Source organism: Shewanella sp. SG44-6, assembly GCF_014164185.1.
GTDB classification, from domain to species: Bacteria; Pseudomonadota; Gammaproteobacteria; order Enterobacterales; family Shewanellaceae; genus Shewanella; species Shewanella vesiculosa.
Window position 1 is genome coordinate 1 of record NZ_JACJER010000025.1, and the last position, 44,870, is coordinate 44,870.

A 44,870-nucleotide genomic window follows, 5' to 3' on the forward strand; every position below is an offset into this window, starting at 1 on the left:
TGGCGCCCTGAATCGAAAACACTTTATAGCTATCCACTGCCAGTATTACCTAGCACAGCAAAATCCCCATCAGCAGTCGTCATTAACAATATCCTCTATGTGTTAACCGGTTCAGGGCGCCATATAATGAGATTGACTAAATTTGTCGTTTTTTGTTTGGCTATACCCCCGGTTACAAGGGTGGCACCAAGGAAACTGGTTGCCGCGGCAAAAGATCTATTACCTTGTTCTGCCGACAAGTTCGTCACAATAACATTACTACCATCAACGAGATATATTGCTTCTGATTCAACGCTGCTGTCTGTTACCTGCTCTGCGATAAAGATATATGGTTTAGCAGTTAAATCTACTATACCTGATGATATCACTAGACCAGTACCTTGATGGTCGATAAACGCACCGTGATTAATGTTAACTTTGTCTATTGAAGTCGTGTTTAATTCCTGCCACTGGATTGATGTTTGAGCATGGGTTAGCAACGGCATCATCAACATCAAAGTAAACGCTGACTTTAATATCTTGTTAATCATATGTACTCAAATAGTGTTGTTTTACTGTATACCTGTTATACCACCTGTTTTAGGCTAATGCTATGAAAATATACCATTCGATTTGAGAATTTTTAGCGAACCGCTATTGAAGTGATGTTATTGCGCTGCAGTTAGCAAAAAAGCTATCTATCGATAGCTTTTCTCAGTTGTGCTGTTTTAGTTATGACGCTCTATTACTCAGCGTAATATTTGTCGAATACATATTGTATATGTTGTGTCAGCTTTTTATCCGCACCTTCCACATCACGATTTTTAATGCAGGCTAAAATTTCAACGTGATCTTGGTGGCTTCTAGCGTTGAGTTCTTGCACATTAGTTTTTGCAGGACGTGCATCTATTACCCAATCGACAAGGGCTTGATGTATAGCTAAAAAAATAGGGTTACCGGGAATTGACGCGATGACTCGGTGAAAGTAAATATCGGTCTTTTTAAATTGGTTTTCATTATTTATCGCTTTGCCGTTTAGCTCAACCGCCTTTTCTAACTCCTGAATTTGCTCACTTGTTGCAAATTCAGCAGCATGACGTACTAAGCTTGATTCAAAAAAACTTCTTAATTGATCAAAGTACTGTAAACCGTTTGGCTGTGATAAAAAGTCTTTCGACATGCCTGACAATTCAGAAATAATGGCATCTGGAGAAGGTCTAGTGACGCGGGTTCTTTCACCGCTACTAATTTTAACCAAGCCTTTGCGGGCTAGCGCAGATAGCGCATCACGAATAGAAGGCCTACCAACACCAAACGCAGCCATGAGCTCTCTCTCAGAGGGAAGCGCATCTCCTTCGGCTATTTCACCTTGACGTATCATCATTTCCAATTCTTCTTCAACTGTTTCTGATAGTTTTTTTCGTTCAACAGGACGTTTAATCGTAATTGGCATTGGGAATTCCTTTAGTACGCGAGCGATTATGTATCACCTATCTGGCTATTGTACCAATGTGTTAAAGAATGTATATGAAATTATCTTTGTGATTAATTTTTAATCACAAAGATGCAGTTTAGTTTGATATTTAAAATCGTTGAGCTTGTGGTGTACCTATTGTACCATAACGGTAGTTAGTATCTTTTAGAGTACCTGCCTATGAACACTCATCAGAAAAAGACGGTCAGTTATGGGAGTGAAGGTCAGCAGTTTGCACATCTTTATACGCCGACCCACGCAAACAATACGCCAGTGGTCATTGTGGTTCATGGTGGCTATTGGAAAGATAATCACAGCCTTGAGACTTATGCCACTCGCGCCATCGTTGATTACTTGCAAACCTTTGAGGTTGCGATATGGAATGTAGAATACCGGCGCATGAATACCGAAGGTGAAAATATCAATGCGCCTTGGCCTACAACCTTTAAGGACGTTGCTGATGCCATCGATTATCTGCGTCATATCCAGCATAGCGAAAGCTTAGATTTAAGACGAGTTTTGATCATTGGCCACTCTGCTGGTGGGCACTTGGCGACTTGGGCAGCATCAAGAGAAGGTATAGCCGCTGACAGTGAGCTTTATTATAACGATCCTTTGAAAATACAAAGAGTGGTGACTATTGCGGGTATTTTAGACTTAGTGTCAGTGAACGATGTAGACCAACCAGAGCAAATATATCGACTGATGGGCGGGACGCCATACAGCCACCCTGAGCGATACCTTGCCTGTAATCCGAGTCGTTTATGCCACCCGCAAATGGTGTTAACTGTGATACATGGTGGGCGAGATACTTGCGTAAACGTTTCACAAGTAGCGCAATTTTGTGAACAAACTCGAGCTAGAGTGAGGCAAATTATGTTACCCACCGCCGATCATTTTTCGATGCTACCTCATAATGGTCATTGGGTTGAGACGCAGTGGCAGCAAATACAGCAATTAATTGCAGAGGAAATTGTGGCTTTAGGCTAGTTCGTCATCCCAGCGCGGCTAATGGGTAAAAGACTTATCGGTTGTTTTATTGCTAACCATTCTTTATTTGTGGAATTAAACACCTTGTTATAGCGGCTGAATGTTAGCTAGCTCGACATTTCAATAAAGTACTGCTAGTTGCTTCATAGATAATTCCGATTGAATCACTATGTAGTCACACGATATCTGTGTAGTCGTTCACGCCATAAACGCGCTAATAGGGCACTCCAAATATCTGTCCTTGATCAGTAATCCTAGTGTTCGACATTTGATCAGTGCTTGGGGGCTAACAGTAATGACAACCTGATTTTAGGCTGAGTAAAGTATAGATAGTCGGAGCAGAATACATTCAGAGTTTCACCCTATACATATAGCTTATCGCCATGTTATTGGTTTATAAGACTGTACCTTGATAGATGTTTGGGCTTCGTACTACGGGTTTAATCTCACCTGAAATCCAATAGATTTTATTTCCTTGCTGAGTGATAGTGAGTGGCCCAGCTCCGCCAGTAAATGGCACGTTATTAGTCAGAGCAGACCAATCATCTTTGTCGATATTATAAATAATCTGGCGACGACTAAAATTGATCTCTTGTTCACTCAAGCTGAAGTAATATTGTTTAAAAGCCGTCAAACCTTCATTTTTTTGTGTGGTCAATTGAAAGATAGCATCATTAAAAATAGCGCGATTTACACCACCCAGTAATACTAATTGATCATCATTAATGGTAGCCACACCACCACCGGTTACCGAAAAAGGCTGTTTGTCCAAAGTGATAGGCGCTAATGTTGTCCAATGCGACTTTTTAAAATCAAAAGCATAGGCATCAGTTAGCACAGCGTTATCAGTCAAAAAACTCAAACCGCCGAAAATGTAAAACTGACCTTTATGATTGATCGCTGGAAAATCTGAACGTTCAGCACCAGGAACAGCAGGAATATTCTCACTATTAATGCATGACTTACTGATGAGAGAGTACTGACAGACACGATTGTTTACTTTGCCATTTTGCTCACCAGCAAAGATATATAAGTCGCCATCTTGCCAAGCAGCGCCACCTGAATGCCATGTGAAAGGTAAATGATCGATCAATTCAGTGGTCAGTTTATAATCTGAATCTAAAGTTAATTTTATAATGGAATCGAAGGCTTGTTGATTATTTTTACCTCCAACAAGATAAAGGCTGTTATCGACGACTAAGGTTGCTCCATGCCCTGCTTTGATAGGTAAGTGGCCATGTGCAACCAAGTTAGCGAATTTATTTGTAGTATCGAAGACAAAAATATCCGAATAGAATTCTTTTTCCCCCTGTTCAAAAAATGGGTGGCCATTAGGGAAATTGGCGCCGCCTGCGACAATGAGGTAATTACCTAAAAAACCGCTATAGGCTCCAGAAATACCAATCGATTCAGAAAAGCCATCGGGTACGGGTAGCTGACCAGCCTTTATCCATGAAATCTGTGGCGTGTTGTCGAATGATGAATCATTTTGTTGGGGATAATGGGTCATTTTATCTGCAGCATTAGCATCAACTGTTAACAATAATGATGCTATTAACAAATTTAGTAAGTTAATAAGCTTCAACATCCCCTCCTTAGTGGTTATTAAAAATAAAACCTAATCAGCACTGATTAGGTTTTAAGGCTCTCAAATTGCGTGTAAGGCATGCTTTATAAAATATGCTGCATGCCGTTTTAGTTATTAGAATGTCAACTTAACACCGGCGAAGAGTTGGCGACCAATAACATCATAAGCTTGAGGTGTTGTATTGGTACCAACTGCTGAACTTGTTGCTTGGATATCTGGTTGTTGATCGAGTAAGTTATTCGAACCAATATACACATTTACCGCATCATTAATTTGGTAGCTTGCTCGAACATCTACATAGTAAACAGCATCCATAGTGTTAAGATCATCCGATAAGGTCGTTTCTCCTAGAACACCTTTAGTTTCAGCACGATATGTCATCTGGGCAAACAGGTTAAAATCATCTGTGATGTTATATGAGGCATTCATAGTGTAGCGATATTCAGGGAATAATGTCGTTCCTAAATTGTCAATTTTACCTGTAAGAGTATCTATTTCATATTCGGCTAGGTAGTTAGCAATAAAGTTTACTGTCAGGTTATCCAGTGAATATGCTACTTCCAAATCAACGCCACTGGTTGAAATAGTATTAGCATTTATTGATGTCGAATAAATATTTAGAATCGGACCATCTTGCACATCTCTCACGATTCGGCCACCACAGGTCTTATCAAATTGTGATGGATCGACATCATAACAACGTTTAACCATAGTATCGGGAGTGATGGTCGTAATACCATCTTCAATTTCGATACCGTAGTAATCCACCGAAATCGAGAGGTTGTCTAGCGGAGTCATTACAAAACCTAATGTTAATGAGTCTGCCGTTTCTGCTTTTAAGTTAGGTGAACCACTTTGAGACACTAAGGTATTATTTGTCTCTGAACCCACTAATATATATTGGCCGTTTGGATCTGTATCCATTCGATTTGAAATTGCCGAGATAGAAGTGCAATTCACGTCGATATTAGATGTGCCTGTCTTGGAGGCACCATTACAGACATCTATCGTTGGGTTTGCAACACTGGTTGTTCCCGTAGAGAATATGTCATTGATATTCGGTGCTCTAACTGAGCTCGACTGGCTCGCGCGAATTCGGAACATCTCATGGATAGGTGCATCGATACCTAAACGGTAAGTTGAAGTAGTACCTATTGTTGAATAATCACCGAATCGAGCGGCAAGACTTAGGTTAAGCCAATCTGTAACAGGGACGTAAAGCTCACCAAAAACTTCCGCAACGTCAAAGCTGCCGTCGATTGGTTGAACAGGGCCTTCACGGGTGATGCCTAGTTGACGGAAACTATCAGGGTTTTCAACGGCGGATTCTTTTCGGTATTCAACACCAGCAGCAAAGCCTATGTTGTCATCTCCGATAGCAAAATCTAATTCACCAGACATAACACTGTTCACCACAAACTGTTCAACTTTACCTGTTTGCCCTGTGTTAACAGCAAGATACTTCATTGCTTCATCGGAAAAACCAGTGATACCAGCTTGACCAGCCAAACTATCAGTCGTTCCAAATGGATTCACTGGTACACAGCCATAAGTCCTGGCGATAACATCAGCACATTGGTATCCACCATTGCCGTCTTCTTCGATAGTGAGTGCTTGTTGCAAATTAGGTATGCTGAAGTCACCACTGTTCTGTTGTGTTTGTGAAGTTATGCCGTACGTTGCGCCTGTTTGCCAATCCATACCATTGTCTAAGTAGTAGGTATAGTTACCTGCCACGCGGAAAGTATCGCGTTGGTTTTCTGTGAGACGATTGCCAAATTCAAAAGTACGCCTATTGGTGGTTACACCATCAAGAGAGGTGTTATCTCCCATCACAGCTAAAAGTTGCTGTCCTGCGCTACTACCGACAAAGTATGGGCTCGTGGCGACGTCGATACCGGTTGTGCCGCCATTGCCTTTTCTGAAGACATTATTGACAACATCGATTGGTGCTTCTTCTAAATCAACCCGAGCCTGTGTTTGTGCATAGTTTAATTCAACCTCTAATGTTGATTTCTCAGAAATGTCGAAAGTGACTCCAGAAGCAATATTAAAGCGTTGATATGGCAAGACTAATGTACGATTAGAATGTTGATTGTCCCAGTCTGAGTCACTAGTTGGCTGATAATTACTGTCCAGTAAGGGTTGGTTTGCATTAAATTGATCGCCATTACCAAAGATTTTTAAATCGCCATAACCCAATAAAGCGCCATCCACATGACCAGGTCCATCTCGCCTTGCAATCGTATCTCTAATGCCATCGCCGTTGGTATCAACAAATCTCATTTCATATCGAGAAAAGTCTCTTTCAGAAGAATTCAATACCTCTTGATTAGCATAACCGGCGGAAATCCAAGCATTACCAGAGTCAAAGTTTTTGCCATAGGTAAAATCAAAATTTTGTCTTTCTGCGCCACCTTCGCTGGATTCTGCTGCAAAAGCGTTTATTTCTGCGCCATCAAAATTCTTTTTTGTGATGATGTTAATCACACCAGCAATCGCATCGGAACCGTAAATTGCGGATTGACCGCCCGTTAATACATCAACGCGTTCTATAATTGCGGTTGGAATTGAATTTAAATCAACACCATATCCCGTGTTTGCAGAAACACCAGATACATAACGACGACCGTTAACTAAGACTAAAGTTCGTGCAGAACCCAAATTACGAAGTGATGTTGTTGACACGCCGACATTACTGCCTGCACCACCAAGAGAAACGTTATCACTTGACCCATTTATCGCGGAAGTTACCGAAGGTATATTGTTGAGCACATCCCCAATAGAAATTGCTGCTATACCTTCAATCATCTCTTTACCCACTTCGGTAATAGGGGCGGATGATGAAGTGTTAGCGCTACCTTTAAAAATGTTTGAACCAGTAACAGCAATACGTTCAACATTTTTTGGGGTTTGTTCAACTTCCTTAACGCCTTCTACTGCCAAAACTGCTGGACTAAGTAAAGCAGCAATACATACCGACAACGCAGTGCGACTAAATGTTCTGTGGATGGTGTTCATACTTCCCTCTCTGAGTTTTATAGTTTTAATTTCATGTTCAACTGTTTCTGATGTCGTTAACGTTTTTAATTATTGAACAGATAATGCTCGCTTCTGTGTCATGCAGTTAACCTATCATACCATCACCCAGTCGGCAACATAAATTACTCTAAATGTAAACTTGCGGTTTACACTTTGGTAACTTAGGCTCTGATTATTCCCGTAACTGCATTTTTAGTTATATAAATATCGTTAATTCAATTTGTTATGTTTTTATGTAGGCTTTATACATTAGGCATTGGCATGGCTTTTTTGATTATGGATGTATGTTTAAATAAACAGAGTTCTATGCCATGTATTTAAAAAGCTACTTAGACTGGTGATTCGGGTGGTTATCTGTTGACTCATGTCATCAAAAGGTAGGGCTATCTCAAGGTGAATTTGTATTGTGTGTTGAGATTGAATGTAACTATATCGGTTGTTTTGAAAGACTAAAGCTGAGTGTTACGCTCGATATGTTATATAAGATTGGGAGGTGCTCGACTTTGAGTCACATGAGTTGCTGCCGAGTGGAATATCTGTTGAAGGTAAGACGTTGTCTGAAGCTTAAGTACGCTCCTGATGCTTATTGCTGGCTTATGAGATCATTGTAAAGCCTGAGTATTATTGCTTTATAGCGACTAAGGTTCACATTTGCCTATTCAGAGTTCAGATAATTATGATGGCGACTTCAAATTGAGCTGAGCATAACGACGCTAACTGTTGGGATGATCCATTAAAGGCAAGCGTAGCAGTGATATATCTGGTTCGGGTAGGTCAGTTGTTCATTGATAATGTTCATTGTTCATCTAATTGTCATCGCTAGCAATGACGTACTTTCTGGCTGTTTCATATTTAATCCAAAGAAATAACTCACAATATGATGTTTAATTGTTAACTAAATTAATACCATATAAACAAAGTTTAATATAACGCTTAATGTGTTATTTATATAAAACAAAGCATTTACTATCAGTATCTTAGGTTTTTATCGGTAAATTATTATCTCACATTTTTTGTTTTTAAATCGATCTAGTGTTGCGCTCTTACATGCAGGGCTTTAGTTTGGCTAATGTGCGTCAATTTTTGATGCTCACCTGAAGGAGTTTCCATGACAGCACAATTTAATGTTCAAATTGGTTCTTTTCGTAAAATCAACAAGATCCCTAACGCCTGGTCAAATAAAGATTACCTTCAATTGATGGCTATTATGGGCTTAAATGATGGCTTAGATGATATGGAGGAGTCTGAACTTAGAGAAATGTGCATGATGTCTTTAAATGATTTAGAGGCCACCGAAGCCGCTAAAATTGTCTTAACTCATTTATTCACTGAATTAGCAGAAGGTAAAATTGACCAGTTAAGTAATGACATGATTGGTGACAGGATGTGGGAAGAATATTCTGATTGCTTGCTTCATGAAGGCTTTTTTAGTGCTTATGCATTATTGAGAGAAGCTTTTAATGGTGTTTTTGCTGAGCCTACCGGCGTTGAGTTTACGGTTAATGTGACCGCAACAGATGCAGACGATTTAAGCATATTTGATCAGTCGTTGCATGCATCTATGGTACGTCTTTTAGCATCAGGGTTATCACCCGATGTGTTATTACATCGATTGTTTGAAGATCAAATTACCGGCACACAATTTCCAGAAGCTACTGGCATATTATGGCAGTTAGAATCTGTTACAAGCGAAGGCTTATCACGTCAGTTTAAGATGGTCAGTTCAGATTTCTGGTTTGGACAATTAGCCAATATTGAGATGTTTGAGGCTTCAGCTCATGCTGATGAATCAGATGAAGAGGAATAGTTGATCGGAGTTAGGGATAGTGAGCGTTTATTTAATAACTTTTAGCCTTGCTCGCTATCATTGACTTGCATCGGTTGCTAATCGATGGATAAGAGACCTTGTAAGTAAAAATCATCCGTTTGATATGATATAAGGTAAATGTTGTTATCTCACTTGTCGCTTATGTTAGCCAAGCTAAGGTGAAGAATATTATCTGATTAATTTCTTTAACTAATAAAAAACCAGCTGAATAATACAGCTGGTTTTTTTATATCATTTTGGCAATGCCAAATTAATGATGACTAATAATTAGTGCTTACGACGACGTAATGCAGCTAATGGTAGTAATAGTGCGGTTAACCAACCCATAGAACCACCAGAAGATTTCTCTTCTTCCTTGGTGACATTAATGGTTGCAGTACCAGGTGCACTTGTCAGTTCGCCGTCAGATGCGGTTACAGTGAAAGTGAAGGTGTCATTACCTATAGGAGCCGTAAAGTTAATTGTTGGACCACCGTTAGTAAAGTTAACACTCTTACCACCAGTTTGGACCCAATTATACGTTAAAGCATCGCCATCGATATCTTTACCATTAGCCTTGGCTGTTACAACGAAACCACCGGCACTATTCATTCCTGAAGGTGCAACAGTAGGAGCGTCATTTACGTTAGTCACAGTAATAACAACTTGTGCAGGAGTGCTCAGATTCCCTTCTTCATCAGTAGATGTATAAGTGAATGTGTCTGTACCTGTGAAGTCTGCTTTTGGTGTATAAGTAAATGAACCGTCAGCGGCCAAAGTAAGCTCACCATTAGTCACGTTATCAACAAGAGCAACAGTACTTAGTTTTCCTGCTGGAGATACGTCAATTAAGCGTTGAGCTTTAGCTGTCATGCCATCGCCCGTTACTTGAGTACGAGCTACTTTTTGGTCTGGTTTAGTATCATTATCTAATACATTACCTTCCATGGAAGTGTCTTCATCAAGTGACGGCGCATCAGCTTGGCCGAAGCTAAACTCAGTGACCATAGCTTTATAGCCGATTTCAACACTACCAGAGTTTGATGCTCTAACTTCAACATAATCATCGTTAGTAACAGCTGAACCTACACCGTTGTAGTAATAAGTCGTTCCGATAGTACCACTGATGTTTTCTGCACCTATGGTTACGTTAGCTGGCATACCAGGAATGTCGAAGTAGTTAAACGTCACTTCTTCAGTATCGCCAGTTTTTAACCAAACGCTGAAGCTGTACTTGTCACCTGATGAATCAGCATAAAGCTGTGCATCATTCCATTCAACAACTAAGAATGAAGCGCTTCCAGTGCTCACGACACCAATAGAGATAGCTCCACCACCAGTGTCGCCAACCGTACCATCACTTAAATCAAAATCTGACCAGAATGGTGCAAGGATATTATTTGGATTTGAGCTGTCAGGTAGTTCTTTATTAGCATAAGTACCAGCAGTTGAACTATTGCCAGGGATAACTATACCGTTATCAGAAATTGTGATTTGAGTATAAGTTTGGCCATTGTATTTGTAGGCTGGTACGTTAAATACAAATGTCGTTTCATCACAACCATCTAGGCAAGCTGGTGTTTGGCTTAAACCAAGGTCTGTAATATTTGGGTATGAACCAGAGCCACTTGAAGTAACCATTTCAGGCAAGTCCATTGAACCAACCCAAGTGATAACGCCAGTATTCTCATCAACAGATAGACCATTTTGCGAAGCGCCGTTCAGGACAACAGATACATCATCTTTCGATGTAAGCTTAGTGCCCTTAGGAGCAGAAGCTGTCACAGTAACGGTATTTTCGAACATGGTATTATTAACAACAGATTTTACAGTGAAAGGATCTGCAACAGTAATATCAGTATCAGTTGTATAAGTAGAGATTAAAGATGAATCACTAGACTCTTTAGCTAATACCGCTAATGGAAGATGAGCATTTTGCTTACCTTCAGTGCTGGTGATCATTACATTACCAAAGATCCAATCGCCATATTCACTGAATGTTGAATCAACAGTAACGGTAAACGTTGCAGATGCACCCGCTTCAAGTTCAAGTGTTGATGGAGAAATCATTAGGCCAGCAGTATCAGAATTTGCTGAAAGTGCCCAAGATGATTTTTCATCACCTTTGTTGTAAACAGTACGAGTAAATGTACAGATACCGACACAAGAGTCTGCTGCAATTGAAGGCTTATCAAATGTTAATACTGCTTTTGCTGCAGCATCAAGATCCATACGACCAGCACCCATATCAAAAGGAGTTGCAGGTGTTGACGCGTCATCATCTAAAATACCATCCATTTTAGATGTTGATGTTAATGCTGTTTTAATATCAATTGATGACCAATCTGGATGTAACTGGCTTAATAAAGCAGCAGCACCCGCCACGTGTGGGCTGGCCATACTGGTACCAGTAATCATGTTAAAGTTTTCTCCACCATCGTCTGGTGAGAAAGCAGATAAAATATCTGTTCCTGGAGCAGCTAGATCAGGCTTGAGAATGTTTTCATTACCATTTGGACCACGAGAGCTAGACTGATTAATCGTATCTGCAAGGTTGCTTGCGATAATACGTTTAATTTCAGAACCTATAGTACCTTGAATCGTAGTGTCACCCATTGAATCAACAATTGCCATGCCATCATCTTGTGAGATCATAGCTGAAGGGAATGTAATGCCTGGAACTGACATGGTGATTGGAGCACCAGCACGATTATTGTATACCACAACCGCTTTAGCACCTGCGTTTTGAGCATTAGTCACTTTATCACTAAAGTTACAAGTACCACGTGAAATCAACGCAATGCCATCTTTAAACGAATCAGCGGCAAATGCATCACAGCCTTCAGTGTTTTCAGCATCGATGTTTAGAGCTAAAATAACTGGAGCAGTAATATCCATCTCAATGATGGTATCAGATCCTGGAACCGCTAATAAATCATCACCACCAACATTGAAGCTGTTAGCAAAATAACGGCCAGTAGTACTGTTAGCTACAGTGATACCAGATTCAATACAACCAGGACAACCAACTGATTTAGCTGCGTTACCATCGTTACCAGCAGCACTTACAACAACAACACCAGCAGCTTCAGCAGCTTCAAACATTGTTTTATATGGGCTGCTTGCTGGATCGGCACCGGCACCACCACCCCATGAGTTATTGATTACGTCTGCACCATCATTAACAGCATGTTCTAATGCTTCCATCAGCATAATGTTAGAACCGCTGCCACCAGAACAATCTTCTTTAGAATACAGTGCTTTATAAGCCATTAAATATGCGGCTGGAGCAACACCTGATAAAGTAACGTCAACACCTTGGAAAGTGGTATCTACTTTGTTACCTACAGCGGTACCAGCAACGTGAGTACCATGACCACCGTAGCCTAATGGGCTCATGTATTCATCTGGACATACCGCAAATGTTGGTTGTGACCAACGTGCAACAATCAGTTTATCGTTACAGAATGAGCTATCTACCGTTGAACAATAGTCATCGGTTGGCATCATAGAAGTTGGAGCGGTAAAACCTTCTCCTGAGAACATTGGGTTTTCAGGACGAATACCACCATCAATAATTGCAACACGGATACCTTTACCGGCATTTTCCATACCATCAACAGCATTCCACATCGCTTGACTATTAATAATGCCAAGTGAAGCATCCATGTTTGTTTCGTACATTGCTTCAGGGTATACCGAGATAACCCCTGGAATAGCCATGATCTGTTCAACAGTTAACCCTTGGCTAACAATGGTTACACCGTTAAATAATGTCTTAAACTGACGTTCAACTTTAGCATTTGAAGCCACTTTTGAAAGTGCTTTTGTAAATGCTGCTTGCTCTGCTTGCAAATGAGATGCATAACTTTTCACTGGAGCTGATTGAATATCTAGCTTGCTATTTTTATCTTTAATAGCTGTAGAGGCTAAAGTAGAAATGCCACCTTGGTACTTTGCAATGGCAGGCGACTCTAATTCAACAATATAACGTTGAGGAGCTACTACGTTGTTTTGTCTTACTGTTGGTTTGTTGTTATTTTTAACGGACAGCAGTTCAATGCCTGTTTGGTCAGAGCTATATTGTGTATTTGCATAAGTCGCACTTGATATCAGTGCAGCCGAAATGGCTAGAGCTAATTTTGTCTTCACAACTTCTTCCTTGTTTTATACATCACTCAATGTGGGGGGAGGATATCGTTTTAAGACGATGTATATTAAGTGATGGTGTTTATATTAATTTCTGCTTATGTGTTGCACTCTGTGGTGCATCAACAGCATTTGTAGCACAAAGAATTAACAAAAGTAACACTCCGATTTAAAAAAAAGGCAATTAATTGTTAATAAGTATGTGTAGGTTTGTGATTTAGGTTATGAAATGCACTTGTAGCGTTTGACAATTCTGAAGGTAATACAGACGTGGAAAGAGATTAAGCCCTCAATGATTTAGGGCTTTACCGATCGGACAATAGGGTTTTGAAGGCTAATAAGTGTTTCAGTAGACTGGATTTCATCAATTGATTGGATACGGTTAATCAGCACATGCTGTAATCCATCGATAGATTGGCACATTACCTTTACAAATACTGAGTAATTACCAGTGGTATAATATGCTTCTACCACTTCTTCTAATTCATTTAGCTTGGCAATCGCTGCTGGATAATCGCCAGCACTTTTTAAATTGATGCCAATAAAGCAGCAAACATCATAACCCAGTGCTTTAGGGTTAACGGTAATTTGCGCGCCGGTGATAATGCCAGCTTGTTTCATTTTTTCAACGCGAACATGAATTGTCCCTGCACTGACATTGAAACGTTTCGCCAGTTCCGCAAAAGGTGTTCTGGCATCTTGCATCAGTGCGGTAAGAATATGATTGTCTAATTCATCACGATGAAATGAGCTATCCACGATATTAAGCCTAACAAACCATTAATTGGTCATAAATCTACGACTTTCATTGCGTAATAGCTACTACAATCCACATATTTATTAATAATGTTTAATTTTTACTGTTCATCGGTTGGCGTCATGAAAGTGACGGCTGCTTCAAAATGCATTGCTTGTCGTGAGTACGGATGAGTTATCGATAATGCTGCCGCATGCAGCAGTAACCTAGGTGATAAGCTTTTTGCTAAAGGATCGGCATAGAATCCATCGCCAAGGATCGGGTGCCCTAACGCCATCATATGAACTCTCAGTTGATGAGAACGTCCCGTAATTGGGGTGAGTTTTACTAACGTTGATTTAGCACCGTAACTGACAACTTCGACAAGTGTTACCGAAGGTTTGCCAATGGCGTGGTCGACTTTTTGCTTGGGTCTATTAGGCCAATCGCAAATGAGTGGTAAATCAACCTGAGTGATACTAGGCTTCATGTGGCCGGCAACCCGAGCATAATAAGTTTTGGTCGTTTCTCTATCACGAAATTGACGTTTTAATTCGCGCTCTGCACTGCGTCTAAGTGCGACGACAATCACCCCAGAGGTTGCCATATCTAGGCGATGTACAATTTGGGCATGAGGGTGTTCAGCTAAAACCCGCGCATAAATACTGTCATGATAAATGGCTTCTCTTCCCGGTACCGATAACAGTCCAGAGGGTTTGTTTGCGACCAGAATATCTTTATCTTGATACAAAATATCCAGCCAAGGACTGGTGGGTGGGTTGTATATGAAATCAGCCATAGTTGCTCTCGTGAGTCAATTCGCGGCAAAGATACCGTTAGGGCTTATGATGTGCAAGTATAGAATGGTACTGAGAAGTGGCGACTTAAGAGAATGCATTGCCGTTAACGTGCATTATGGTAAACGTCCACACGACAAATGCGAGCGGGATATGCACTAATGCATAAAAACATTGATCAAGTCGACTCATGCCTTTTGCTAACCAAATTAAATACAGGTGTGTGGCGATCACTGCGGGAAATAGCACCAGCAGAGGATAAAGCGAAAATGGACTAGCATCAGCAAAAATGGCGTGAGTCACTATTGCCCACGCCACCATAAAAGCGGTCGTCATTGGCGGCATTGCTATGCGATATTGATCTGGGTAAGGGAACATCCCATGTCCTTAAAGTCATTTATAGTTGGGTATTAGCCTTTTATTTCTTTTTTACTCTGAATCACCTTCCGGTGCACTATCGAATAATGCCGCAATCCGGCGGGTCCATGAGATACAATAACAGATAATAAAATAATAAAGATGATTAATTCAGAATGGCATTGGCTTATTTGAATAAAAAATCCTAACAATATGATTTTAAATAAGGTTAATACTCCTTTGAGTTGGATTAACCAGCGCCAATCTCTAATGATTTCCCAACTCATTAGCAGTACGCCAGATGTAATCGCTATAATCCAATAATTAAGCCATAGAGATAATTCAAGATTAAAGATAATACCGCCGCCACTGCCCACTATACCGATAATATGCAGTGCTCTTAATGACGTTTTACTGATCCGTTCGATCCAAAAACGACGGTTTGAGACTGGTAGTTTTTTTTTATGATTCATAGTGTCGTGGGCTTAATAACATTGCGCTAATATTAGCAATTTCAATATGTAAAAACAGTGATATACGCAGCAGTTCTTTTTATTATCAATGTGGTTATATTGCTGGTGGATCAAATTTTATTTCCTTCAATATGGTTAGTATTTGACTCTAATATTGATTATGGTCATGGAATATTAGTGTGGCGAACGGGACAGATTTATTATCGGTATGACCAAATCCACTGAATTGCCAGTCACTATCCTTAAAGGCTCTTCACCAGAGAGAATCTAGATCACAACTTCATCGTTATTCAGTGTGATATTGACGACAATAACCGTTAATTCACATACAATTAATTCATATCTAGGGGCTGATCATATTGATGATTTGCTCATCAATTCGCTATTAGTAAATTTGGATACCTATGAAAATTGGATTTTTTAGCGCCAAGCCTTACGACATTCGCCATTTCACCAGTATTAACCAAACTTTTAAGGTTGATATTGAATTTTTTGATTACCGACTTTGCATGCAAAACGTCAAACTAGCGGAAGGCTATGAGGTTGTTTGTGCTTTCGTCAATGACTCCTTATGTGAAGAAGTATTAGTTGAGTTGGCCAAAGGTGGCACAAAAATTATTGCTATGCGTTGTGCTGGCTTTAATAACGTTGACTTAGTGGCTGCTGAGCGTTTAGGCATGAAAGTGGTCAATGTGCCCGCGTATTCACCAGAATCTGTTGCTGAGCATTCAGTGGCACTCATGTTGACGTTAAATCGTAAAATCCACAAAGCTTATCAGCGCACTCGTGACGCTAACTTTGCTTTATCGGGGCTTGTCGGTTTTAATATGTTTGGCAAAACCGTTGGCGTGATAGGTACGGGTAAAATTGGCCTAGCCACCATTAAAATCTTATTAGGTTTTGGCTGTAAAGTATTGGCATTTGACCCTTATCCAAACCAAGCTGTTATTGATCTTGGTGTCGAATATGTTTCATTAGAAACCCTCTATCCTCAATGCGATATCATCAGTTTGCATTGTCCATTGACCAAAGATAATCATCATTTACTCAACAACGTTAGCTTTAATCAAATGAAGCAAGGCGTGATGGTGATTAATACCAGCCGCGGTGGATTATTAGATGCATTGGATGCCATGGAAGCGTTAAAAGATGGCAAAATTGGTTCATTAGGACTTGATGTATACGAAAATGAAAAAGGGCTGTTTTTTGAAGATAAATCAAATGAAATTATTCAAGATGATATCTTCCGCCGCTTATCGGCTTGCCACAATGTTATTTTTACCGGTCACCAAGCTTTCTTAACTGAAGAAGCGCTGAACTCGATCGCCTCAACAACATTAACCAATGTGACTCAGTTGATCACAGGGCAAGTTTGTAATAATGAGCTGTTTTAATTTGCTATAGTGCGCAGGAATTGCAGCTCACTAATATCAACTCACGACAAACATCAGCTTACTAATGCATAGGGCATGCGCTGGCAATTGCTACTATGCTGGGTAAAACCTTGTGTTGGGTATAATGTGAAATAAATGGAATATTATGATTACAACAACTGAAACTCACGATATTAAAACGGCCACGGGCTTAATGCGTACCACGCTTTATCGTCCGGATACTAAAGGCCAATTTGCGACTATCATTTTCTACTCAGAAATATTCCAGCAAACTGCTCCGATAGCTCGATCTGCTGCGATCTTGGCTGGGCATGGGTTTGTGGTGTTAGTACCCGAAGTGTTTCATGAGCTCAACCCTATCGGAACTGTGTTGGCGTATGACGATGCAGGTAAAGATAAAGGTAATGCAGACAAGTGGGCTAAGCCGTTAGAGCAACATGACAGTGACACTCAAGCGCTTGTCGATTTTGCGCGTGCACAGTCATTTTGCAGTGATAAAGTTGGCGCTATGGGCGTATGTATTGGTGGTCATTTAGCCTATCGAGCAGCGCTTAATCCTGATATTAGCGGGGCTTTTTGTTTGTATCCTACAGATATTCATTCCAATACATTACCTTGTAAAGAGGGCAATGATTCATTGGCTCGTACTGGCAGCATAAATGGCGAGTTAGTGATGGTCTTTGGTAAACAAGATCCACATGTGACTAAAGAAGGTCGTAAGCTTATTTATCAAAAGCTTGAACAAGTGAATGCAAACTTTACTTGGCTTGAGGTCAATGCTCAACACGCTTTTATGCGCGATGAAGGTGAGCGTTTTGATGCCGCTTTAGCGTTGCAGATGTACTTGCAAGCCGTAGCGTTTTTCCATCGAGTATTAAACTAGCACCGCAATATGTCTGCGCAGAGCTTAAGTCTGAGTATAAATATGGGCTTAAATAAAGCAGGCATTACTCTATTCGATACATAAGCCCAGTTAATGTTAATAAGATTATGTATCGATTCTCTACTTATACGGCATCGGCATTATTAAGCTGAAATTATTGTCAACATGGCTAAGACAGCAGAGCATTGGTTGCTATTAGTCAGATATGAATCACACCACTGGGTATACGCTAAAAGCTTACTTAAGCCATTTTGCTCTACTTGCATTAATCTTCGCCTTGGTTTTGTTGCTTGTTGCAAGTGAACTAGGGTGGCGTGGTTCGGGTAACTTAATCACCGCTTTTTGGAGCATCAAGCTGTTAGGGTAAGTCATCACATCGCCGATATCCCGTTTGATCAATACGTGAAACAAACTGATTTCGACAATAATGCCACTCATATCCTCTTCTTTATCGACAATTTTTATGCGATCGCCAATTCGATAAGGAAATGCAAAAAAGATCAATACACCAGCAGTGATGTTGCTCAATATCGACCATTGAGCAAATAGGGCCACGCCCAATACCGCAAAGGCTGAAGACACAAATAGCGACACCTCTTGATAACCTAAACCTAATGACACCGCCATGACGGATATCGTCACAAAGAACAACAAATAAGAAATTAAACGAGTAATCAAACGGCTACGAACCTCGCTGACTTGTTTCTTTTGTGCTTGCTGACGGATCCATTTTTTGACCTGTCGCTGGGCTAGAAAGAACACCGCCAAATACAAAATTATCATCAATAAATGGTTAAACATGTCGATTTCCTATCTGGTCGTATTAATTTAATTCTGCGAGTTATCTGTATCACTTGTCGCCAACTTTATAGTGTATTCTGGGGTATAATAAGGTTTTAAAGTAGAAAAATCTTGCTGTCACGTATTGGCGAGACTCCTCACAGAGTGAAGTATGTCTGATTATAAAGTATTGCACGTCGACGGTGATCGGTTTGGTGATTTTTGTGTGCTCGACGATGGCGACTATCGGGTCTTATCATTTGGTGATAATGATGAGCAAAGTAAGATGGATAAGAGTCAACCTCATGTACCGCAACATACTTATGTTCAGGCCATGTTAGCAGTGCTGTTATTCAGCCAACCCAAAAGTGTGATTATTTTAGGCTTAGGTGGTGGTGCACTCGTGCATTCCCTTAGGCATTTTGATGCAGCGATTAAAATTACTGCAGTTGAATTGCGCCAACAAGTTATTGAAGTGGCTAAACGCTTTTTTCAATTACCTTTAGGTAAAAAACTGACCATAGTGCACCAAGATGCCTATGTCTTTTTAGCCCAAGCAGAGCATAAAAAAGTCGATGTTATTTTTGCTGATATCTACAGCGACAAAGGCGTAGATAAACAACAGTTGTCTAACCAATTTATTCAGCAAACAAAACAGCTGCTTAAAACGGATGGCTTTTTAGTATTAAATTGTTGGAAAGAACACAGTCGAGACTTACAGTTACGTGACACGCTTCATGAGCATTTTAATCAAGTCTTTGCTTGTTTAACCGGTGGTGGGAATTGGGTGGTATTTGCCACCAATAAAGCCAATTGTTTTTCTGCCGCAAATAATAAGCAAGATTTACAAGCCCTTTCACAAAAGCTCGATATTAATGTTAGCCGCGTACTGACACGATTTGGTCCTTGGGAATAACATCCACCAATAAACATCATTAATCGAGTACCAGCTTTCAAGCGTACTCGGTGTTGATGATTTATACCCTTCATACAAATAGTCTCTCAAAGATGGTTCAATATAAAAAACCGATTAGGGTGATAGTTTTTATCCGTTATACTTAGTTAGCCTCCATCGCTATTATAGGTACATCAGATGACGAGCACAGTTTGTTTATCATCACCGAAACCATATTGGTATCGGGTTTACTGTAAATCTAAATGGAGCATGACATGACACAATCTATCATCAATAGCACTATCAAACCGTTCAAAGCAACTGCATTCCATAATGGTGCTTTCGTTGACGTAACTGAACAAGATTTATTAGGTAAATGGGCAGTAGTGTTTTTCTACCCAGCTGACTTCACTTTCGTATGTCCAACTGAATTAGGCGACATGGCTGATCATTATGAGAAGCTACAGGCAATGGGCGTTGAAGTTTACTCAGTATCAACTGACACTCACTTCACTCACAAAGCTTGGCATTCAAGTTCAGACACTATAGGTAAAATTACTTACCCAATGATAGGTGACCCAACTGGCGCAATCACTCGCAACTTTGGTGTGATGATTGAAGAAGACGGCTTAGCACTACGTGGTACTTTTGTGATTAACCCTGAAGGCCAAGTTAAAGTAGCTGAAATTCATGATCTAGGTATTGGCCGTAGCGCTTCTGAACTAGTTCGTAAAATTCAAGCGGCACAATATGTTGCAACTCACGATGGCGAAGTATGTCCTGCAAAATGGCAGCCAGGTGAAGAAACATTAGCTCCTTCAATTGATCTAGTCGGTAAAATCTAACCACTAAGATAACCCTTAGGTTAGTAATATCATCTCCAGCTAGTCGGTGTTCCCCCGGCACTGACTAGCATCTTGTAAATTCATCGATTATTTCCCATTTTTAGGAGTTGTTATGTTAGATGCGAATGTAAAAAATCAACTGAAAACCTATCTGCAAAACCTCAAGCGCCCAGTTGAACTTGTCGTATCTGCAGATGACTCAAACAAAGGCAAAGAACTCACTAGCCTAGCCCAGGACATTGTTGACTCATCAGATCTAGTCTCTGTGACTTATCAGCAAGGTCAACGTACACCAAGTATGAGTGTGATTAACCCGCAAGCTGCAACTAATATCACCTTTGCAGGTTTGCCAATGGGCCATGAATTTACCTCACTGGTGCTAGCACTATTACACAGCGGCGGCCATCCGATTAAGTTGGATGCGGATATCATTGAGCAAATCCGTCAGCTACCAGGTGAATTCCATTTTGAAACCTATATTTCGTTAAGTTGCCAAACTTGTCCTGAAGTGATCCAAGCACTTAATATGATGGCAGCAATTAACCCAAACATTACTAACGTGATGATTGACGGTGCGTTATTCCAACAGGAAGTGAGCGATCGCAATATCATGTCAGTGCCATCAGTATTTTTGAACGGCGAAGCCTTCTCTGTGGGCGCCATTAGCGTTGTTGAAGTACTGAATAAGTTAGATAAAAATGCCGCTAGCAGACAAGCCGAGCAGCTCAATAAAAAGTCGGTTTTTGATATGTTAGTAGTGGGCGGTGGTCCAGCAGGCGCCGCAGCGGCCATTTATTCAGCTCGTAAAGGGTTAAATACCGGCATAGTTGCTGAAAAGTTTGGTGGCCAAGTGGCCGAGACGGTCGGAATTGAAAACTTTATTTCAGTGTCTAAAACCGAAGGTCCAAAACTGGTGGCGAACCTTGAGGCTCACGTTAAAGATTATGACGTCGATATTATGCAAAACCAACGTGCGTTGAGTTTAGCTAAAAACGGTCTGCTTGATGTGACACTTGAAAGTGGCGCCACCTTAAGCAGTAAAACGATTATCTTAGCAACCGGTGCACGTTGGAGAGAAATGAATGTCCCTGGTGAACAAGAGTATCGTAACAAAGGCGTAGCGTATTGCCCACACTGTGACGGTCCGTTATTTAAAGGTAAGCGAGTTGCGGTTATTGGCGGCGGTAACTCAGGTATTGAAGCGGCTATTGATCTAGCAAACATCGTCGAACACGTCACTGTACTTGAGTTTGACAGTAAATTACGTGCCGATGAAGTGCTACAGCGTAAAGCTAAATCAATGGGCAATATTACGATAATTACCCAAGCCATGACCACGGAAGTTAAAGGTGATGGTACTCGTGTAACCAGTTTGGTTTACACCGATCGCGCCAGTGGTGAAAGTCATACCGTAACCTTAGCCGGTATCTTTGTACAAATTGGTTTAGTGCCTAATACCGAGTGGTTAAAAGGTGTGGTTGATATGACTCCTCGCGGTGAAATTATTGTCGATGAGCGTGGTCAAACATCAATTCCTGGTGTCTTTGCTGCGGGTGATGTCACTAATATCCCCTTTAAGCAAATCATTATTGCCATGGGTAGCGGCGCCACAGCATCATTGGGAGCATTTGATTATTTAATAAGACATTCAGAAGAAGCCGATGTTCAAGCCGCATAAAATGTTGCAACAGCCATTTAATGAGGTGCTGTAATCGCCTCAATGAACCAAAACAGCCCGCTTTTGCGGGTTTTTTGTTGTTATATTGATTTATAGTCTTTAAGTGAGTGGATTTACCGTCTATAAATAAGCACAAACAAGTTGATACATTAGAAAAATTTCAAGTATATTGATGTTAGGCCGATATTGATTTACACCGATATACATTGAAAACTTCGTGATTTACAGCAACAAAAATTTATACTTGGTTAAGATTAAATAAAATTATGCTCTTATTATCAAAGATGCTTATAACAATAAAACATATAGTTAATTGACTAAAGAATAGCGTTAAGCGGTATTTTTACAGCACATAAAAACTCAAGGAGCGAGCACAGGCATCAATAGCCTTAATAACGATATTTTGGTCGCTGCATTAAGAAGTTTTACGTTTGCTTTATCTTCATTTGATTATCGCTTAGGGGCGAAATATGAATTGGTTTAGTAACATGTCGATCTTTAAAAAGGTAGGACTGATTTTTGTCTTGTCAGTGATTATTTTTGCCGTTAACCTTGGCATCAGCACAGTTGCGATTAATAAAAACCGTGACACATTATCTTTCATGGAGACCAAAGTTGCACAGCGTGTTGAGCTTGCAAATCAAAATGTCATTTTTGTCCAACGATTAGATGAGTTGTATACCCAATCAGTATCCTTTGCCGATGAAGATTTGCTCGGGAACGCCATGAAAACCTTTTCTTCACTCAAAGATAACTTAACCAATCTATCAACTATTGATCAGCCCGAAAGTGCATTGTTATCGCAATTATCTAACAGCCTAGACGAATACAATACCATGACACTGTCACTGGCAAGGGGAATGCTAGACGGTACTATTGATATGGCTGATGTAGGGCAAATTAGTCAGAAAAAAGCCAAAATATTCGAAACCTTAACGAATGGGATCACGGCTTATAAGGCCGATAAAGTGGCAGAGTTTAGCTCTACTATTAAAGAAGCGGGTGACCGCTCTGAACAGAGTTTATACCTGTCATTGGGCATAGGGGTCGCATTGTTGGTCTTTATGGCTCTTTCAACTATTTCAATTGCGCGTGCCATTAGCGGCGCTGCGGGTGATGTGGCCAACTCATTAGGTGAATTAGCTGACGGTAAAGGCAATTTACGTCACCAACTGACGGTTGTCGGGACTGATGAGTTAGGGCAGGTATCAAGCAACTTTAATCGATTTTTACGCTTACTTGCTGAGTCAATTCAAAGCGTTGTGAGTGTGACTAAACCATTGTTAGACAGCGCATCATCGCTAAAAGAGCGCATGGCGGTTGCAACTAAAGCGACTAAGCAACAAAGTCACGATGCTAAAACTGTGCATATGTCGATGGAAGAAATGCGTCATTCAGTCAATGATATTTCACACAGTGCCCAACAAGCGGCTGAAGCTGCACAAGTTGCTGAACGTGAGGCAACGGAAGGTTTAGCAGTAGTACAGCGCACGGTGAGAATTTCACAAGAACTTAATTCAGGTATTGAACTCGCATCAAATTCTATCAATGAGTTAGCCAAAGATACCGAAAGTGTTGGCTCTATTTTGAACGTGATTACCTCTATTGCAGAACAAACCAACTTGCTCGCGTTAAACGCTGCCATTGAAGCCGCCAGAGCAGGAGAACATGGACGAGGATTTGCCGTGGTTGCTGATGAAGTTCGTGCACTGGCGTCTAAAACTGCCGACGCGACTAAAGAGATCCGTGGCGTATTAGAAAAGCTTAAAGTAGCGGCTGAATCATCGGTTAGCACCATGGATGTGGCCATTGCTAAGTCTTCAGAAAACGAGCGTTATGCCAAAGATACCGGTGCAGCATTAAGTTCAATTCAATCTAAAATTGTCAGTATTAACAGTATGAATACCCATATAGCAGCAGCTACAGAACAGCAGTCTTTAGTTGCTGCACATGTTGCCAATAACGTAGTTGAAATGAATGCTTCATTTGATCAAACACTGGGTATTCTTGCACAAGTGCAGGGGATTTCAGAAGGATTAGATGGGTTTGCTAATGAGCTTAGCCATGCGACCTCACAATTTAAATTGTAACGTTAATCTTAATATAAAATGCTCAGATAAATTTTAGTACCGCATAACAAAAAACGCAGAGAGAAATCTCTGCGTTTTTTGCTTTATTGCAGCGAAAAAAGATCTTATTTACCCCCAAACTTGAGCACATTTATGCGACATAAACCGTTTCTGCTTGTTTGCTGCATTGTTAGCCGCCATTTTTGAATTATTTAGCGTATTATAAAGCCAATTTTTGTGGGTGAAAATTGCCTCTAGGCCGCGTTTGTTTTACTTTATTGACATTGAAAAAACAGACGTTATTTTTTCATCCGTATTTTGCTTTTTAGTCACTGTAATGTGAGCTGTTTGGAAAAGGATTATCATGCCAAGCTTGATTAGAATCGTGTTAATTAACACCCACCTACCGGGTGTGGTCGAACTGTTATTAAGTGGTCACACTAATATTTGCGGTACCAATGCCTCGGGTAAAACAACCTTACAACGTCTGGTGCCGGTATTTTATGGCGAATATCCAAGCCGAGTGGTGCCTTCAACACGTGACAGTTTTGAACGTTGGTATTTACCCCATGATTCAAGCTACATTATCTATGAATATCAAAAAGATGATGGATTACTTTATCAAGCTGTTTTAGCCTCAGCAGGTGACGGTAAAGGGGTTAACTACCGCTTTATAGCCCGCGGTTTTGAGTTAGAGCATTACATTAAGTCACGTAATGGCGACACCATTATTTGTCATTCAATGGCAGAGCTTGGCCGTGAAGTAAAACGTGATGGAGTTGCTCATACTAACTTGTTAAATACCCGCGAGTTTCGCGCGATCATTCAAAACGATCGCAGCTTGCTGAATACCGGTAGTAACCGCAATGAGTTGCGCACTTATGCGCGTCAGTTCTCCTTGTGTGACGGCGACCATAGCTTGCGTCATATCGAAAAACTCGCCAAAGCAGTGCACTCGAAAGAGGGCAAAATGGAAACGGTTAAATCAATGATCGCAGCCATTTTAGAGGAAGATGGTGTTAACCCGCCGACTTCTAGACTCAATCCGCAGCGAGTAGAAACCTGGATCCGTGAAAGCCAGCTGGTGCAAGGTTTTGAGCAAATCCGCCCAGAATATGACAAGCTCGAACAAGAATTTAATCAGTTATTAAGTGCCGAGTTACGCTTAGCCAGTTTATCGCGCGGTTATCGCGCCGATGAAACCTTAGAGTCTGAGCGCCAAGACCGTAATCAAACTCATGGCAAAGAGTTAAACCTCAAGTTACGCTTGTTAGATGAAGAGTGGAAAGATGTTCGTGATGAGCTAAACCAAGAATTATCAGCAGCAAAAGGCGATTCTGGTAAGTTTGAAGATGAACTCAATGCCATTGAAGATCAGCACGCCGCTTTTTTAGATGCCGATATTGAACAAGCCAAAGCAGACCTTGATAATTTGCCGAATTGGCGCAGTGATGTTGAAAATCTTAACGAACGTCATAAATTACAAACCGAAAAACACCAAGACATCGAAGCGGCTTTTAATGCACGTCGCAGTAAAATTGCTGAGCAATTACATCGTGAACTTGAAGTCTTACATATTGAACAAGACGCTCAACGTGAAGCCCGCGATAAGCAGCGCGAACTCGCCAATGACGACCTTGCTAAGTTAGAACTGCAATGGCGTGAACAAACCGATGTGGGTAAAGCAACATTCAGCGAACAAGAATATCAACTCAAATTAACTGCTGCCGAGCTCAAACATCAAGTGGATGGTGTGACTTATACCGAAGATGAAAAAATGCGCCTAGCCATTTTTGATGAGCGTATTAGTTTGGCCGACGAAGAGCAAGAAACCTGCAATCAAAAGGTCGATCGCTTAACCACTGAAGAACGTAAACAACGGGCCAAACGCGATCAAGCGAATGAAGCGCTGCGCATTGCCACTATTCGTGTCAGCGACAGAGAAAATGCCAAAGAAGAACTGCACCATATGCTGTTCCCGCAGTCGCATACACTATTGGAATTTTTGCGAAAAGAAGCCCACGGTTGGGAGCACACCTTTGGTAAGGTTATCGCTCCAGAGTTGTTGCATCGCAGTGACTTACACCCAAGCCTAACCCAAGACAGCAGTGAAGCTCTCTTCGGGGTGAATCTCGACCTCAAAGCGATTGATGTTCCCGAGTATGCCGCAACAGAGCAAGATTTGCGTATTCGCTTAGCCAAAGCAGAAGACGCATTGCAAAGCGCTCAAGAAATGCATGCAGAAGCGGAAGATCAGCTGGTTGCCATGAATGCAGCGCTCGATAGTATTACCCGTGAGCTGACCTTTGCTCGCACAGCCTATAAAAATAGTCGTGAAGACTTGCGCCGTTTATTTGATGAAAAACGTAACGAACAACAAAAAATTAATCAAGCAGTAACCGATCGCAAAGCAGATTCGAGCAAAAGATTAGTGCAGCTTGAGTATGAGCTTAAGCAACTTCATAATCAGCATCTTGGTTGGTTAACAGAGCAAAAAGAGCAGGCGCTGGAAGCGCGTATGGAAAAAAATGCTTATTGGCAAGAAGTGGTCGGCGCCATTGATAATCAATTGGGGCAAATTAAAGCCAATATTGAACAACGCCGCGCTAATGCTAAAACCGAACAAAAGGCCGGTGAAACCTGGTACAAAAACGAGCTTAAGTCACGTGGAGTTGATGAAGGCACGATTTTGGCGCTTAAAAAGCAAATACGCGATCTTGAAGCCAAAATTAGTCATGCTGAACAACGTCGCAGTGATGTGCTGCGTTTTGATGATTGGTATCAGCACACTTGGTTGGTGCGTAAGCCAAAATTGCAAACTCAATTAGCCGATGTTAAGCGTGCTACGCTGGAATTAGAGCAGCAATTAAAAGCAAAAACCACAGAAATTAAGCAACGTCGTGACAGCCTAGAAACCGACCGTAAAGCTTGTGATGCTGCCCAAGTTGAGGCCTCTGAAAACCTCACTAAACTGCGTGCAGTGATGCGCAAACTCGCAGAGCTTAAACTGCCCGGCAACAATGATGAAGCGACCGGCGGTATTGGTGAACGTTTGCGTCAAGGCGAAGATTTATTGCTAAAACGCGACTATTTAATGGGTTCAGTGAAGCAATATGTTGAGCACTTTGATTCGGTTATTGCCAGTAAATCAGGTTCAAGTTTAGCCGAGTTTTGGGAACGAGCCCGCGATGAGTCGAGCTTTGTCAACGATAAAGGCATTCGTTTACTTGACTACCGTAAGTTGGTGCCACAGCTTGAACAGCTACTGAATGTGATGGTGCCGCAATCGTTAATGGCGATTCGTGAGCAAGGACGAATTTTTGGTATCGACTTAACCGCGTTTTATGATGTGTTAACTGATATCGATCGCCGTATTGCCAGCCAAAGCGCGCGCATTACCCGTGAAGTGGGCGAGGAGTTATTTCTTGATGGCGTATCAGAGTCTGCGGTCCGTATTCGCTCGCGCATTAGTGAACTTGAATTTTGGCCCGAACTTGAAGTGTTTGTTAAAGCCTTTAAAGCGTGGAAGGCAGACGGTTTTAGTCAGCTACCAGACGAACACTACACTAACTCAATGCGCCGCGCTTTAGACATTATTGGTCGCGCAGCATTAACTGGCGGCATAGCCAAACTGCTCGAAATTGAGCTGCGACTAAAAGAAGGTAACAGCGACTTAATTATTCGTACCGATCGCCAATTAAACGAATCGTCTAGTCATGGCATGGCCTACTTGATTTTATGTAAATTCTTATTAGCGTTTACTCGTTTATTACGTGGCAAAGCCAATGTGACCATTCATTGGCCCATCGATGAGTTAGGCACTTTGCATCACACCAACGTGAAGAAAATTTTCGATGCCTGTGAAAACAATAATATTAGTGTATTAGGCGCATTTCCGAACCCAGAATCTGAAGTGTTAAATCTATTTGCTAACCGTTATATCATCAATAAACAAACTAAAAAATTGCAAGTGGTGAAGCCAAAAGCCAACCCATTAGCGGCACGTTTATCACAACGTAATGCTGAAATGACCGATACCGACACCAGCATGACTGAAACTGCTAAGGAGCACATCTAATGTCAGATTCGACTGAAACAACCTTAGTAGGTACTGGTGCGTTAATTGAGCAACTGCTGCGCGGTGAATTTGTTTGCCGTGTGACTAACGAAGACGGCTGGCGCGCCCTAAAGAATAATAGTACTCGTGACCGAGTTGAAACCTATCTGAATCAAATTAATCGTACCGTTGCCAGCGCTGGTGAAGGCGAAGTGTTTTTTTGCGGCTATTTGCAGCTGGGCGAAGTGGAACGTAAAGTGATTTCGTCGCAGTTTAAAGATATTTGCGCCGCGCTTATCCCATTGGTGGAATGGTTAGTTCTGGTGCAAGAAGCCAGTGGTCAAGATGCGCCTTTAAGCGAAGGTGCCCCTATTCGCTTAACCGACTTACAAGCACGGATTGAAGACACGCCAGCCTTCAGAGAACAGCTGACTAAGTTGAGCCATTATCGATTATTTGGTTCAAGCAGTACTAACGTTGATGGCCAAATTAAGTTGGTGTTTAAGCGGTTAGTGGAGCTGGGTTATTTAACCAAACCCAATAGTGAAAAACAGATTTATATCGCCACGGGTAAACTCGATTATTTGTACGAAGTGATCCGTTTTATTGATGAAACCGAAGGGCTAAGTCTTGAGGCTCAAGCCGAAACCGCGACCCAAAGGGATCTTATATGAGCAGCAACTTACACCAAGCTGGGGTAAAGCTGCTCAAACAACTTGGGCGGCATGCCGACGTCATTATGGATGCCTATTTAGCGGGGTCGATTAGCGATACTGCCCATGATAGTGGCGTTATTGAAAAATTAAGAAAAAGTGGCATTTTATGGCGCCCTGAGCCTGATCAAGAACTGCGCTTAAAGCGTTCAGTGCGGGCATTATTGGAAGAAGCCTTAAGCGATGAGCGCAACAGACAAATTGATGCTAACGTCGGTTCGGCGCTCGCGACGATAAAAACCTTAGCCGATCACTATAAAGAAGCGCGCCGCGATGTTGATTTTAGCGCAGCGGAAGCCTATTTAGCTGATTTAAATGAGCATGTGTACAGTTTTACCGACAGTTTACGTTATTCAATCCGGGTGTTGTGGAGCCGCATTAATAATGAATTTGGCTATGTAGGCACCATAAGTGCGAAAATTCGCGAAAACGAATTAGCTCAAAGCCAAGTATCAGAACTGCTCAACGGTTTAGACATGTTCCAATTTAGCGAGCTAGGTGAAATTGCTGGTGATATCCGCGAACTGCGCCGCTTACTAATGACGAGCTTGCAAGAAACCTTAAGTCAATGCACCCAGGAATTAAGCATTGTACAAGCGCGATTGTACGAGTTATTGGGCCGGTTTAGACAAATACAAGGACGCACCAGATTACTAAAAGGCTGGTTATTACACACCAGCATGCATCCAGATTATCAACCTGAAAACCATGTGGTGCATAAAACAGTACCTGTATTGTTCAACTGCGCTGAAGCCTTGATAGCCCCCGCGAGTGTTGATGTTGCTAATCCGCATCATGAACTTGAGCTAATGAGTTTGGTCGCGCAAGTGAAAGCCATCAGCCGTGATTCATTACCGGCCATGCTGCGTGAACACAACGTGACCTTTGAAATGGGTGACAGTGAAGATTTTGATATCCCTGAAAACCCTCTGAAAATTGCTGTTGATGAGTATTTCTGTGAAGTGATTGATTCAGGTCTGCGTCAATCGGCGCTTAGTTACCTTACAGAGAAACAATTGCAGTGGGATGCAGAAAGTTGGCTATATCAGGTGATTGGTGGCTATGAAGGCTTAGCTGATGAGCATAAGAATTACTTTGAGCTTGAACCTATAGGAAAGCCTGACCCGGTATATAGTGGCAACTTTGTCATTCACGATGTTGAACTTTGGTTAGCGTAACCTTGCCGTCATTTCGTTGGACATTAAGCTTGTCGGCGATCAATATTGTTAACGTGTAATAAACTGAAACGATCAATATAAAAGATGAAGAGTCTAGATGGCGAGTATCAGTAAACATCACTTGCAAATGTTGGCTCGCGCAGCAAAACAACGATTGCCGCGAGTGCCATTTAATGCCGGTTGGCAACATGTTTATCGTCTGTGGCAAATAGGTGAAACCGACGGCGCCCAAAAGCAATTGTACTTAAGCGTTAACGATCATCAGTTACTGCGACAAATGGCACAAATCGATACCGGCCTAGATATTCTAGCGCTAGACTTTGATGTGACACGCCAACAAATGTCGCAGCAAAGCGCGAATGAGAAATACGCCAATATTGCGCCAGAAGCCGACTATCTGCTGCTAAAGTTAGCCCCACCGTTATGCCAAGGCCTATTGGCCGAGCATGATTGCGCACTAAGACTTAAGGTTGATCGTGCCGTTAACCTTTGCGAACAGCTCGCCATTAACTGCATTATGGTGGTGGAAAACTTAGACAGTTTTGATAACGTTTTCCAGTATCAGTTTGATCAATCTATGGCTAAGCTTATGGAGCGGTGCATGGTGTTGTATCGCGGCAGTCATCATTATTCCCCCGCTGGATGCAAACATTTCTTAGGTTTGATTGATCCTACCAAGGTGCAAGTGATTGCGTTTACCGATTTAGATCCCGCCGGGTTAATGATTGCCCATAGCCTAGATCATTGCCAACACCTCGTTGTTCCTCAATTAGCCCTCAGTGCACCCGCAACATTACTGGCATTGCCGCAAATCAATTCAACGACAGATTTTTATAATCAGCAGCGTCAGTTAGCTTATATCAATGAAACTATCGCGGCTAAAAATAACCCTGGTGAATACCTTGGGTTACAGCCATCGCCTTTAGTCAATCGACTTATGCCGAGTTCATCGACCTCTGATGTCATTGATGGCAGCAAAGGCCTAGCAGAAGATTGGGATCAATTAGTGGCTTGGGTGGCACGCTATCATGTCAGTATTAAGCAACAACATATGCTGGCAAAAAAGCTCATCTTGTCGTTATTGCGCTTTTAGAGGTTATAAGCACTGTCCATTTATGGCATTTGAGCCAGCATTAATCAGTGTTGCAGTTATGATAAATGGTTTTCTGCGATAAATATGTCCTTACTTACTAATGTTTTGATTGGCTAATCGTATGTTTATTATGGCATTTATAATTATTTAGATATGAAGTCTGTAAAAAGTGGTCAGCTTTGTTCAGATGATGATTGAATTATCTTTGTCTATGTCTCAGTATCACTGCGCTCGAATAAAAAAAATGCCTAGGATTGGGTATATTAATAATAATTAGCAACTAATGTTGCATTTCGAATGGGAAAAAATATGACAAAATCACTTTCTGCACGGATCTTTATTGGTCTATTTCTCGGGGTTATGCTGGGCAGTATTGTGCAGTTTTTATTAGCCGATAATGCTTTTTTTGGTGGCACATTAGTGACTCTGGCAAGTGGTGTTGGCACCATGTTTGTTAATATGATCATGATGCTAGTCGTGCCACTGGTGTTTGTGAGTATTGTTTGTGGTGTGTGTGAATTACAAGATTTAAAAAGTTTTGGTCGTTTAGGCGGTAAAACCTTTGGTTTTTATATTATTAATACCGTGATTGCTATTTTAGCTGCCTTTACCGTTGCTATGATATTTGAACCTGGTAAAGGCGTGGATATGTCGAGCAATGGCTCGCTGGATATTACTGCGACTGAACTGCCAGATTTAATGTCGTTAATTGTGAGTATTGTGCCAAATAATCCTTTTTCAGCTTTTACCTCTGGCAATATGCTGCAAGTGATATTTATGGCGCTATTAATGGGCGGCGTGATCAAGTCAATGGGCGCATCTGTTGAAGGTGCGGTGAAAGGATTTCAAACTGCCAATAAAATCATGATGCGTTTAATTTCAGTGGTTATGAGTTTAGCGCCGTACGGTGTATTTGCCCTGATGTTTAAATTAGGTGCAACCTTAGAGCCTGAAATTTTTGTCAGTGTTGTCGAGTATTTAGTGCTTATTTTGGCATTGTTGTTGATATGGATTTTTATCGTATATCCCTATTCTGTCAGTTTATTTACCCCAATTTCAGCGAAAACCTTTCGCGAGAAAACCCAAGAGCAAATTTTATTTTCGCTATCAACAGCCAGTTCAAATGCGACAATTCCAGTCACCATGCGCACACTGACAGACAAGTTAGGGGTGAGTAAAGCGGTTGCTGGTTTTGGTGTACCGCTTGGTGCAACTATGAATATGGGGGGGGTATCGATTTATATCACTATTGCGATTTTCTTCGTTGCTAATGCCTTTGGGATGCCTATCAGCAATGAGCAAATCCCATCGTTACTGTTTAGCGTGTTTTTATTGTCAGTAGGTGCGGGTGGCGTTCCTGGCGGCGGCATGGTGATGATTGGGGTGTTGATTTATCAATTAGGTTTACCAACAGAGGCATTTGTTATTGTGGCTGCATTGGATCGTATTATTGATATGGTGCTGACATCATGTAACGTGGTGGGCGATACTGCGGTATTAACTATTGTCGATCAAACTGAGCAAGTACATCAGCTTGAGGCGGCAAAAGCTGCTGAAGAAGCATAGCCATAATCGAGTGATCATCATGGTTATTTAGTTGTTTATAAACATGGCCTGCACAAGCAGGCCATTTTTATGTTTAATGTTTTTACGCAAACGATGTGCTGAGGATTGTATCGTTGGGATTTTCTATTCAAACCTATGGCTAGAATGGTTAGCGATACTATAAGACCTTATCTATGCTGCATTTTATTTTCAATTTTAGACATAATCTTTAATGTAGATGTTTCTAAATCATCTAAACGGCGATGCGCAACCAGTTCATAAGAGCGATTAATATATCGATAAGCTTGCGGGTAGTTATGTTCAACCATTTCTAATTCCGCTAAATCGTTGAGTGCTTGTGTTTGCCCTACGGGGTAGCCCATCATTTTATGATATTCAATGGCTTTTTTAAATTGCTCTCTGGCATCTGCATTACGGCCGATGCGCTGATTTATCACACCAGCAAGCTGTGATATATAACCCAGCGTTAGCCAGTCTTGCACTTTTGCAGCATTAGTTTTGGCGATACTAAGCACGCTTAGTGCGTGTTCTATCTTATTGGTTTCAGTGTAACTTTGGGCTAAGAGTAATCTGAACCTGGCCAGCTCTCGTTCATCTTTTTGGCGAGAAGCTTCAATGATTGCGGCAGTCAATGTGCTATTCAGTCGTTGATATTGATGTCGCTGTAATTGAATCATGGCAAGTAGGCGTAGAGCGACTAAGTTATCGGGCGCAGTATCTATGAGCGCAGATAATTGCTCCTCTGCTGCGACGCTATCACCACCTTGCATCAGAGCTATTGCGTGAATTAGTTGTGGCGGGCTAAAACGTGAATCGAATTGCTCTGTGATTTTACTGTGCTGTGGATGGACCTGTTGATTAATCAACTCGGCTGCAGTGAGCAATGCTTGCTCTATGCTCGCTACATTAACGACATCACTTTCACTACTGTGTTGTTTGTGTAATGTAAAGGCTAATTGGTATTGATTATTAGTGCCTTTAATACTTGATTCAATCACCAAGACTGCGCCAGAAATCGCCATAATTTGCTGAATATCGGCCGCTTTATCTGAGTGCTTTCTCGAGATAAGTGAGATGATATTGATAATATCCTCAGTTTGCAGCAAGGGGTAATTAACCCCTAGATTGAGTTGATGGATAAGCATATCCATCGCAGCATAGCGATTCCATTGTGGTTCAATCTTGTCTGATGTGAGGTTTACCGGGAGCACTAAAACCGTACCATTTTGTAAATATGCTAGTTTAGTTAACGTGAGATAGACATAACATCCTAGGCTGATAAGCAGTAATACTACAATAGCTGCAATATATGTCTTTTTATTCGATGAGCTGACTTGCTGCATCGCTATAGTCCATTATCAATATTGAATAAATTAACTTAGAGGTTATTTAAGTTATTGTAAAGAAATGCTTCTTTCTCTCCGTACTTAGGGGTTGAACTTAAGGTTTTATCGATGGTAAGTATCTAATACTCATACTCATACTCATACTCAGAAGATTGATGCTGATGGACTTGGTTACTTAGCGCCCCAGACTAAAAAACCGCCCAAAGGCGGTTTTTTTAATGGCTCAATTTAGTCGATTGATGGTTCTTCGCTGTAATCAATACCGTGATAGCTCAAGCAAGTATCGACTTCGTTGGCGCTACCTAAAATCACCGCTACACGCTGATGAATGGCTGTTGGCTCAATATCCAATATGGTTTCGTAGCCGGTTGAAGCTCTGCCGCCCGCTTGCTCAACGAGCAATGCCATTGGGTTCGCCTCGTACATTAAGCGTAACTTAAAAGGTTTTTCAGGATTTTTATTGTCTGTTGGGTAAGTAAAAATACCACCACGGCATAATACGCGATGCACATCACCTACCATGGCGGCAATCCAACGCATGTTAAATGATTGCTCGCGTGGACCAATTGAACCGAGTAATAAGTCGGCTATATAGGTTTGCATTGGGGCTTCCCAAAAACGTTGGTTTGACATATTAATGGCAAACTCCGCAGTGTCTGGGGTGATTTGTACGTTATCGTCGGTCAGTAAAAACTCTTGGCTGTCGGGAGCTAAAGTATAAAATTGCGTACCATTACCCGTCGTTAGTGCCATCATGGTTGATGGTCCATATAATACATAACCGGCTGCCACTTGCTTGCGACCAGCCTGTAAAAAACTTTGCTCGTTTAAGGCTCCGTCTGGTGCAGGTAATACAGAGAAAATGGTACCGACCAATGAGTTTATATCAATATTTGATGAACCATCGAGTGGATCAAAACACACCAAATATTCTCCATTAGCACTCACTTCAACCACATAATCTTCTTCTTCAGAGGCTAAACCACGAACGTGACCGTCGGTTTTTAGCGCATCTTTAAGCATGTCATTAGTGATGACATCGAGTTTTTTCTGAGTTTCGCCTTGAATATTTTCTTGTTCTGTCGCGCCTAAAACACCGGCTAATGCACCGTGACGAACAGCAACACTAATGGCTTTTGAAGTGTCAGCTAAGGTTAACAGTAATTGTGCTAAAGACGTATTTACGGCTTGTGCGTTAAGGGTTTGTGCCAAAGTCTGCATGATTTTTCCTATGAGATTTTGCGAAGTTAAGGTCGAGGTAATTCATTCTTATCAGTTATATGCAAATCATACCCCACAATGACGCTAATTTCAGCGATTGTTATCTGGGGTTTTGGTTTTGCTGTAAATTAAGGCAGAATGTGGGCGGATTGAATTGCCCAAGGATTAATAATAATGACAATAACATGGAAGCATCATGCTTTAGCGGCAGTGTCTGCCGTACCATTCCTTTTTACCAGCGCGGTTTTTTCCGCAACAGCAACCGCTAAAGGCAGCATCATGAACTCATCGACCACCGCAACATTGACGGCGATACAAGGTAACACTACGCCACTCACTATTGAGCGTATTCATGCCTCTCCCGCATTGGCGGGTTCAAGCCCTCGTGGATTAGCGCTATCCCCAGACGGCAAGCGAGTTACCTATTTATCGAGCCGAGCAGATAATCAGCATTTTTATGATTTGTGGCAAATGGATATTGCTAGCGGCAAACGCAGCATCTTGATTAATGCAGATCAATTAGAAGGGGGAGAACTGTCTGATGAGGAAAAAGCCCGCCGTGAGCGTCAACGTATTTATGGTCAAGGGATCATGGAGTATTTTTGGTCGCAAGACAGTGCAAGTATTTTAATTCCTGCCGCAGGTAAGTTGTATTTATATCATGTTGCCAATAATAAAGTCGCTGAATTAGCTACCGGAGAAGGCTTTGCTACCGATGCTCGTTTATCTCCAAAAGGTCACTTTGTGTCGTTTGTGCGCGATCAAAATTTATATGTGTTGTCGTTACAGACGCAAAAAGTGATCGCTTTAACCACTGACGGCAAAGGGCCGATAAAAAATGCCATGGCAGAGTTTGTCGCCCAGGAAGAAATGGATCGCATGACTGGTTATTGGTGGGCGCCAGACGAGTCGGCGATTGCTTTTACTCGCATTGATGAATCAGGTGTCGAGTTAGTCACTCGTAATGAAATATATGCCGAAGGGATTAAATTAACTGAACAGCGTTATCCTTATGCAGGTAAAGCCAATGTTGAGATAGCACTTGGCGTCGTGACCTTAAAAGATCGTAGTATTAACTGGATCGATTTAGGCAAACAAAAAGACATGTATTTACCTCGTGTCGATTGGTTGCCAGATAGCCAACATGTGTCATTTCAATGGCAAAGTCGCGATCAACAAACGCTCGATCTTCGCATTGCTTCGATAAGTACACCGAAACAAGCTGAAACCATGATTGAAGAGCGTAGTAAAGCGTGGATTAACTTAAACAATGATCTGCACTTTCTAAAGCAACAAGCTGCCTTTATTTGGGGATCTGAACGTGATGGTTTTAATCATCTGTACTTATTTGACTTGCACGGTAAGCAGCTTAAACAATTAACCCAAGGTGATTGGGCTGTAGATGCACTTGAATTTGTTGATGAAGCTACTGGGTGGGTGTATTTTTCTGGTCGTAAAGACAGTGTGGTTGAGCGTCACTTATACCGCGTTAATCTTAATAAAGGCATGGATTCAATTGAGCGAATTAGTCAAGCATCGGGTATGCATGAGGCGGTCTTTGCGGATAAAAAACCCGTTTATTTAGATTACTTTAGTAGCTTGCAGCAACCACCACAAATTAGTTTACACAACGATAGTGGCAAACAACTCGCTTGGGTTGAGCAAAATGAGATTGATAAAAATCATCCGCTTTATGATTATGCCGGATTATGGCAAATGCCTGAGTTTGGCCAACTAAGAGCTGAAGATGGTCAAGCACTCGAGTACCGATTGTTTAAACCAGTGCCTTTTGATGCCGCTAAACAGTATCCGGTTGTGGTGCGCGTATATGGTGGACCGCATGCTCAGTTAGTGGTCAACAGTTGGAGCGAAGCCGATTATTTTACTCAATATTTACTGCAGCAAGGTTATGCAGTATTTCAATTAGATAACCGAGGTTCGGCGCACCGAGGTACTCAATTTGAACATGTGATTTATCAAAACATGGGTGATGCCGAAGTGAACGATCAAAAGGTAGGTGTTGATTATCTGCGTAGCTTACCCTTTATTGATGGGGACAACGTGGCTATTTATGGTCACAGCTACGGTGGTTACATGGCGTTAATGAGTCAGTTTAAGGCACCAGGTTATTTTAAAGCGGCGATATCGGGTGCGCCAGTAACAGATTGGCGTTTGTATGACACTCATTATACCGAGCGTTATATGGGCAACCCTGAAACTAACCAACACGGTTACGATGCCAGTAGTATTCTACCTTATGTGAAAAACTATCAGTCGGGTTTATTGGTGTATCACGGCATGGCAGATGACAACGTCTTGTTTGAAAACAGTACCCGAGTCTATAAAGCATTACAGGATGAAGGTAAATTGTTCCAAATGATGGATTATCCTGGGTCTAAGCACTCTATGCGCGGCGAGAAAGTCCGAAATCATTTATATAAAACATTAGCAGCGTTTTTAGATCAACAGTTGAAATAATTGTTTCGCTGACTATTATTTCATTTGCTAAAAAATAAACATAAAAAAACCAGGTGATTAACCTGGTTTTTTTATTGTGTAAACTTAACAACATTACGCTTCTAAGTCACCACAAAAACGATAGCCTTCACCGTGGATTGTTGCGATGATTTCTGGCGTATCAGGTAAGCTTTCAAAATGCTTACGGATACGACGGATTGTCACGTCAACAGTGCGGTCATGTGGCTTTAATTCACGGCCAGTCATTTTTAACAATAAGTCAGCACGGGTTAAAATCTTACCTGGGTTTTCAACAAAGTGAAGCATTGCACGGAATTCACTGCGTGGTAACTTGTAAGCTTCACCTTGTGGGTTAACCAAAGAACGGCTGTTGATTTCTAAGCTCCAGCCATTAAAGCGATAAAACTCAACAGAACCTTTTTCTTCGGTTTCTGCTGCAGCATTATTTACGCGGGTTAACAAGTTGCGAGCACGGATGGTTAATTCACGAGGATTGAATGGTTTAGTGATGTAGTCATCAGCACCAATTTCAAGTCCAAGAATTTTATCAACTTCGTTGTCACGACCCGTTAAGAAAATAAGGCCGATGTTATTAATTTCACGTAATTCACGTGCTAATAACAAGCCATTTTTACCGGGTAAGTTAATATCCATAACAACAAGATTTATCTTATTGTCTTGCATCGCTTTATGCATTTCTGCACCGTCATTGGCTTCGGTAACAACGTAACCTTCAGCTTCAAAAATACTGCGCAATGTATTACGAGTTACAGCTTCATCTTCAACAATTAAAATGTGCGGATTTTGCATGATATTTACCTGATTTTATAAAATTCGATTCTAGCCACTTTGTGCTAATAGGTTGCAAAAGCGCTTGGGCTAATGCACTAATATTCCGATATTTCTTTGGTGTTTATCTATGTCTACCCTGAATTAAACACTCTCTATAAACTCTATTACGTAACGGTTAATGCTGGTTACTGAGTCTGCTTACGTCTATTTATTATCATGACACTATGATGTGCGTTTGCACTTAAAGCATGATGATGTAAAAAGTGGTGTAAATTTGTTATAACTAAGCTTACTTACTATGAATGCCATTTAGAAAGATAGTTCCTTCTATCGCAAACTTATTTAATCGTATGAATGTTTTATCAAATGTAGAACAAATTTAGTACGACTGTAAACTTTACATCAATAAATCACCACACTCTCAACAATATTTGCTGAGCTTTTGAGGTGTATGTAGCCAACTTCGCTAAAAGTGATTTATTAATGAGTAGAGGGTATTGTACTCGTTTTAGGTATTTGTTAACAAATTAAATGTTAAAAAATTAATATACCAATGAAGTACATAAAAGATTAATGTTGATAACATTATAATAGTTAATGATTTTTAAATATTATTCTTGTGATCTAGATCTCAAACCTTTTAGATATTTAAGCTATCTGATAGACTATTTTTGGCTTAATTGACGAAAATTTACTATGAAAAATGTTATAGATTCATTGTGGGATGACTATCAAACAACTCATTTTTTGTTCACTCAGCGCCTTTCTGATGATTTCCCATTTGCAATTGTTACTGCTCATAACCCCCTCGGCACTAGGCTCTCTCCTAGTCAAAATCGCTTACTTGATCGCCAGCTTCAATCTAAAATCCAACAATATAATCGTCCCTATCGCGCGCTAGTCGGTGCGGCACCTGATTTGTCGCATATGGAAAAGAGTTGGGCTATTTTTATTGATAAAGAACAGGCTGTTGAGCTTGGTCGCGAGTTTAATCAATATGCTATTTATTATGTTAATAGAGGTTTAATATCCTTGATTGCATGTCTTGATACCATTAAACCGGAAGTGGCTATGGGGGCGTTTAATCACCGACTGCGTTTGGTGTATGAACTGCCAGAGTGCGGTCATATCCGTGATGAGTGATAAGTTTATTCAAGCAATTAAACGGTTAAACAATACATTGCACTATAAAAAGATACAATACAGCGTTAATTGTCTCGATATATTGCGTTCATGATGTTTTTTTAGCTTGATATTGGCTTTTATTTCGTAATCTAGAACAATTATATAACCGCTATTGCTGTGCCTGAATTATCAAATATTCACGATTTTTAGCAGAACTGTGTTTTTTACTGTTTTTGCTGATTGACTTGATAGGGTATTTGTTGCTATTTTCAACTCCCTCCTTAGGGAGGAACAGAAGAGGAGCGTTAACTAGGTAGTAAGTGAGAGGATGCCAGTCCAATGACCACTTATGATGGAGATTAGCGCCGAGGTATCAGTTTGTTTGGCAAACATTGATATCGGTCGTTTAGGCTGAATCCTAACGATTGTCACCTATTTTTTTGGTGGAGAGCTTCTGGTGATGATTGCTGTTTCCCTTCTATAAGGGTGCGTTATCTTAGCACCAGGCTCTTCGAACGTAGTGTGTTCGGAGCGTATATCATGTTAGTAAATCACATCTTATTTTGTTGTCTTTCGCAAACTGCGGAGGCGTCTGTATGAACCTTGCCCCAGATAATGTTGCGCCTGAGAGTCATCGCTCAGAATTAGTGGTTGCCAAATTTGGTGGCACGTCAGTGGCTGACTATGCCTCTATGAGTCGTTGTGCCGATATCGTTTTGGCGAATCCTGCTACTCGTTTGGTGGTGGTGAGCGCCTCCAGTGGTGTGACTAACTTATTAGTTGAGCTAACCCAAGCGAATGTTAATGATGAACGTCGTTTGATATTGCTTAAGCAAATCGCCAAAATTCAATATGCGATCCTAGACGAATTAGGACGTCCTCAAGACGTGGCCGCCAGCATTGATAAAATTCTCAGCCGGATGTCGGTATTAAGTGAATCGCTAGAGCTGGATCGTAGCAAAGCGGTGATGGACGAATTACTGTCGACGGGCGAGCAATGTTCTTCGATTTTATTTTCAGCCGTTATCCGTGAAAAAGGCACCGCATCCGATCATTTTGATGTACGTCAAGTGTTACGTACCGACAGTCATTTTGGCCGTGCAGAACCACAAATTGAAGCTATAGCAACATTGTCAGGTGATTTTTTACAGCCGTTACTTGCACGTTATGTCATTGTCACTCAAGGTTTCATTGGCGCAGATGACAGTGGTAAAACTACGACATTAGGCCGTGGAGGCAGTGATTATTCAGCAGCTCTACTTGCTGAAGCCCTCTGTGCTACAGCGGTTGAAATTTGGACTGATGTTGCCGGAATTTATACCACTGACCCTCGACTTGCGCCTAATGCTCGCCCTATTGCAGAAATTAGTTTTAATGAAGCGGCTGAGATGGCCACCTTCGGCGCTAAAGTATTGCATCCTGCGACCATTTTACCGGCAGTTAGACAAAAAATTCAGGTGTTTGTAGGATCCAGTAAAGCACCTGAAATGGGGGGAACTTGGATCCGTCATCAAGTGGAAGATACCCCTGTTTTTAGAGCCGTTGCATTGCGCCGCGATCAAACTTTATTGAATCTTCATAGTTTACAAATGTTGCATGCTCAAGGCTTTTTAGCAGAAACGTTTGCAACCTTAGCAAGGCATAAAATATCGGTTGATTTAATCACCACTTCTGAAGTAAACGTATCGCTAACGCTGGATAAAACGGGTTCTGATTCAAGCGGGCAAGGATTATTAAGCGAATCGTTATTACAAGAGCTATCGCAGCATTGTCGTGTCAGAGTTGAAGAAAATTTAGCCTTAATCGCCATTATTGGTAATCGTATCGCCTCGACGGCGGGTATTTGTAGCCGGGTGTTTAAAGTGCTTGAAAACCATAATGTACGGATGATTTGTCAAGGTGCTAGCCCACATAATTTATGTGTGTTGGTGGCTGAATCTGAGGCGGCGCAAGTGGTTAATGCCTTACATCAAAATCTGTTTGAGTGTTGAGATGACTAAAGCAATCCAATCGTCTGTACAGGTCGGGGAGTTGGCGACAGGGCAAGCATTGACAGTGCCGCTATATTCATTCATTGGTAGTGAGAGTTCTGCGCCTAGTGTCTATATTCAGGCCAATGTTCATATTAGTTGATGGGCAATGCGGTAATTTATCAACTGATGACCTTGTTGGAAGGTTATCAGGTGTTAGGTAATATTACCTTTGCGCCATTAGCTAATCCGCTAGGAATTAATCAGAAGAGTGGCGAGTTTACCTTAGGACGATTTGACCCTATTACAGGTGTTAATTGGAATCGAGAGTATTTTGATCACCAAGTGGATGTTCAAGCTTGGTATCGCGAACACCAACATTTAACCGATAACGCTTTGTTTCAGGCTTATCGCTCGATGTTAGTGGAAGCATGCCAAAAGCGCTTAGCGCAACCTTTTGGGATCTCAACAGGTCATCGTCTGGCGGTAAATTTACAGACCATGGCGCACCAAGCCGACATAGTGCTTGATTTACATACCGGCCCTAAATCGTGTAAACATCTTTATTGTCCTGAGTATGATATCGATGCCGCGAGATATTTTTCAATACCCTATACCCTCGTTATCCCCAATAGTTTTGGTGGCGCGATGGATGAAGCTACATTTTGTCCATGGTGGCAATTAACTCAATATGCAGCGAGCCAGGGCCGAGATTTTTCGGTACCCATGTCGGCATTTACCTTAGAGCTTGCCAGCCAAGAACGCATTGATCTTGATGACGCACTCGTGGATGCTAAAGGTATATTGGCTTATTTAAGCTATCGCGGGGTGATAGCTGAGAACGTTAGCCCAGCGAAAATGGCGCGATTTGCTTGTTATTTACGAGATTATAAAAAGTGTCATGCACCTAAAGCGGGCTTGATTGAATATTGTGCTGTAGTCGGTGAGCCATTAGCTGCAGGGCAGCCATTGGTCAACATTTTACGTATTGACCTTTATGGCACTGATCAGGCTTTTCAAGCGATTAGTTTGCCTATGGATTGCGTACCGATTTTACATTTTGCCTCCGCCTCAGTTCACCAAGGTACTGAGTTGTATAAAGTCATGACCAAGGTATTTGCTTTACCCTCAGTATAATAAACAGAGAGATTCAAATAAAAACGCCTGCAATATGCAGGCGTTTTTATGTGGTCAGTCATCAGACTAGGTTTTATTGGCATTCAGGCAATAGGACTAACTACCCAGAATTTGCAATGGAATAGCTAACATTTCATCGCCAGAGCCTGCAAAGTACCAAATAATGCCCACTAAACCTGCCACTGTGAGCAAATACCATACAGTAGAGAAAATCTGTCCATAGCGATCTAAAGGTAATAAGTGGCTCTGATGTCGTCCGCGCCACTCAAAGATAATCTCGACACTGCCAATCAGCAATAAAAAACCGAGTAAAGCCAAGCCTAAGCTGTAGCTAATGAAGACGCCTATGGCCGCGCCTAAAATGCAGGCGATGAGGCCAATCAAGCTGTTCATCGAAAAGCTAATGCTTTTTAATATATGTCCGCCATCGAGAGGTAAAATAGGCAATAAATTAAACAGGTTCAGCAGAGCATTAAATGCCGCTAATCCGGCAAAGAATACGTTACCTGTTATCCAATAAAGTCCGACACAGATAATCGATAAAATCAGCCCAAAAGTGGGGCCCATTATTGAAATATACACGTCTTGCCAACGGGTGTTGATCCGCTCATCGCTCAAGGCTAAACCGCCAACAAAAGGGATTAAATAGATCCCTTTGGTTTTCATGCCGAAATGTTTCATCGCTCGAATATGACCATATTCATGAAACACTAAGCAACCGATAAGGGCTAAGGCAAATTGAAATGAAAATAGCCAAGAATAGGCGGCAACACTGGCTCCTGCAAAAAGAACCTTAACTACCTTAGCGCTTTTTAGCAGTTTAAAACCTAGTGAGGCAAGGCCTACAACACTGATTTTTTGGTTTTTTACCACGGCAACTTCAGGTGTTTGACGCTCAATATCTTTAACTGTACGTTGTCCTTGAGTAATGGACTCATCATCAATTAACAAACAATAATCAAGTTGAAATGGTTGCCAGTTAACATCGATTTCTAATCGTACTGGGAGTGGCGTGACACTTAGATTCGCGCTTGTATTTTCGGTTTCAGTCGCGATAGATGTTTGCCTGGTCAGTTCAAATGAATGGATGTGAAAGGCTTGGTCGGCGGCACTGGCAGACTTTTGTGATACTAGCTGATTGTCCCAATAAAGTTGCTGCCAGCCCGCAATCGAGCCTTCTAGTCGCAAACGTTTACCTAGACATTCAATATTTAGTAATTCCATTAAGGATTCTCAGGGGTTAAGAGCTGTGAGCATAGAGGGCATTTTGCCAGAGCGATGGGTGTTGCTCAATGGGGGAGGCCATTATATTGGTTAATTTTAGTTTTGACTTATTTAACAAAGGCCATCAAGGATAAGTGTTTAACTTAACCATGATGGCGTCAATGAGTAGGCGGTAAAGGTCTTATTTAGGAGAGCGGGTTTAATAGAGCTGCTCTAACTCAGCTACAGTCGCGATACCTTGTTCAATGGTGGTAAAGATAATTTTTGAGCTGCAGCAATGGCCTTGAAATTGGCCATACTGACGAACAAGAGGCAATAGTTGTAATACACTCATATCATCACTGTGCTTGAGCAACGAAGGCAGCTCTGCCACGCTGCTATTCACTGATGTGAGCTGTTGTGATTGTGTTTGAATACCATAGACATGACCTACACTATCGATAAGTTTATCGTTAGCATCAAGAGTAAATTGATTTGCACAAATAAAGCTTAACCAATCTTGATGATTAACTAGGTACATTAACTCATCATCTTGATCAAACTTGAGTATTGCAGGCCAATGTACTTGTTGCATAGTGTATATTTCTACCTATATTTGCTGTGTTGAATTCGCTAGCGATTGCTGTAATCGAATGATATTTCTTGATTGACGTTTTTGGCAATGCACGGACCATGTTCACGTTGGGTGCGATTAAATGCATTGCCAATGTGGATTTCAACGTTGATGAATATGTGTTTTTCAGCTTGAATAACATAATTATTATAATAGTTTTCAACTTCATTAAGGTGTTGTGTGTATTCAACTTCTTCTTTAATACGTTCTGCATCTATCTGGTTTTTTTGCTCGAGCATCATTTTAACTTGTTCAATCATGCCAGCATCACTTTGCCATTCCGCTTTAGGCGGTAGTTTACGCAATCTCGCCTCTAATTCTAAGCTCGCGACAACCATGCCTTTGATACTGTCATCTAATTCTTTAAGCTCTTGCTTTAACTCACCTTGATGCATAGCACAAAACAGTTCGGTTTTAGTAC

At 41.3% G+C, this 44,870-nt stretch carries 32 protein-coding genes, 1 pseudogene and 1 riboswitch; of the genes and pseudogenes, 17 read left to right on the top strand and 16 right to left on the bottom strand.

Annotation, left to right across the window (positions count from 1 at the left end):
* Positions 1–95 precede the first annotated feature (95 nt).
* Both H5185_RS06625 and H5185_RS06630 read right to left on the bottom strand, forming a co-directional pair.
* Entirely contained in the window at positions 96–530 is a 435-nt protein-coding gene (locus H5185_RS06625; RefSeq protein WP_182741660.1) for a hypothetical protein, read from the bottom strand.
* 194 nt (positions 531–724) lie between these two features.
* Positions 725–1,432: a transcriptional regulator NanR gene (locus tag H5185_RS06630; RefSeq protein ID WP_182698404.1), complete on the bottom strand. Its 708-nt coding sequence runs from the start codon at positions 1,430–1,432 to the stop codon at positions 725–727.
* Positions 1,433–1,633: 201 nt separating this feature from the next.
* Here H5185_RS06630 and H5185_RS06635 point away from each other — a divergent pair, with 201 nt between their 5' ends.
* Entirely contained in the window at positions 1,634–2,443 is an 810-nt protein-coding gene (locus H5185_RS06635) for an alpha/beta hydrolase (protein ID WP_182741661.1), read from the top strand.
* A gap of 394 nt (positions 2,444–2,837) precedes the next feature.
* Here H5185_RS06635 and H5185_RS06640 read toward each other — a convergent pair whose 3' ends face one another.
* Entirely contained in the window at positions 2,838–4,031 is a 1,194-nt protein-coding gene (locus H5185_RS06640; RefSeq protein ID WP_182741662.1) for a cyclically-permuted mutarotase family protein, read from the bottom strand.
* Between the two features lie 114 nt (positions 4,032–4,145).
* On the bottom strand, positions 4,146–7,052 hold the full coding sequence (locus H5185_RS06645) for a TonB-dependent receptor domain-containing protein (RefSeq protein ID WP_182723371.1): 2,907 nt from the start codon (positions 7,050–7,052) through the stop codon (positions 4,146–4,148).
* A gap of 1,129 nt (positions 7,053–8,181) precedes the next feature.
* On the opposite strand from H5185_RS06645, the gene H5185_RS06650 reads away from it, so the two are divergent.
* A complete protein-coding gene (locus H5185_RS06650; RefSeq protein WP_124017286.1) occupies positions 8,182–8,880 on the top strand; it encodes a hypothetical protein in 699 nt (232 codons plus the stop codon).
* 288 nt (positions 8,881–9,168) lie between these two features.
* Here H5185_RS06650 and H5185_RS06655 read toward each other — a convergent pair whose 3' ends face one another.
* The 5 genes from H5185_RS06655 to H5185_RS06675 all read right to left on the bottom strand — a co-directional run bounded on the left by H5185_RS06655 (position 9,169) and on the right by H5185_RS06675 (position 15,392).
* Complete coding sequence (locus H5185_RS06655) at positions 9,169–13,032, bottom strand: S8 family serine peptidase (protein ID WP_182741663.1); 3,864 nt, start codon at positions 13,030–13,032, stop codon at positions 9,169–9,171.
* Positions 13,033–13,326: 294 nt separating this feature from the next.
* On the bottom strand, positions 13,327–13,788 hold the full coding sequence (gene asnC / locus H5185_RS06660) for a transcriptional regulator AsnC (RefSeq protein ID WP_124017288.1): 462 nt from the start codon (positions 13,786–13,788) through the stop codon (positions 13,327–13,329).
* Positions 13,789–13,886: 98 nt separating this feature from the next.
* Positions 13,887–14,564 carry a bifunctional tRNA pseudouridine(32) synthase/23S rRNA pseudouridine(746) synthase RluA gene (gene rluA, locus H5185_RS06665; RefSeq protein WP_182741664.1) on the bottom strand — a complete coding sequence of 226 codons (678 nt, stop codon included), beginning with the start codon at positions 14,562–14,564 and terminating at the stop codon, positions 13,887–13,889.
* A gap of 85 nt (positions 14,565–14,649) precedes the next feature.
* A complete protein-coding gene (locus tag H5185_RS06670; RefSeq protein WP_124017290.1) occupies positions 14,650–14,940 on the bottom strand; it encodes a hypothetical protein in 291 nt (96 codons plus the stop codon).
* Between the two features lie 32 nt (positions 14,941–14,972).
* On the bottom strand, positions 14,973–15,392 hold the full coding sequence (locus H5185_RS06675) for a hypothetical protein (protein WP_124017291.1): 420 nt from the start codon (positions 15,390–15,392) through the stop codon (positions 14,973–14,975).
* Positions 15,393–15,796: 404 nt separating this feature from the next.
* Here H5185_RS06675 and H5185_RS06680 point away from each other — a divergent pair, with 404 nt between their 5' ends.
* Both H5185_RS06680 and H5185_RS06685 read left to right on the top strand, forming a co-directional pair.
* Complete coding sequence (locus tag H5185_RS06680) at positions 15,797–16,786, top strand: 2-hydroxyacid dehydrogenase (RefSeq protein ID WP_124017292.1); 990 nt, start codon at positions 15,797–15,799, stop codon at positions 16,784–16,786.
* A gap of 145 nt (positions 16,787–16,931) precedes the next feature.
* The gene (locus H5185_RS06685) at positions 16,932–17,669 is read left to right on the top strand and encodes a dienelactone hydrolase family protein (protein ID WP_182741665.1); all 738 of its coding nucleotides are present in this window, start codon (positions 16,932–16,934) and stop codon (positions 17,667–17,669) included.
* Between the two features lie 237 nt (positions 17,670–17,906).
* Here the strand turns inward: H5185_RS06685 and H5185_RS06690 are convergent, their stop codons facing one another.
* Positions 17,907–18,470, bottom strand: coding sequence for a mechanosensitive ion channel family protein (locus H5185_RS06690; RefSeq protein ID WP_124017294.1), 564 nt, complete (start codon positions 18,468–18,470; stop codon positions 17,907–17,909).
* Between the two features lie 151 nt (positions 18,471–18,621).
* Here H5185_RS06690 and H5185_RS06695 point away from each other — a divergent pair, with 151 nt between their 5' ends.
* From H5185_RS06695 to H5185_RS06735, 9 genes are all read left to right on the top strand, one after another.
* Positions 18,622–19,365, top strand: a complete 744-nt coding sequence (locus H5185_RS06695) for a spermidine synthase (protein ID WP_124017295.1) — start codon at positions 18,622–18,624, stop codon at positions 19,363–19,365.
* A 254-nt stretch (positions 19,366–19,619) separates the two neighbouring features.
* On the top strand, positions 19,620–20,189 hold the full coding sequence (gene ahpC, locus H5185_RS06700) for an alkyl hydroperoxide reductase subunit C (RefSeq protein ID WP_124017296.1): 570 nt from the start codon (positions 19,620–19,622) through the stop codon (positions 20,187–20,189).
* 112 nt (positions 20,190–20,301) lie between these two features.
* Positions 20,302–21,867: an alkyl hydroperoxide reductase subunit F gene (gene ahpF, locus H5185_RS06705; RefSeq protein ID WP_182741666.1), complete on the top strand. Its 1,566-nt coding sequence runs from the start codon at positions 20,302–20,304 to the stop codon at positions 21,865–21,867.
* Between the two features lie 470 nt (positions 21,868–22,337).
* Positions 22,338–23,957 (top strand): methyl-accepting chemotaxis protein, encoded by a 1,620-nt coding sequence (locus H5185_RS06710; protein ID WP_182741667.1) that lies wholly within the window; start codon positions 22,338–22,340, stop codon positions 23,955–23,957.
* Positions 23,958–24,300: 343 nt separating this feature from the next.
* A complete protein-coding gene (locus H5185_RS06715; RefSeq protein ID WP_182741668.1) occupies positions 24,301–28,014 on the top strand; it encodes an ATP-binding protein in 3,714 nt (1,237 codons plus the stop codon).
* Positions 28,014–28,667 carry a hypothetical protein gene (locus tag H5185_RS06720; RefSeq protein ID WP_124017300.1) on the top strand — a complete coding sequence of 218 codons (654 nt, stop codon included), beginning with the start codon at positions 28,014–28,016 and terminating at the stop codon, positions 28,665–28,667. The genes H5185_RS06715 and H5185_RS06720 overlap by 1 nt, the downstream gene beginning before the upstream one ends.
* Positions 28,664–29,884: a phosphoenolpyruvate carboxylase gene (locus tag H5185_RS06725; protein WP_124017301.1), complete on the top strand. Its 1,221-nt coding sequence runs from the start codon at positions 28,664–28,666 to the stop codon at positions 29,882–29,884. Before H5185_RS06720 ends, H5185_RS06725 begins: the two co-directional genes overlap by 4 nt.
* Positions 29,885–29,981: 97 nt before the next feature.
* Complete coding sequence (locus H5185_RS06730; RefSeq protein WP_182741669.1) at positions 29,982–30,977, top strand: hypothetical protein; 996 nt, start codon at positions 29,982–29,984, stop codon at positions 30,975–30,977.
* A gap of 309 nt (positions 30,978–31,286) precedes the next feature.
* Positions 31,287–32,543 (top strand): dicarboxylate/amino acid:cation symporter, encoded by a 1,257-nt coding sequence (locus H5185_RS06735; protein WP_182741670.1) that lies wholly within the window; start codon positions 31,287–31,289, stop codon positions 32,541–32,543.
* 167 nt (positions 32,544–32,710) lie between these two features.
* Here H5185_RS06735 and H5185_RS06740 read toward each other — a convergent pair whose 3' ends face one another.
* Complete coding sequence (locus tag H5185_RS06740) at positions 32,711–33,886, bottom strand: lipopolysaccharide assembly protein LapB (protein WP_182741671.1); 1,176 nt, start codon at positions 33,884–33,886, stop codon at positions 32,711–32,713.
* Between the two features lie 231 nt (positions 33,887–34,117).
* Positions 34,118–35,110: a class 1 fructose-bisphosphatase gene (locus tag H5185_RS06745; protein ID WP_182741672.1), complete on the bottom strand. Its 993-nt coding sequence runs from the start codon at positions 35,108–35,110 to the stop codon at positions 34,118–34,120.
* Positions 35,111–35,284: 174 nt separating this feature from the next.
* On the opposite strand from H5185_RS06745, the gene H5185_RS06750 reads away from it, so the two are divergent.
* Positions 35,285–37,588, top strand: coding sequence for a S9 family peptidase (locus H5185_RS06750; protein ID WP_182741673.1), 2,304 nt, complete (start codon positions 35,285–35,287; stop codon positions 37,586–37,588).
* A gap of 93 nt (positions 37,589–37,681) precedes the next feature.
* On the opposite strand, the gene arcA is transcribed toward H5185_RS06750, so the two are convergent.
* Positions 37,682–38,398, bottom strand: a complete 717-nt coding sequence (gene arcA / locus H5185_RS06755) for a two-component system response regulator ArcA (RefSeq protein ID WP_124017307.1) — start codon at positions 38,396–38,398, stop codon at positions 37,682–37,684.
* Between the two features lie 678 nt (positions 38,399–39,076).
* Between arcA and H5185_RS06760 the strand changes: the two genes are divergently transcribed.
* The 3 genes and pseudogenes from H5185_RS06760 (at position 39,077) to H5185_RS06770 (ending at position 42,612) form a co-directional block, all read left to right on the top strand.
* Positions 39,077–39,523, top strand: coding sequence for a DUF3293 domain-containing protein (locus H5185_RS06760; protein ID WP_124017308.1), 447 nt, complete (start codon positions 39,077–39,079; stop codon positions 39,521–39,523).
* Positions 39,524–39,792: 269 nt separating this feature from the next.
* A riboswitch (Lysine riboswitch) is annotated at positions 39,793–39,967 on the top strand.
* Between the two features lie 134 nt (positions 39,968–40,101).
* Positions 40,102–41,496, top strand: a complete 1,395-nt coding sequence (gene lysC / locus H5185_RS06765) for a lysine-sensitive aspartokinase 3 (RefSeq protein ID WP_124017309.1) — start codon at positions 40,102–40,104, stop codon at positions 41,494–41,496.
* Position 41,497: 1 nt separating this feature from the next.
* Positions 41,498–42,612, top strand: a pseudogene (locus tag H5185_RS06770) (succinylglutamate desuccinylase/aspartoacylase family protein).
* 96 nt (positions 42,613–42,708) lie between these two features.
* Here H5185_RS06770 and H5185_RS06775 read toward each other — a convergent pair.
* The 3 genes from H5185_RS06775 to H5185_RS06785 all read right to left on the bottom strand — a co-directional run.
* A complete protein-coding gene (locus tag H5185_RS06775; RefSeq protein WP_182741674.1) occupies positions 42,709–43,836 on the bottom strand; it encodes a site-2 protease family protein in 1,128 nt (375 codons plus the stop codon).
* 199 nt (positions 43,837–44,035) lie between these two features.
* Positions 44,036–44,410 (bottom strand): DUF4144 domain-containing protein, encoded by a 375-nt coding sequence (locus tag H5185_RS06780; RefSeq protein WP_182741675.1) that lies wholly within the window; start codon positions 44,408–44,410, stop codon positions 44,036–44,038.
* A gap of 38 nt (positions 44,411–44,448) precedes the next feature.
* On the bottom strand, positions 44,449–44,870 hold a 422-nt coding region (locus H5185_RS06785; protein WP_182741676.1), incomplete at its 5' end, for a FapA family protein.

Bases quoted from the DNA above. Each gene is read 5' to 3' on its own strand.
- H5185_RS06625 (WP_182741660.1), bottom strand. From the start codon at position 530: ATGATTAACAAGATATTAAAGTCAGCGTTTACTTTGATGTTGATGATG.
- H5185_RS06630 (WP_182698404.1), bottom strand. From the start codon at position 1,432: ATGCCAATTACGATTAAACGTCCTGTTGAACGAAAAAAACTATCAGAA.
- H5185_RS06635 (WP_182741661.1), top strand. From the start codon at position 1,634: ATGAACACTCATCAGAAAAAGACGGTCAGTTATGGGAGTGAAGGTCAG.
- H5185_RS06640 (WP_182741662.1), bottom strand. From the start codon at position 4,031: ATGTTGAAGCTTATTAACTTACTAAATTTGTTAATAGCATCATTATTG.
- H5185_RS06645 (WP_182723371.1), bottom strand. From the start codon at position 7,052: ATGAACACCATCCACAGAACATTTAGTCGCACTGCGTTGTCGGTATGT.
- H5185_RS06650 (WP_124017286.1), top strand. From the start codon at position 8,182: ATGACAGCACAATTTAATGTTCAAATTGGTTCTTTTCGTAAAATCAAC.
- rluA (WP_182741664.1), bottom strand. From the start codon at position 14,564: ATGGCTGATTTCATATACAACCCACCCACCAGTCCTTGGCTGGATATT.
- H5185_RS06670 (WP_124017290.1), bottom strand. From the start codon at position 14,940: ATGTTCCCTTACCCAGATCAATATCGCATAGCAATGCCGCCAATGACG.
- H5185_RS06675 (WP_124017291.1), bottom strand. From the start codon at position 15,392: ATGAATCATAAAAAAAAACTACCAGTCTCAAACCGTCGTTTTTGGATC.
- H5185_RS06680 (WP_124017292.1), top strand. From the start codon at position 15,797: ATGAAAATTGGATTTTTTAGCGCCAAGCCTTACGACATTCGCCATTTC.
- H5185_RS06685 (WP_182741665.1), top strand. From the start codon at position 16,932: ATGATTACAACAACTGAAACTCACGATATTAAAACGGCCACGGGCTTA.
- H5185_RS06690 (WP_124017294.1), bottom strand. From the start codon at position 18,470: ATGTTTAACCATTTATTGATGATAATTTTGTATTTGGCGGTGTTCTTT.
- H5185_RS06695 (WP_124017295.1), top strand. From the start codon at position 18,622: ATGTCTGATTATAAAGTATTGCACGTCGACGGTGATCGGTTTGGTGAT.
- ahpC (WP_124017296.1), top strand. From the start codon at position 19,620: ATGACACAATCTATCATCAATAGCACTATCAAACCGTTCAAAGCAACT.
- ahpF (WP_182741666.1), top strand. From the start codon at position 20,302: ATGTTAGATGCGAATGTAAAAAATCAACTGAAAACCTATCTGCAAAAC.
- H5185_RS06710 (WP_182741667.1), top strand. From the start codon at position 22,338: ATGAATTGGTTTAGTAACATGTCGATCTTTAAAAAGGTAGGACTGATT.
- H5185_RS06715 (WP_182741668.1), top strand. From the start codon at position 24,301: ATGCCAAGCTTGATTAGAATCGTGTTAATTAACACCCACCTACCGGGT.
- H5185_RS06720 (WP_124017300.1), top strand. From the start codon at position 28,014: ATGTCAGATTCGACTGAAACAACCTTAGTAGGTACTGGTGCGTTAATT.
- H5185_RS06725 (WP_124017301.1), top strand. From the start codon at position 28,664: ATGAGCAGCAACTTACACCAAGCTGGGGTAAAGCTGCTCAAACAACTT.
- H5185_RS06730 (WP_182741669.1), top strand. From the start codon at position 29,982: ATGGCGAGTATCAGTAAACATCACTTGCAAATGTTGGCTCGCGCAGCA.
- H5185_RS06735 (WP_182741670.1), top strand. From the start codon at position 31,287: ATGACAAAATCACTTTCTGCACGGATCTTTATTGGTCTATTTCTCGGG.
- H5185_RS06740 (WP_182741671.1), bottom strand. From the start codon at position 33,886: ATGCAGCAAGTCAGCTCATCGAATAAAAAGACATATATTGCAGCTATT.
- H5185_RS06745 (WP_182741672.1), bottom strand. From the start codon at position 35,110: ATGCAGACTTTGGCACAAACCCTTAACGCACAAGCCGTAAATACGTCT.
- H5185_RS06750 (WP_182741673.1), top strand. From the start codon at position 35,285: ATGACAATAACATGGAAGCATCATGCTTTAGCGGCAGTGTCTGCCGTA.
- arcA (WP_124017307.1), bottom strand. From the start codon at position 38,398: ATGCAAAATCCGCACATTTTAATTGTTGAAGATGAAGCTGTAACTCGT.
- H5185_RS06760 (WP_124017308.1), top strand. From the start codon at position 39,077: ATGAAAAATGTTATAGATTCATTGTGGGATGACTATCAAACAACTCAT.
- lysC (WP_124017309.1), top strand. From the start codon at position 40,102: ATGAACCTTGCCCCAGATAATGTTGCGCCTGAGAGTCATCGCTCAGAA.
- H5185_RS06775 (WP_182741674.1), bottom strand. From the start codon at position 43,836: ATGGAATTACTAAATATTGAATGTCTAGGTAAACGTTTGCGACTAGAA.
- H5185_RS06780 (WP_182741675.1), bottom strand. From the start codon at position 44,410: ATGCAACAAGTACATTGGCCTGCAATACTCAAGTTTGATCAAGATGAT.